The sequence below is a fragment of the Priestia sp. SB1 genome, from assembly GCF_038898415.1.
On the sequence record NZ_JBBJSS010000008.1, the window covers coordinates 230,013 to 287,683 of the forward strand.

At 38.2% G+C, this 57,671-nt stretch carries 58 protein-coding genes and 1 pseudogene (2 of these 59 cut by a window edge); 16 read left to right on the forward strand and 43 right to left on the reverse strand.

Going from position 1 to position 57,671, the window contains the following annotated elements; all coding sequences use genetic code 11:
* A protein-coding gene (locus WKH56_RS27300) for an amino acid permease (protein WP_063246914.1) crosses the window boundary here: on the reverse strand, nucleotides 1-567 show its start. It extends 807 nt beyond the left edge of the window; 567 of the gene's 1,374 nt are visible here — the first part of the coding sequence; it begins with the start codon at nucleotides 565-567; its stop codon lies off the left edge, out of view.
* 289 nt (nucleotides 568-856) lie between these two features.
* Between WKH56_RS27300 and WKH56_RS27305 the strand changes: the two genes are divergently transcribed.
* Both WKH56_RS27305 and WKH56_RS27310 read left to right on the forward strand, forming a co-directional pair.
* Nucleotides 857-1,471: a LysE family translocator gene (locus WKH56_RS27305; RefSeq protein WP_342837053.1), complete on the forward strand. Its 615-nt coding sequence runs from the start codon at nucleotides 857-859 to the stop codon at nucleotides 1,469-1,471.
* Between the two features lie 186 nt (nucleotides 1,472-1,657).
* On the forward strand, nucleotides 1,658-2,797 hold the full coding sequence (locus tag WKH56_RS27310) for a SpoIIE family protein phosphatase (RefSeq protein WP_028413961.1): 1,140 nt from the start codon (nucleotides 1,658-1,660) through the stop codon (nucleotides 2,795-2,797).
* Between the two features lie 30 nt (nucleotides 2,798-2,827).
* Here WKH56_RS27310 and WKH56_RS27315 read toward each other — a convergent pair whose 3' ends face one another.
* From WKH56_RS27315 to WKH56_RS27360, 10 genes are all read right to left on the reverse strand, one after another.
* Entirely contained in the window at nucleotides 2,828-3,682 is an 855-nt protein-coding gene (locus WKH56_RS27315) for a CheR family methyltransferase (RefSeq protein WP_063246912.1), read from the reverse strand.
* Between the two features lie 18 nt (nucleotides 3,683-3,700).
* The gene (locus WKH56_RS27320) at nucleotides 3,701-6,454 is read right to left on the reverse strand and encodes a CHASE3 domain-containing protein (RefSeq protein WP_342837055.1); all 2,754 of its coding nucleotides are present in this window, start codon (nucleotides 6,452-6,454) and stop codon (nucleotides 3,701-3,703) included.
* Between the two features lie 620 nt (nucleotides 6,455-7,074).
* Nucleotides 7,075-7,956 carry a glycine betaine ABC transporter substrate-binding protein gene (locus tag WKH56_RS27325; protein WP_048018538.1) on the reverse strand — a complete coding sequence of 294 codons (882 nt, stop codon included), beginning with the start codon at nucleotides 7,954-7,956 and terminating at the stop codon, nucleotides 7,075-7,077.
* Between the two features lie 21 nt (nucleotides 7,957-7,977).
* Nucleotides 7,978-8,841: an ABC transporter permease gene (locus tag WKH56_RS27330; protein ID WP_028413966.1), complete on the reverse strand. Its 864-nt coding sequence runs from the start codon at nucleotides 8,839-8,841 to the stop codon at nucleotides 7,978-7,980.
* A 2-nt stretch (nucleotides 8,842-8,843) separates the two neighbouring features.
* Nucleotides 8,844-10,097, reverse strand: coding sequence for a quaternary amine ABC transporter ATP-binding protein (locus WKH56_RS27335; protein WP_310884303.1), 1,254 nt, complete (start codon nucleotides 10,095-10,097; stop codon nucleotides 8,844-8,846).
* Nucleotides 10,098-10,177: 80 nt separating this feature from the next.
* Nucleotides 10,178-11,326 carry an aromatic ring-hydroxylating oxygenase subunit alpha gene (locus tag WKH56_RS27340; protein WP_047930880.1) on the reverse strand — a complete coding sequence of 383 codons (1,149 nt, stop codon included), beginning with the start codon at nucleotides 11,324-11,326 and terminating at the stop codon, nucleotides 10,178-10,180.
* 66 nt (nucleotides 11,327-11,392) lie between these two features.
* Nucleotides 11,393-12,553 carry an N-methyl-L-tryptophan oxidase gene (gene solA, locus WKH56_RS27345; RefSeq protein WP_016763565.1) on the reverse strand — a complete coding sequence of 387 codons (1,161 nt, stop codon included), beginning with the start codon at nucleotides 12,551-12,553 and terminating at the stop codon, nucleotides 11,393-11,395.
* Nucleotides 12,554-12,583: 30 nt separating this feature from the next.
* Entirely contained in the window at nucleotides 12,584-15,007 is a 2,424-nt protein-coding gene (locus tag WKH56_RS27350) for a GcvT family protein (RefSeq protein WP_275211819.1), read from the reverse strand.
* A 362-nt stretch (nucleotides 15,008-15,369) separates the two neighbouring features.
* Nucleotides 15,370-16,011 carry a 3-hexulose-6-phosphate synthase gene (gene hxlA, locus WKH56_RS27355; protein WP_048018534.1) on the reverse strand — a complete coding sequence of 214 codons (642 nt, stop codon included), beginning with the start codon at nucleotides 16,009-16,011 and terminating at the stop codon, nucleotides 15,370-15,372.
* 203 nt (nucleotides 16,012-16,214) lie between these two features.
* On the reverse strand, nucleotides 16,215-16,580 hold the full coding sequence (locus WKH56_RS27360) for a winged helix-turn-helix transcriptional regulator (RefSeq protein ID WP_014460848.1): 366 nt from the start codon (nucleotides 16,578-16,580) through the stop codon (nucleotides 16,215-16,217).
* Nucleotides 16,581-16,744: 164 nt separating this feature from the next.
* On the opposite strand from WKH56_RS27360, the gene zwf reads away from it, so the two are divergent.
* Nucleotides 16,745-18,259, forward strand: a complete 1,515-nt coding sequence (gene zwf / locus WKH56_RS27365; protein ID WP_310884302.1) for a glucose-6-phosphate dehydrogenase — start codon at nucleotides 16,745-16,747, stop codon at nucleotides 18,257-18,259.
* 152 nt (nucleotides 18,260-18,411) lie between these two features.
* Here the strand turns inward: zwf and WKH56_RS27370 are convergent, their stop codons facing one another.
* The 6 genes from WKH56_RS27370 to WKH56_RS27395 all read right to left on the reverse strand — a co-directional run bounded on the left by WKH56_RS27370 (nucleotide 18,412) and on the right by WKH56_RS27395 (nucleotide 24,119).
* Nucleotides 18,412-18,660 carry a hypothetical protein gene (locus WKH56_RS27370; RefSeq protein WP_013082444.1) on the reverse strand — a complete coding sequence of 83 codons (249 nt, stop codon included), beginning with the start codon at nucleotides 18,658-18,660 and terminating at the stop codon, nucleotides 18,412-18,414.
* A gap of 37 nt (nucleotides 18,661-18,697) precedes the next feature.
* A complete protein-coding gene (locus tag WKH56_RS27375) occupies nucleotides 18,698-19,183 on the reverse strand; it encodes a PaaI family thioesterase (RefSeq protein WP_048018533.1) in 486 nt (161 codons plus the stop codon).
* Between the two features lie 139 nt (nucleotides 19,184-19,322).
* Nucleotides 19,323-20,165, reverse strand: a complete 843-nt coding sequence (locus WKH56_RS27380; RefSeq protein WP_310884301.1) for an aldo/keto reductase — start codon at nucleotides 20,163-20,165, stop codon at nucleotides 19,323-19,325.
* Nucleotides 20,166-20,283: 118 nt separating this feature from the next.
* Nucleotides 20,284-21,528 carry a Bcr/CflA family efflux MFS transporter gene (locus WKH56_RS27385; protein ID WP_048018531.1) on the reverse strand — a complete coding sequence of 415 codons (1,245 nt, stop codon included), beginning with the start codon at nucleotides 21,526-21,528 and terminating at the stop codon, nucleotides 20,284-20,286.
* Nucleotides 21,529-21,727: 199 nt separating this feature from the next.
* Nucleotides 21,728-22,915 carry a methionine gamma-lyase gene (megL, locus tag WKH56_RS27390; RefSeq protein ID WP_310884300.1) on the reverse strand — a complete coding sequence of 396 codons (1,188 nt, stop codon included), beginning with the start codon at nucleotides 22,913-22,915 and terminating at the stop codon, nucleotides 21,728-21,730.
* A gap of 154 nt (nucleotides 22,916-23,069) precedes the next feature.
* On the reverse strand, nucleotides 23,070-24,119 hold the full coding sequence (locus tag WKH56_RS27395) for an NAD(P)/FAD-dependent oxidoreductase (RefSeq protein WP_048018529.1): 1,050 nt from the start codon (nucleotides 24,117-24,119) through the stop codon (nucleotides 23,070-23,072).
* Between the two features lie 188 nt (nucleotides 24,120-24,307).
* Between WKH56_RS27395 and WKH56_RS27400 the strand changes: the two genes are divergently transcribed.
* The 4 genes from WKH56_RS27400 to WKH56_RS27415 all read left to right on the forward strand — a co-directional run bounded on the left by WKH56_RS27400 (nucleotide 24,308) and on the right by WKH56_RS27415 (nucleotide 28,119).
* A complete protein-coding gene (locus WKH56_RS27400; protein ID WP_048018528.1) occupies nucleotides 24,308-25,102 on the forward strand; it encodes an ABC transporter ATP-binding protein in 795 nt (264 codons plus the stop codon).
* Entirely contained in the window at nucleotides 25,103-26,023 is a 921-nt protein-coding gene (locus tag WKH56_RS27405) for an iron-hydroxamate ABC transporter substrate-binding protein (protein ID WP_063246905.1), read from the forward strand.
* 81 nt (nucleotides 26,024-26,104) lie between these two features.
* Complete coding sequence (locus tag WKH56_RS27410; protein WP_342837057.1) at nucleotides 26,105-27,115, forward strand: FecCD family ABC transporter permease; 1,011 nt, start codon at nucleotides 26,105-26,107, stop codon at nucleotides 27,113-27,115.
* Nucleotides 27,112-28,119, forward strand: a complete 1,008-nt coding sequence (locus WKH56_RS27415; protein ID WP_310884298.1) for a FecCD family ABC transporter permease — start codon at nucleotides 27,112-27,114, stop codon at nucleotides 28,117-28,119. The genes WKH56_RS27410 and WKH56_RS27415 overlap by 4 nt, the downstream gene beginning before the upstream one ends.
* A 38-nt stretch (nucleotides 28,120-28,157) precedes the next feature.
* Here the strand turns inward: WKH56_RS27415 and WKH56_RS27420 are convergent, their stop codons facing one another.
* Nucleotides 28,158-28,319: a YfhD family protein gene (locus tag WKH56_RS27420; protein WP_221813801.1), complete on the reverse strand. Its 162-nt coding sequence runs from the start codon at nucleotides 28,317-28,319 to the stop codon at nucleotides 28,158-28,160.
* 128 nt (nucleotides 28,320-28,447) lie between these two features.
* Between WKH56_RS27420 and ytzI the strand changes: the two genes are divergently transcribed.
* Nucleotides 28,448-28,582, forward strand: coding sequence for a YtzI protein (ytzI, locus tag WKH56_RS27425; RefSeq protein WP_221831771.1), 135 nt, complete (start codon nucleotides 28,448-28,450; stop codon nucleotides 28,580-28,582).
* A 29-nt stretch (nucleotides 28,583-28,611) separates the two neighbouring features.
* Here the strand turns inward: ytzI and WKH56_RS27430 are convergent, their stop codons facing one another.
* The 4 genes from WKH56_RS27430 to WKH56_RS27445 form a co-directional block, all read right to left on the reverse strand.
* On the reverse strand, nucleotides 28,612-28,809 hold the full coding sequence (locus WKH56_RS27430) for a helix-turn-helix domain-containing protein (RefSeq protein ID WP_028413982.1): 198 nt from the start codon (nucleotides 28,807-28,809) through the stop codon (nucleotides 28,612-28,614).
* 44 nt (nucleotides 28,810-28,853) lie between these two features.
* Complete coding sequence (locus tag WKH56_RS27435; RefSeq protein WP_310884297.1) at nucleotides 28,854-29,282, reverse strand: MarR family winged helix-turn-helix transcriptional regulator; 429 nt, start codon at nucleotides 29,280-29,282, stop codon at nucleotides 28,854-28,856.
* 61 nt (nucleotides 29,283-29,343) lie between these two features.
* Complete coding sequence (locus WKH56_RS27440; protein ID WP_033578477.1) at nucleotides 29,344-30,969, reverse strand: DHA2 family efflux MFS transporter permease subunit; 1,626 nt, start codon at nucleotides 30,967-30,969, stop codon at nucleotides 29,344-29,346.
* Between the two features lie 33 nt (nucleotides 30,970-31,002).
* Entirely contained in the window at nucleotides 31,003-31,641 is a 639-nt protein-coding gene (locus WKH56_RS27445) for a biotin/lipoyl-containing protein (protein WP_063246902.1), read from the reverse strand.
* A 279-nt stretch (nucleotides 31,642-31,920) separates the two neighbouring features.
* On the opposite strand from WKH56_RS27445, the gene WKH56_RS27450 reads away from it, so the two are divergent.
* Entirely contained in the window at nucleotides 31,921-32,382 is a 462-nt protein-coding gene (locus WKH56_RS27450) for a MarR family winged helix-turn-helix transcriptional regulator (protein ID WP_033578476.1), read from the forward strand.
* A gap of 50 nt (nucleotides 32,383-32,432) precedes the next feature.
* On the opposite strand, the gene WKH56_RS27455 is transcribed toward WKH56_RS27450, so the two are convergent.
* The 6 genes from WKH56_RS27455 to WKH56_RS27480 all read right to left on the reverse strand — a co-directional run bounded on the left by WKH56_RS27455 (nucleotide 32,433) and on the right by WKH56_RS27480 (nucleotide 37,935).
* On the reverse strand, nucleotides 32,433-33,236 hold the full coding sequence (locus WKH56_RS27455) for an endonuclease I family protein (RefSeq protein ID WP_221831778.1): 804 nt from the start codon (nucleotides 33,234-33,236) through the stop codon (nucleotides 32,433-32,435).
* Nucleotides 33,233-34,192: a S8 family peptidase gene (locus WKH56_RS27460; protein ID WP_342837059.1), complete on the reverse strand. Its 960-nt coding sequence runs from the start codon at nucleotides 34,190-34,192 to the stop codon at nucleotides 33,233-33,235. Before WKH56_RS27460 ends, WKH56_RS27455 begins: the two co-directional genes overlap by 4 nt.
* A 200-nt stretch (nucleotides 34,193-34,392) precedes the next feature.
* Entirely contained in the window at nucleotides 34,393-35,133 is a 741-nt protein-coding gene (locus WKH56_RS27465) for a DsbA family oxidoreductase (protein WP_310884295.1), read from the reverse strand.
* Nucleotides 35,134-35,334: 201 nt separating this feature from the next.
* Nucleotides 35,335-36,315, reverse strand: a complete 981-nt coding sequence (locus WKH56_RS27470; protein ID WP_033578473.1) for a DUF3231 family protein — start codon at nucleotides 36,313-36,315, stop codon at nucleotides 35,335-35,337.
* Between the two features lie 180 nt (nucleotides 36,316-36,495).
* The gene (locus tag WKH56_RS27475) at nucleotides 36,496-37,416 is read right to left on the reverse strand and encodes an oxidoreductase (RefSeq protein ID WP_310884294.1); all 921 of its coding nucleotides are present in this window, start codon (nucleotides 37,414-37,416) and stop codon (nucleotides 36,496-36,498) included.
* 147 nt (nucleotides 37,417-37,563) lie between these two features.
* Complete coding sequence (locus WKH56_RS27480; protein WP_310884293.1) at nucleotides 37,564-37,935, reverse strand: thiol-disulfide oxidoreductase DCC family protein; 372 nt, start codon at nucleotides 37,933-37,935, stop codon at nucleotides 37,564-37,566.
* 440 nt (nucleotides 37,936-38,375) lie between these two features.
* Here WKH56_RS27480 and WKH56_RS27485 point away from each other — a divergent pair, with 440 nt between their 5' ends.
* Complete coding sequence (locus tag WKH56_RS27485) at nucleotides 38,376-39,599, forward strand: MFS transporter (RefSeq protein WP_310884292.1); 1,224 nt, start codon at nucleotides 38,376-38,378, stop codon at nucleotides 39,597-39,599.
* A gap of 115 nt (nucleotides 39,600-39,714) precedes the next feature.
* Entirely contained in the window at nucleotides 39,715-39,879 is a 165-nt protein-coding gene (locus tag WKH56_RS27490) for a hypothetical protein (protein ID WP_168760487.1), read from the forward strand.
* A gap of 36 nt (nucleotides 39,880-39,915) precedes the next feature.
* Here the strand turns inward: WKH56_RS27490 and WKH56_RS27495 are convergent, their stop codons facing one another.
* From WKH56_RS27495 to WKH56_RS27535, 9 genes are all read right to left on the reverse strand, one after another.
* Nucleotides 39,916-41,127: an MFS transporter gene (locus WKH56_RS27495; RefSeq protein ID WP_310884291.1), complete on the reverse strand. Its 1,212-nt coding sequence runs from the start codon at nucleotides 41,125-41,127 to the stop codon at nucleotides 39,916-39,918.
* A 103-nt stretch (nucleotides 41,128-41,230) separates the two neighbouring features.
* Nucleotides 41,231-42,139: a UTP--glucose-1-phosphate uridylyltransferase GalU gene (galU, locus tag WKH56_RS27500; protein ID WP_063246895.1), complete on the reverse strand. Its 909-nt coding sequence runs from the start codon at nucleotides 42,137-42,139 to the stop codon at nucleotides 41,231-41,233.
* Between the two features lie 44 nt (nucleotides 42,140-42,183).
* The gene (locus tag WKH56_RS27505) at nucleotides 42,184-43,386 is read right to left on the reverse strand and encodes a macrolide family glycosyltransferase (protein WP_310884290.1); all 1,203 of its coding nucleotides are present in this window, start codon (nucleotides 43,384-43,386) and stop codon (nucleotides 42,184-42,186) included.
* Nucleotides 43,387-43,673: 287 nt separating this feature from the next.
* Entirely contained in the window at nucleotides 43,674-45,179 is a 1,506-nt protein-coding gene (locus WKH56_RS27510; protein ID WP_230683538.1) for a LysM peptidoglycan-binding domain-containing protein, read from the reverse strand.
* 157 nt (nucleotides 45,180-45,336) lie between these two features.
* Nucleotides 45,337-45,558, reverse strand: coding sequence for a spore germination protein (locus tag WKH56_RS27515; RefSeq protein WP_028413997.1), 222 nt, complete (start codon nucleotides 45,556-45,558; stop codon nucleotides 45,337-45,339).
* Nucleotides 45,559-45,642: 84 nt separating this feature from the next.
* Nucleotides 45,643-46,497 (reverse strand): DUF1206 domain-containing protein, encoded by an 855-nt coding sequence (locus tag WKH56_RS27520; protein ID WP_048018518.1) that lies wholly within the window; start codon nucleotides 46,495-46,497, stop codon nucleotides 45,643-45,645.
* Between the two features lie 35 nt (nucleotides 46,498-46,532).
* Nucleotides 46,533-48,035: a cardiolipin synthase gene (cls, locus tag WKH56_RS27525; protein WP_033578467.1), complete on the reverse strand. Its 1,503-nt coding sequence runs from the start codon at nucleotides 48,033-48,035 to the stop codon at nucleotides 46,533-46,535.
* A 260-nt stretch (nucleotides 48,036-48,295) separates the two neighbouring features.
* Entirely contained in the window at nucleotides 48,296-48,850 is a 555-nt protein-coding gene (locus WKH56_RS27530; protein ID WP_063246894.1) for a hypothetical protein, read from the reverse strand.
* A 157-nt stretch (nucleotides 48,851-49,007) separates the two neighbouring features.
* The gene (locus tag WKH56_RS27535; protein ID WP_063246893.1) at nucleotides 49,008-49,403 is read right to left on the reverse strand and encodes a ribosomal maturation YjgA family protein; all 396 of its coding nucleotides are present in this window, start codon (nucleotides 49,401-49,403) and stop codon (nucleotides 49,008-49,010) included.
* A 219-nt stretch (nucleotides 49,404-49,622) separates the two neighbouring features.
* Here WKH56_RS27535 and desA point away from each other — a divergent pair, with 219 nt between their 5' ends.
* The 3 genes from desA (at nucleotide 49,623) to WKH56_RS27550 (ending at nucleotide 52,520) form a co-directional block, all read left to right on the forward strand.
* Nucleotides 49,623-50,666: a Delta(5) desaturase DesA gene (desA, locus tag WKH56_RS27540; protein ID WP_310884289.1), complete on the forward strand. Its 1,044-nt coding sequence runs from the start codon at nucleotides 49,623-49,625 to the stop codon at nucleotides 50,664-50,666.
* A gap of 112 nt (nucleotides 50,667-50,778) precedes the next feature.
* Complete coding sequence (locus WKH56_RS27545; RefSeq protein ID WP_063246891.1) at nucleotides 50,779-51,921, forward strand: sensor histidine kinase; 1,143 nt, start codon at nucleotides 50,779-50,781, stop codon at nucleotides 51,919-51,921.
* Nucleotides 51,918-52,520 carry a response regulator transcription factor gene (locus WKH56_RS27550; protein ID WP_013056197.1) on the forward strand — a complete coding sequence of 201 codons (603 nt, stop codon included), beginning with the start codon at nucleotides 51,918-51,920 and terminating at the stop codon, nucleotides 52,518-52,520. Before WKH56_RS27545 ends, WKH56_RS27550 begins: the two co-directional genes overlap by 4 nt.
* A 33-nt stretch (nucleotides 52,521-52,553) precedes the next feature.
* Here the strand turns inward: WKH56_RS27550 and WKH56_RS27555 are convergent, their stop codons facing one another.
* The 3 genes from WKH56_RS27555 to WKH56_RS27565 form a co-directional block, all read right to left on the reverse strand.
* Nucleotides 52,554-53,078, reverse strand: a complete 525-nt coding sequence (locus WKH56_RS27555; protein ID WP_310884288.1) for a cupin domain-containing protein — start codon at nucleotides 53,076-53,078, stop codon at nucleotides 52,554-52,556.
* A gap of 127 nt (nucleotides 53,079-53,205) precedes the next feature.
* Complete coding sequence (locus WKH56_RS27560) at nucleotides 53,206-53,388, reverse strand: hypothetical protein (RefSeq protein WP_047751346.1); 183 nt, start codon at nucleotides 53,386-53,388, stop codon at nucleotides 53,206-53,208.
* Nucleotides 53,389-53,417: 29 nt separating this feature from the next.
* Nucleotides 53,418-53,735: a hypothetical protein gene (locus WKH56_RS27565; RefSeq protein WP_028414006.1), complete on the reverse strand. Its 318-nt coding sequence runs from the start codon at nucleotides 53,733-53,735 to the stop codon at nucleotides 53,418-53,420.
* Between the two features lie 493 nt (nucleotides 53,736-54,228).
* Here WKH56_RS27565 and WKH56_RS27570 point away from each other — a divergent pair, with 493 nt between their 5' ends.
* Both WKH56_RS27570 and WKH56_RS27575 read left to right on the forward strand, forming a co-directional pair.
* Nucleotides 54,229-54,780 (forward strand): TVP38/TMEM64 family protein, encoded by a 552-nt coding sequence (locus tag WKH56_RS27570; protein WP_310884287.1) that lies wholly within the window; start codon nucleotides 54,229-54,231, stop codon nucleotides 54,778-54,780.
* 88 nt (nucleotides 54,781-54,868) lie between these two features.
* The gene (locus tag WKH56_RS27575) at nucleotides 54,869-55,171 is read left to right on the forward strand and encodes a hypothetical protein (RefSeq protein ID WP_063246888.1); all 303 of its coding nucleotides are present in this window, start codon (nucleotides 54,869-54,871) and stop codon (nucleotides 55,169-55,171) included.
* A gap of 15 nt (nucleotides 55,172-55,186) precedes the next feature.
* Here the strand turns inward: WKH56_RS27575 and WKH56_RS27580 are convergent, their stop codons facing one another.
* From WKH56_RS27580 to WKH56_RS27590, 3 genes and pseudogenes are all read right to left on the reverse strand, one after another.
* A complete protein-coding gene (locus tag WKH56_RS27580) occupies nucleotides 55,187-56,050 on the reverse strand; it encodes a putative bifunctional diguanylate cyclase/phosphodiesterase (RefSeq protein WP_342837092.1) in 864 nt (287 codons plus the stop codon).
* Nucleotides 56,027-56,368: pseudogene (locus WKH56_RS27585) on the reverse strand (diguanylate cyclase domain-containing protein); the annotation flags it as partial. The gene WKH56_RS27580 and the pseudogene WKH56_RS27585, both read right to left, overlap by 24 nt.
* 12 nt (nucleotides 56,369-56,380) lie before the next feature.
* Nucleotides 56,381-57,671 carry the 3' portion of an MHYT domain-containing protein gene (locus WKH56_RS27590; RefSeq protein ID WP_342837061.1) on the reverse strand. Its footprint extends 284 nt past the window's final position, so only the last 1,291 of its 1,575 coding nucleotides appear in the window; its start codon lies beyond the right edge, outside the window; its stop codon occupies nucleotides 56,381-56,383.

The following is a 57,671-nucleotide window of genomic DNA, read 5'->3' on the forward strand; positions in this document are numbered from 1 at the left end:
TATCTTGATTAAAACCATTAAGTTATTTATTTTTTTACTTTCTTTTACCCCTCTTGTTAATAAAAACGACATGCACAGCACAATAAATACTGCCGGAAGGTTAATGATACCTCCGTCGCTCGGTATGGCGGTTAACGATTCAGGAAGTCTAATACCAAACTCAGTAAGCACATTATTTACGTAAGAAGACCATCCGCCTGCTACAGACGCTAAAGACACCGTATAGCATCCTACAATGGACCACCCTATTAAATGCGCTACAAATTTCCCTAATGAAACATATATGTATGTATATGCGCCTCCTGAACTTGGAACAGCTGAACCAAATTCTGCATAGCACAACGCAACAAGAATACAGGCTATTGCAGAAATAATAAATGAAACGGAGACCGAGGGCCCTGCATCCCTGGCGGCAACTAGTCCTGCTATAACCAGCACTCCTGTCCCAATGGTTGCTCCTACTCCCATCAAAATAACATCAAATAACCCTAGTGTCTTAGTTGATTCTTTTGCTGCATTTTCCTCTAACAGCTTATTAACATCTTTTTTTGCAAACAGATTACTCATGATGACTAACCTCTCTTCATCTCATTACGAATGACTACTTTATAGTGGTAGATCTTTCTATATATGTAACAGTGAATTATTTTACTACATTTAATTTTCTGTGTAAAATAATTTAGCATTTGAACTTTTTAATGATTAAAACAAAATCACTAATAATGTTTTCTATCACACCATTATGATGTACCCGAACAGACTAAAAACATGCGTTAACACCTTTCTCAAAATTAGCTTCATTCATAATTGCTTTTGTACTATACTAAAGAAAAACTTCATAGGAGCAACGTAAAAGATGAACTTATTTTATTTTCTAAAGGGGTTAGTGATCGGTTTTTCCGTTGCTGCTCCCGTCGGTCCCATTGGTATTTTATGCATCAATCGCACGTTATCTAAAGGGCGATTACACGGATTTGTATCCGGGCTGGGAGCAGCTACAGCAGATGCTCTTTATGGATGCATCGCTGCGTTTGGCCTAACGTTCATTACAACCTTTTTATTAACCCAAAAGATTTGGCTTCAGCTGATTGGGGGATTATTTTTATGCTATTTAGGTGTACAAACTTTTCGTTCTCAACCTGCAGAGCACGCTGCTGCTGCTAAAGGAGAAGGGTTGCTTCGTTCGTATACATCCGTTCTCTTTTTAACGGTTACGAATCCAATGACGATCTTATTTTTTATTGGCGTGTTTTCTGGTGTAGGCATTAGTAAATCAGCATTTGATGTTGCTTCTGCGCTGACAATGGTTGCAGGCGTATTTTTAGGATCGGCCTGCTGGTGGCTCTCGCTCAGTTTTGCTATTAGTCTTGCCCGGTCGAAGTTTACGAATAACAGCTTGATCTGGGTAAATCGTATTTCGGGAGCGGTGGTACTGACTTTCGGGGTATTTGCGTTATACAAGTTGCTATAAAAAGTCACTTGTCTCCTTTTCTGGGGACAAGTGACTTTTTTAATAGAAAAGAATAATCTTAAAAAATACCCTAAACGCTGTGTTTTCTGTATAATAGATAAATAGAAAAACAGAAAAAGTATAAAAAATGCTTGAAAACTACATACTCAATCAATAGTCTTCAAACATAATAAGGGGAAATAAAGCATGACCATTCTTCTCGTAGATGACAATCAAGTCAATCTATTTGTGATTGAAAAAATTCTAAAAGGCGCTGGCTACGATAACTGTGTGTCTCTTACGTCTGCCCATGCGCTTTTTGACTATCTTAACCTGGACGATGAGAACTCAAAAACGAATTCGGTCGATTTGATTTTACTTGATATTATGATGCCCGAAATTGATGGAATCGAAGCCTGCAGGCGAATTCAACAGGTAGAACGCTTAAAACATATTCCAATTATCTTTGTCACAGCCCTAGAAGACAGCAGCAAATTAGTAGAAGCTCTAGACGCTGGCGGAACAGATTACGTCACAAAGCCAATTAATAAAGTGGAACTGCTGGCTCGTATGCGGGTAGCCTTACGCCTTAAAGCAGAAATTGACTGGCACACGGAACATGAAAAGAAAATTCAAACTGAGTTAGATTTAGCTACGCACGTACAGCAAAACTTACTCAGCCCCCCTTTACGAGAGAAAGATATTCAAATGGAAGTTTCATATTATCCTTCTTTTAAATTAGCGGGTGATATGTACTATTGGCACAAAATCGACGAGCACCGGTACGGTATTATTCTTTTTGATATGATGGGGCACGGCATCTCTGCCTCGCTTGTTTGTATGTTTATTTCGTCTGTGCTCAGAGAAGCTATCAAGTCCCTCATAGACCCTGAGCAGGTTATTACAGAGTTGAATCGCTACATGGAATTATTGCACAGCGAAAAAGATGAAATTCCTTACTATTTCACTGCTATTTATTTAGTGATTGATACGGAAGCTAAGACAGTAGAATATGTGAATGCCGGGCACCCAGAAGGTTATATGTTAGTGGATGAACATACGCTCGTTCCTCTTCAACGAGGAAGCTGCCCTGTAGGGTTTTTTGAAGAAATGGACGTTCAGAAATCTGTTGTCAGCTTTGAGAACGATGTGCAAATTTTGCTATTTACAGACGGAGCTCTTGAATCGATGGGCCCCTGCGAAAATGAATCTGCTCTTCGTCTTCAACAACTTACTGAACAAAAATGGACAAATCCGCAGGCATTTATGAATGAAATTTTCTCAGAAGAACAAAAGTTAAATCAGCCTGATGACATGTGCGTGCTTATGATTCAAGCACAAGCATAATAAAAAAGACCTCACAAATGAGGTCTTTTTTTATTGCTTTTGATAGATGCGCTCGTTCCCTGCAAACTCAATATAAGAAGTTGCTCCCTCAGCAAAGCGAAGCGTTTCTTTATCGCCAAGTCCAAGAAACCCTTTTACACACAGGCTTTCTGAAAATAAATTATACACTTGATTTTGCAGCTGAGCTGTAAAATAAATAAGGACGTTTCGGCAAATGATGACGTGAAATTCATTAAATGACTGATCCGTGACTAAATTATGCTGAGCAAAGATAATATTTTTTAACAGCGACGGATGAAAATATGCATAGTGATGATCCGTTTGATAATATTCCGAGAAGGCATTCTTTCCTCCGGCTTGAATATAATTTTTTGTATATGACTTCATTTTACGTAAAGAAAAGGCGCCTTGTTTTGCTTTTTCTAATACATCTTCGTTCATATCGGTTGCGTAAATGACCGTTTTATCCATTAACCCTTCTTCTTCTAAAAGAATCGCCATAGAAAATACCTCTTCGCCCGTTGCACAGCCAGCGTGCCAAATGCGAATTTCCGGATAATCCTTTAATACCGGAATCACTTTTGTGCGAAATGCTTTAAAAAAGCTTGGATCGCGAAACATCTCTGTTACATTTATTGAAAAATCATTTAAAAGCTGATTCATAAATTCTTCTTCGTGAATCGCTTTTTCTAACAATCGAGACACGGTTGGAATACGTTCAATTTTCATTCGATTATAGACTCGGCGACAAATAGAAGATTTAGCGTACTGTCTGAAATCGAATCCCGTTAATCGATAAATAGCCGTCAGCAGTAAATCAATCTCTAAATCCGTTTTTTTATTCATAACTAAGTCTTCACTTAAATCTAGGTGCTTCATATCCATTTATGTTTCATACCCCGCTTAATTTACTAGCCATACACGCATAACGGAGAACAGCTGATTTAAATCTAAAGGTTTGCTGATATAATCTGATGCTCCAGCTTCCAAGCATTTTTCACGATCGTTTTTCATTGCTTTAGCGGTTAATGCAATAATAGGCAAATCAACAAGCTTTAGCTCTCCTCTGATTTTCTGCATGGCTTCATATCCATCCATTTGCGGCATCATAATATCCATTAAAATGAGATCAAATGGTTCACTATTCTCCATCATTTCAAGACACTCTATTCCGTTATGAGCTGTCATAATGGTCATACCTTGTTTAGCTAGCGCAGTTTTTAAGGCAAAGATGTTGCGCTGGTCATCATCTACGATGAGCACTCGCTTATCTTGAAACACATTTTCACCATCTTGCAGTGAAGATTCAACTGGTTGTACAGAATGATCAATTTCAGTTATTTCTGCTTCAGGTTCAGCTTCTTCTACAGATACCGCTACTTCTTCATATGCAAAATTCACTTTTTCATAGTCAATAAGACCATTAGAGAGGCTAGGAAGGTATAGCGTAAACGTACTTCCTTTTCCTACTTCACTGCTTAGAGAAATCCAGCCGCCCAATAATTTTGCAAACTCACTGCAAATAGATAAGCCAAGTCCCGTTCCTCCGTACTTGCGGACCGTAGCTCCATCTGCCTGCTGAAACGCTTCAAAGATAAGCTGATGCTTTTCTTTTGGTATACCAATCCCTGTATCAGCTAAAGCTATTTCTAGCCAGCAATCCGTATCAACTGTACGCATAGCTGTTGTAAGACGATGGTCAGCTACTCGTTGAATGGATACTGTGACAGATCCCGATTCCGTAAATTTAAATGCATTTGATAAAAGATTTTTCACAATTTGCTGGAATCTCTTTTCATCTGTGTGAATGATGTCCGGTACATCTTGTGCTTTATTAATTTTCAATTGTACGTTTTTCTGCTCAGCAACGTGGCTGAAATTACGTTCGATTTGATCTGGAAGCTCACTCATATTCATCTCAGCTAGTAAAATATCTAGTTTTCCAGACTCTACTTTTGATAAATCCAAGATATCGTTAATTAACGCGAGCAAGTCTTTTCCTGAAGAATGAATAATACGAGCGTATTCTTCTTCATCTTCAGATAGCGTTTTAGCTGCGTTTTCCTCAAGCATTTCAGACAGAATAAGAATGCTGTTAAGTGGTGTTCGAAGCTCATGCGACATATTAGCAAGAAATTCAGATTTATATTGAGAATTCAATTCCAGCTGATGCGCTTTTTCTTCTAAATCTTCTTTTGCAGCCTCTAATTCAAACGATTTTTCTTCTGCGTCTTTTGTTCTTTCTTCTAGCTGTTCATTAATCATACGCAGCTCTTCAGACTGCATTTGCAGTTCTTCTGATTGTGTTTGAAGTTCTTCAGACTGAGCTTGGAGCTCTTCTGTCATCGCCTGAGATTCTTTTAATAGACGAGCAATTTCCATACGTCTAATTACGCCATTGATAGTGAGACCAAACGTTTCAATCACTTGACTAATAAGTTCTTGCTCTAAAACTGTAAACTCGTGCAGCGATGCAAGCTCGATAACAGCAATTACTTCATCTTCAAACAAGACGGGTACAATAAAAATACTCTTAGGTTTTACGTCTCCTAATCCTGAAGTAATGAGCTGGTACGTGTCAGGTACATCGTTTATGACAAAGGTTCTTTTCTCTAAAGCAGCTTGTCCAATGAGCCCTTCGCCTATCAAAAAGCTCTCTCTTCCCGCGTCGCCTTTTCTATCTGCAAAAGCAGCTTGTTTGACGAATAAGTTTCCTTTATCATTTTCCTCTCGAACATAAAATGCTCCGAAAGAAGCTTGTGTCATTTCTGAAACCGTAAAGAGAAATTTTTCCGCAAGCTTGTCTACAGATGCTATGCCTTGGTACATCGTTACAGCATGAGCAATGTTCGTTTGAAGCCAGTTTCGCTCTTCAATATTTTCTAACAACGCGTTCGTGGCTAGCCCTAAATCTTTAATTTCATCATTAGATCGAACTTTAATTCTTCCTTTTAACTCGCCTTTTGAAGCCGTAATTCGTTTGATCGTTTGCGTAACTTCTTTAATCGTATTCACAATAGAATTAGACAACACAATAGCGATAGCAAGTGAAATAAGCGTAACGAATAACAGCAAACCGTAAAGTCCAATTTTAATTTTTTGATTTTTCTCGTCTAACTCTGTTGCTCTTGTTTCAGTCGATTTTTTCTCTACATTTCTAAAAGAAGTAAACTGGCTGCGTATATCGTCCATATACTGGCGCCCAGGATCTTTCTCAAAAAATTGCTGAAGCTCTTTTGTATTATTTTCTTTTTTTAATGCAATGGTCGGTTCACCAGCAGCTTCAATCCAGTCTTGAATACTTCCTTTAATCTTCTCCAGTTTCTCCTGCTGATTTGGATTATTATTTAGAAGCTGATACAGCGCATTATAATCTTTTTCCCAACTTGTTGCTGCACTGTTATAAGGTTCTAAGTAACTCGCTTCTCCTGTAATAATATAGCCTCTTTGTCCGGTTTCCATATCAAGCAGGTGCTTTTCAATTCGATTGGTCAGATCATGGACTTCAATATCATGATCAATGATAAAATTCCGCTCTTTTTGCAAAGATGAAATTTGACTGTTTAAAACAATAAATGCAATAAATAAACAGACAATAACAATTAAATATCCAATAATAATTTTAGATTTGATGCCAAACCTCATTTTCTTTTCCATAATGTTCCTACTTTCATTCTAGATATTCTTCTAGAAGCATTCGAAAAACATGTTTATTTTTGCCGCTGGACAATTTCACTTTCAGTACACACTCTCCACTCCATCTTCCTTTGCTTGATAAGGCTTCTCTCTTTTTCCTATCAAGTCAACATTCCTATTATACACTCTATTTTTGTACAGAAGAATATTTATTGTGCAAGAGGGAAAGATTAATTTTCCAGTTTGCAAATACCTATTTTCAAGCTGTCTATAAAAATAGGCCCATGCTGTTAAAAGCATGAGCCTATCTTACAATATTTTTGTACACAATAAGGTAATGAAAAGTAATTTATGCTTTGGGGAATCACATAAATTATGACAACATAGGTATAAATAAATACTTACATGCGAAACGTAAAGCATTCATTATTTAAATTGTACTTGGATAATAGAAAGCAATGCCACTTTTTTTAATTTAAATATATTTTTTTAATTTACATATCAGGTTAAAAAACTTTCATTTATTGAGATTTTACCGAACTTAATCCGTTAGAAAAACTGCAGATAAAAAGTTCTCCCCCAAAAAAACAGTTTCTAAGTCAATAGCTTCACTTATGAGACAGCCTTTTCTTTTCCATCTATTATTTTACCCAGCTTTCCGTCACTTTTTTATTTTTAGAAATCCAGTTTTTCACACCTTTTGTTTCGTCTTTTGCACTGTTAATTTCTGATTCTAAAGATGCTAGTTGATCGGCACTAATAGAAAAATCTTTCAGCCACTTTGCTGCTTCTGGATAATCTTCTTTAAATCCCTTTTTGCTAATCGACTGTATTTTCTCAGGTCCAGTTGGATTCATCGTATTTTTGGGATCTTTTAAGTATCTGAGATTATACTTTTCAAAAGCCCAGTGGGGGCGCCATAACGTAACAACAATAGGTTCTTTATTAGCAATGGCTTTATCTAACTCCGATAGCATCGCAGCTGTACTGCTCTCTACTAAATTCCAGTCTGTTAACCCATAGCTGGGCATGGCATGGTCTTTCGTAAGACCATTGATTCCAGATCCCGGTTCAATGCTAATAATCTTTCCGTTAAACTCCCCTTTCTTATTTTTTAAATCACCTATCGACTGCGCGTCTACATAGTCGGGAACGGCTAATCCGCTGTCTGCTTGATCGTACCAAGTGCCGAGAACGTCTACTTGTTTTCCGAATCTTTTCATGTAAGAACTATGGGTAGTAGGCATCCATACATCCAAAAATAAATCAATATTTCCTTGAGCAACTCCTGAGAAGAGCGGGGCTACGTCACTTTGAACTGCTTTAACTTTATAGCCTTTTTCCTCTAATAATTCCTTCCATAAAAACGTAACGGCTACGGCTTCGTCCCATGGTATGTACCCAATTGTAATTTCTTTTTTAGTCGTCGTGCCGCTTGCCGTATTGCTATTTCCGCATGCAGAGACAAGCAGCATGACGACGATTGTTAGCATAATAAAAGAAATTTTTTTTGAATGTTTCATCTAATCCCACCTTTATCCATTTTATTTGCTTGATTGAATATCTTGGCTTTTTCGAGTAGAAAGATGCGTTAAACGATCTAAGATAACGGCAATAATAACAACCGCAATCCCACCGATAAACCCTAAGCCTACATCCAGCATACTGATGCTTCGTAATACCTCTGCACCTAGGCCTCCCGCACCGACCATGGAAGAAATAACAACCATCGAAAGAGATAGCATAATAACTTGGTTGACACCCGACATAATCATAGGCAAAGCGAGCGGCAGCTGGACTTTAATTAATTTTTGCCATTCTGTCGCTCCAAAAGCTTCCGCTGCTTCTAAAGTAGTGTGCGGAACTTGCTGAAGCCCAAGCAGCGTCAGACGAACGGCAGGCGGCATTGCGAAAATAAACGTAGCAATAAGAGCTGTAACATTCCCTAATCCAAATAAAAGTACGGAAGGAATTAAGTAAACAAAAGCAGGCATCGTTTGCATAATATCAAGAATAGGCTTTATGACTGCCCCCACTTTGTTAAAGCGGTGTGATAATATGCCTAAAGGAACGCCAAATAAAAGTGAGATAATCGTAGAAGCTAAAACGAGAGATAAGGTCAGCATTGATGCTTCCCATAAATCCAAGCTAATAATAAGAAGTAACCCAAAACACGTAAATGCAGCTATCTTCCAATCTGTCAACCATAGCGCTAATAGAACAAAAACAAGGACAGTTACTAGCGGAGGAGAGGCTGTCAATGCCCATTCAAGGCTGCTGATTAAACTGGTCATTATCTGGTTGATTCCAGTAAATACACCTGAAAAACTATCAATCATGTAATCAACAAATGAATTTGCCCATTTATCTAAAGGAATACGAGGAATCATCGCAGCATTCACCATCATATTTATCGAACCTCCACTTGATATGATTTAACTTCTTGCTGCTCGGTCACTGCAATACGTTCAGTGAGATTTGCAATAAGAGTGCTCGGGGAAATCATACCTTTTAGGCGATGATGATTATCAACAATGACTACAGGCGAATGACTGTCTGTAAATAGAGGAATCATTTCTTGTAAAGACATATCAGGATTGACGCAATGCGGCTGTGTCAATGCTTTTCCTTTTAAATCATGTTTATGAGCTTCAATAAGCTCCATCACTGTATAGATGCTCATCATACCTAATAAGCGGTCAGAACTATCAAGAACAAAAATCGCAGATAAATGATTGGTTCTCATTCTTCTTAATATAACTTGTGGTGATTCATACTCATAGGCAGCCGTTTCTACCGGAATAACAGCGTCTTTAGCAAGGCGGATTTTTCCGTAATTAACGTCTTGAACAAGCAGTTTTACATAATCGGTTGCGGGTTGACTTAAAATATCTTCAGCCGTTCCAAGCTGTACAATCTCTCCGTCTTTCATTACGGCAGCCCGGTGCCCTAAAGTTAATGCTTCATCTAGATCATGCGTTACAAAGATAACTGTTTTTTGTACTTCTCCTTGAATATCAAGAAATAGCTTTTGCATATCTCTTCGAATAAGAGGATCTAACGCCGAAAAAGGCTCATCCATCAGCAAAATCTCTTGTTCAGAAGCAAGGGCTCTCGCTAATCCAACCCGCTGCTGCATACCTCCTGATAATTCATAAATTCTTTTATAAGCTTGTCCATTTAACCCCACCATTTCAAGCGCCTCTTTCCCTCGCTTTTCCCTTTCGCTTGCTGATACACCTTGTATCTCTAGACCGAATGTAATGTTGTCAATCACGGTGCGGTTTGGAAGGAGGCCCACATTTTGAAAGACCATCCCAATTTTATTTCTCCGGACTTCCTGAAGCTGTCTTTTTGGCATATGAGAAATATCTGTGTTTTCTAGATATACCGTCCCTTCTGTCGGTTCTACAAGCCCGTTCAAGCATCGAAGTAAAGTAGATTTCCCGCTTCCTGATAATCCAATTAACACAAAGGTTTCTCCCTTTTTCACCTCGAAATGAGCATTGTAAATAGCAACGGTTGTCTTAGTAGCTTGTTCGACTTCATATTTACTTTCTCCAGCTTCTCTCAGCTTAAGAGCCTGTTCTTTTTGACGGCCAAATACTTTTGAAACATCGGTAACGCGGATAATGGGTTCTGTTAGGTTAGAGCTTGTACTCAATTTATTTCCCCCTTTTTTTAAAGTAGATTGTTAGAGGTGGTCTGACACCTCAAGGTAACGTGTCAGACCACTTCTACTTACTATTCGACCTTCATACCGATTGCTTCCAATACATAATTGTAAAATTGAGAAACGTGCTGTTCGATAGGTACTAAAATACCTCCTTCTTTATAAGATTTTGAGCTCATATTTTCTTGACACCACTCACACGCTTCAAAGTCTTGTAAATTAACGCGATGAAATAATTCCACGGCATCTTTTGGGTCAAAATCAGGCTTAGCCATTTCTTCCGGGTCGAATAACCATTCACAAATCACTTTAGACTTTTCCGCACTAATTGGAATAATACGATGAATAATAACGTGATCCGGTGTTAAGTTGATAAATACAAGCGGCAGAACGGTAATGCCAAAATACGTGCGGTCATCTTCCGGAAGCAATCCTTTTAGCATAGGACGGCTTCCTTTCCCGCTGATTGAAAAAGCTTCTAATTCATTCCCAAACTTAGCTCCGCCTCCCACGGAACTTTGAGTGCCGACTCCCGAACGAAATTCAGGCAGCGTTGCCGTAAGTTCAGGATGAATAGAGGAACAGTGATAGCACTCTTGAAAGTTTTCTACAATAAGCTTCCAGTTTGCCTCGACTTCATATTCTTCACGATGAGCGGATTTTAAATTTTGAATTTCATATCTAGCAAACGTATAAAGTTCTCCAAAACGATCAAAAATTTGTGCGTCTAGCTGATATTCAACAGATATAGGATTGTCAGATAAATTAACCCAAACCATGCCGTGCCACACTTTAATGTGAACGGATGTTAGTCCGTAATTTTCATTATGCACGAGTTCTTCTCGACAGCGGCTTGTGTTAGGAACACCCACTAAATCACCATCTAAGCTATAGCTCCACGAATGATATGGACAGCGAATAACACCTGCTTTACCGGATGCTTGGCTGCACAGCTTAGCTCCTCGATGCCGACATACGTTCAAGAATCCACGCAGCACGTGATCTTTTCCTCTAGTAATTAAAATATTTTCGCCTTCAACTCTCGTCGTAATATATTGTCCTGGTTCCGCTATTTCGTATTCAAATGCAACTAAACTCCATGATTTAGAAAATATATGATCTTTTTCTAACTTAAAAATGTCCGAAGATGTATACAGCTCTCCTCTCAACGTGGGCTCAAGTCTCCCATTATCATTCACTAAACCATGTTCCATAACCATCTACTATTCCTCCTTCGCTTCTTGAGAAACATTTAAATAGAACCATTCGCAAGAGCTGACGACGATTTATACTATTTTATTCGCCGCAAATCGCTGCGGAGTAAACAAATCAATTGGGTGATTAGTTTTTCCCTCTATCACTAAATCTGCTAAAATCTCTCCTACTACGCTTGCAAACTTAAAACCATGTCCAGAAAATCCAGCTGCAATCGCTACTTGAGGATATTCAGGATGCAGTGAAATGACAAAATGTTCATCTGGTGTATTGGTATACATGCACGTTTTCCCTTGTAAAAATCGACCGTTAAGCTGTGGAATACCTTGAGCTAGATAGTGCCGCATCATGTTCACTTCGTCTTCATATATATTTCGATCAATCGTTTCCGGAGTGCACGCTGTTCCTTTTCGAAAAAACGCCACTTTTGCTCCTTCAGCCTTTAATCCAAACGAAGGGAAACCATACAACTGTACATAATCATCTGCTTCCCAAATATAAATCGGCTGTTTTCCCACTGAAAAAATATCTATTCCTTGTGTTGGTTCAAAAAACATTTGCACATGACGCTCTACTTGTAAGCTAACACCCAAATCCCGTAATAAATCAGGTGCCCAAGCGCCTGCAGAAATAATGATTTTCCCAGCTTCATATACTCCATTAGCTGTTATAACGCGCACGCCTTCACCAGAAGGATGAGCTTCCCACGACACCACTTCCTCAAAAAAATGAAGCTCAGCTCCGTACTTTTCTGCTTGAAGAAGGTGAGTATATACGCTCGCTTCCGGCCTAACGAATCCAGCTCTTTCTTCATATAGAGCAACCGTAGCAGGTGAAGGTGTAAACGCCGGAAACCGTTTGTAAATATCCTTTGCTTCTAGAATCTCATACGCAAGATTCCACTGTTTAGAGCTTTCGATGCTTCCAGAAACCGTCAAGCTATCAGGAGGTCCCATCATAAGTCCACCGGTAACCGTAAGAATTTCTTGACCGCTTTCTCTTTCAATTTCATTCCATAATTCGTAGGCGCGAAGCAATAATGGAACGTAAGCAGGGTCTTCAAAATACGACTGTCGAATGATTCTAGAACCGCCGTGACTCGATCCTAGGTCATGAGCGGGACCGTATTGTTCTAACCCCAATACCCGCTGACCTTTTTTGGCGAGCTGATAAGCAGCCGTACTCCCCATAGCTCCTAATCCGATAATAATGACATCATAATGTGTTGACATCTGCATTCCTCCTGTCTTTCGATTGATCAATTAAACTACCGCTGGGGAGTGTGTCATCATTGTTGCTTGATAACGCTGACCAAAGTATTCAACTTCTAAAACCATTTCTTCATGTACGGCTTGAGATAATAAAGTGTGTACAATTCCTTTTCCTAAGCTGTATGAATAGCCGGCACTTGTCACAAATCCGAGGGCTGTTTCTCCATAAAAGACCGGTTCATATCCCATTACTATCGCTGAAGGATCATCTAATATGAGCGTCGCTAATACTGTTTCAGAATTTTTTCGCTGACGATCAAGCAATGCCTCTTTTCCAATAAAAACTGGTTTTGTTAAATCAACCATTTCATGAAGGTTAACTTCATATGGATGATGCTCGCTCCAAAAGTCTTTCCCGCTTTTTAACGAAAAAGATTCAATTCGAAGATTTTCAAGAGCTCGGTCTCCCGCGGCAATCAGCTGATAAGGCTGTCCTTGCTCAATTAATACATCCCATAAATTCAGACCTTGATCAGAAGTCGTAATCAACTCCCAGCTCTCCATTCCCCCGTAGGAATCACGCAGAGCAAGAACTGAACTCTTTTCAATAAACAAGGTTTTCGCTTGCCCTTCAATCCAAGTGCTGCTAAGTTCTGAGCGTTGAACCACGGACTTCATTACTCCTGTAGCTTTAGGACCAATTAATGCTATACTGCATGTCCCTGACGTTACATCTTGAAAAACAACTTGACCGTTTTGAGGCACGTGTTTTTGAATCCAGCTTGCTTCTACGGCTCCCGTACAAACAATCAAGAAAGTGGATATATTTTTGCGAATAACCGTTATTTGATCTTTTATGCCGCCTCGCTCATGCAACATACACGTACGTATGCTTTGCCCTACTGCAATGTCTATATTTCCTGTCGTTAGCTTCTGTAAAAACTGGAGAGCTCCTTCCCCTTTAATTTCCAACCTTTTCTTTGCTGCCGTTGTATCGTAAATCGCCGCGTACTGACGAGTATGCAACTGTTCAGCCTCGATAATCGGTGACCAATATTCAGCCGACCACCCCTTTCTTATAACCATCTTCTTTTCATATGTGGATATAAGCGGATAGTTAGCTTCATACCACTGCGGCTGCTCCCACCCTGCTTTTTCGTTAAAATACGCTTTTAGTTCTTGCTGACGCATATAAAATGGACTTACGCGCATGTTTCGCGATACTTTTCGCTGCATAAATGGATGATGAATGCTATAAACCTCTTCATATTCTTCAATAGACCGCTGTTTGTAATAAACAGGGCTGCATGCATACGTATCGAAACGATTAATATCGCATAGCTCCAAATCCACAGTCGGTGCACCATTCATCAGCCATTCAGCCATTTGCCTAGCAACACCTGCAGAGTGCGTTACCCATATGGCTTCGGCTACCCAAAATCCCCCTACTGCTTGTGATTCGCCAAGCAGCGGCATCCCATCAGGTGTGAAGGAAAAAATGCCGTTCATTCCTTTTTTTATTCCTGGCTGTTTTAATGCCGGAATTAGTTCCAATGCATCTTCCCACGGTTTTTCAAAATCTTTTGGTGTAAAAGGTTTAACAGAAGGCATTTCTTTTGTTTCTCCGTATTTTGTAATGTCACTGAGTTCGATTGGAAACGGCTCATGCTGATATGATCCAATCCCAAGCCCTTTCTCTACCTGACGAAAATAAATTGCATTATCTTGATCTCGAATAAGAGGAGTCGCGGCTTCTTCCGTTTCTCCGTTTAATTCAAGTAAATCATTTGTAAACACATATTGATGAGCCATCGGCTGAAGAGGAATTGTTACACCGACCATTTCTCCGATGCGAGGTCCCCAAAATCCGGCACAGCACACGATTACATCTGCTTCAAATTTTCCAGCGCTCGTGTACACTGCTTTTACTTGACCATTTGTCACTTCGATATTCGTCACTTCTGTATGACCGTAAAATTCTACTCCGCACTCTTTAGAAAAACTAGTCATTTTATCAACGGCATGCAAAGGTTTGGCAATACCGTCTGAAGGAACATAGAGACCTCCGCAAATACGATCAGGACAAATCAGCGAATTTTTTTCCGCGCATTCCTGCGGTGAAAGAAGAAGAGCTTCGATTCCCCATGAGCTGGCAACACCAGCCTTTCTCTTTAGGTCTTCTAATCGCTCTGGTGTACGGGCAACTTCTAAACTGCCGACAGGATAAAACGAGCGCTGTTCATCTGTACTCAACTCTTTAAAGGTCTCGACTGTTTGAGAAGCTAGTGTTGTCAGGACTTTTGAAAAGCTAAGCTGAAATACAAGCCCCGGAGCGTGAGAAGTAGATCCTCCCGTTTCAAACAAAGGGCCTTGCTCAATCACTGTTATGTTTCTTTGCCCCATTTTACTTAAATAGTAGGCAATGCTGCACCCGACAATTCCAGCTCCTATCACTACTATCCTCTTATGTTCCATCACTTTATATCTCCCTCCTTTTTTGGTTTGAAGATGTTAAATATTGTCGATAGTTAATTATATTTTTAAGATTCACAATTTTCAAAGTATTTTGTTAAAAAGTGTGACATAGATTTTTTTAGACTTTCTTCCGCTAATGTTCGGATAACGCTTTCTTAACTTTAAAATATCAGAAAAACTGCCGTCTTTTTCTTTCTAATAACGAATTTTAAAGAAACTATCTATCTGTCAAAATGACACTTATCAATGAATGGTTATATCAAAAATGACGGAAAGAAGATAGCTAAAATAACTTAGCTATCTTCTTTTTAAACCATTTACTGATTAATTAATTTTGAAGGCTTAAATACTTTTGCTTATTTTTAGACCAAAGTTGCTTGTTTGACTACTTTTTTCATTTCTTCTGCAACGTTTCTTTTGTCTTTTTCACTTGTAATCCCCCCGCCTACAATCACAAGATCCGGCTGTGACTGCACGACTTCAGGAAGTGTATTCAGTTTAATACCTCCTGCCACCGCTGTTTTTGCATTTTTCACAACTCGTTTAATCGTTTGAAGCTGCTCGAACGGGGTTTCTCCTTCAGCTTGAAGATCATACCCTGTGTGTACACAAATATAGTCAACACCGAGTGCATCGACTTCTTTTGCACGTTGCTCAAGGTTTTTTACATTAATCATATCAACAAGAATTTGTGTTCCTTGTTTTTTGGCCTCTTCTACAGCGCCTTTTATAGTCGAATCATCAGTAGCGCCAAGAATCGTAATAATACTAGCACCCGCTTCAGAAGCTTTCATGACTTCGTAAGCACCTGCATCCATAATTTTTAAATCAGCTAATATCTTTAAAGACGGAAAGGCTTCCTTGATTTCTTTGACTGCTTTTAGCCCTTCGTTAATTACAACTGGAGTTCCAATTTCTACAATATCGATATACTCTTGAACCTCCTGCACTACTTCTTTTGCCTCTGAAATATTTACAAGATCCAATGCTAATTGAAGTTCCATACTTACTTCACTCCTTCATTAAATGGGGTTGTCTAGCATGAATTCATTGTAAAACCGTTACTTTCAAAAAAAAAGTAGGCACTTTTAAAACATATAGTCACTAAAAATATACTATGGATGCTTCGGTGTATCTTATCAATTGTGTTTATTTTAGAAAATTCTGAATAATAAAGACGTTTTTGTAACCTTCTCAAGAAAAGATTTTATCCCATATGTGTGGAGTTATTCATTTCAGGTTCTATAAAGGTTTCCATATAATTTTTTCCCCACTCATCCATGCTCTCAAGGATGGGCATCAAGCTTCTCCCGTGTTCAGTCAAGGAATATTCAACTTTTGGAGGGACAACCGGATAGACTTTTCGGTGAACGATTTGATCTTCTTCCAATTCTCGCAGCTGACTTACTAACATTCGCTGAGTAATTCCCGGCATCATGGACTTTAACTCCCCAAATCGTTTCGTCCCTTCTTTTCCTAGGTGCCACATAATCAGCATTTTCCACTTGCCTCCAATAATCGTTAACGTTAATTCCTTTTCACAGTTAAACGTTTTGCTAAAAAGTCTGCTCAATCCTTTTTCCTCCCTTTTTATGCGTAATAGTATAGTTTTAGACACTATATGAAAATAAAGTGTCTACTTATAAAGGAAAATTGTACCTGCTATACTGTAATCTGTAAAGGTGGTAAAAGACTATATTCACTGTAATAGGCCGTTAAAATAAAGGAGGAGATCAATTGGGCAGTGTAGCTCGTTCACGTGATAATTGTCTCAAGTCTCATTCACCACAAGCGTTAGAAGTGGATTCCATGACCTTTATCTTATTTGGAGCAACAGGAGATTTAGCTAAAAGAAAAATTTTTCCTGCGTTATATAATTTATTTTTAGATAAAAAGCTTCCTTCTTCCTTTTCTATTGTTGGTACGGATAGAAGCAACTGGTCTGATGATGCCTTTCAAATATATGTAGAAGAATCAGTAAAGACTTTTTCAAGGCGCTTTAGACAAGGTGAATCCAAGATAAAAGAATTTCTTAAGACAGTTCGCTATCATAAAATGGATGTTACCAATAGTGGTGGATATGACCAGTTGCTGTATGCTATTCAAGAAGGCGAAGCAGAATTAAATATTCCTGAAAATCGTCTTTTCTATTTATCAGTGGCTCCTGAATTTGTAGACGTCATTGCTTCAAATATAAACAGCGGCGGATTAGGATCTACAAAAGGCTGGAAACGTCTTATTATCGAAAAGCCTTTCGGACACGATTTACAATCTGCTCAAGTGTTAAATCAAAAGCTTACTGAAACGTTCAATGAAGAAGAGATTTATCGTATCGACCACTATCTAGGAAAACCAATGATCCAAAATTTGGAGGCTTTAGCATCTGCAAACCCTATTTTACAAGCACTATGGAATCATCACTACGTTGCAAATGTCCAAATTACAGCTAGTGAAACAGTTGGTGTAGAAGAAAGAGCGTTTTACTATGATCAGGCCGGTGCAATTAGGGATATGTTCCAAAACCATATGCTTCAAATGCTTATGATGACTGCCATGCAGCTGCCAAAGACACTTAACATCGTAAAGACTCGCCAACAAAAGATAAAAATTATGAAAAGCCTTCGTCCTCTACAAAAAGAGTTTATCCATTCGAACGTCATAAGAGGTCAATACGAAGCGGGAAAAATCCAAAATCGTTCCGTTATAGGATATAAAGAAGAGCCCGGCATCAATGCTGCTTCCGTCAATGACACATTTATAGCAGTCCGGGTATGGATTGATCATGAGCTTTGGAAAGGAGTACCTTTCTATCTTCGCACAGGAAAAAGAATGAGTAAAAAATGCACGCGTATCGTCATTGAATTTAAACATCCTTTAAAGGATGTTTATACAGACGAAGAAATTATTCCCAACCTTTTGGTTGTCGAAATCAGCCCAAATGAAGGTATATCACTGCAATTAAACAGCAAAAACCCTTTGAATGATAATAAAATCGAACCTATTTTTATCAATTTCTCAACAAATCAAAGAGAAGTACCCGAAGCTTATGAACTGCTGTTAGTTGATGCTTTACAGGGAGACTCCACATTTTTTGCTCATTGGGAAGAAGTTGAATTATCTTGGAAATGGGTGCAACCTATTTTAGAAGTTTTTAATGATGAACGCTTTCCTCTTCATTTTTATCCTGCGGGTACGATGGGACCAGCGGCTTCAAATCATTTGTTAGAAGACGACGGGTTTAAGTGGTGGTGATTACTTTTAATCTCGTTAAAAAGAGGCTGGGGTAAAAGCATTTTATTTGAAGAAAGATCCGAACGATGAAGCGAGATTCTTGATGGAGAATCCAACTCGTTCGGACTTTTTCATTGTGGTCGTAAACGTAAGTTTACTGCATGTAGTTGCTTCTAGTTGTTCGTATTTTCTTTATTTAATATCAGCCATTTGATTTTTCGATCTCGCTCTTTTCTTTCTTGTTCATCAACTAAATCATATTTCTTCAGCAAATGAAACATCTCGTTTAATGTTGTTTGCGAAGGATTTCGTACGAGAAACTCATGAAATAACGAGCGAATATCTTCTGGCAGCCATTGTGACTGCGAGTTAAACTTCTGCTGTACATCTTCTACCGAGTGGTCTAAATTACATTTACCCATACCTTTTCCTCCTTTTTCATGTAACTTTTTTACATTTTTAGTCTTCTTTTCGTTTAAACGTACTTGGCATAACAACTGCTACAACTTCTCCGGTCGCAACAATGATGTCACTCGCGTATACTTCTGTTTTAACTCTCCATTTCTTCGGGTGAATTTCTTCAACCGTTCCTATTGCTTTTAGTACTTCACCCTGCGGCGTTGGTTTTTTAAAATCCACGTGGAGAGAACCGGTAACAAATCGCGGCGGCTCTGCTGAATCTCCTATTTCGCAGCCATTTTTACGGTATAGAGCAAGAGATGCAGAGCCTGTTCCATGACAATCAATCAGTGATGCAAGAAGTCCGCCATATACAAATCCTGGTATAGCTGTATGTTCAGGCTTAGGTGTATAAAGGGTAATTGTTTTTTCTCCTAGCCATCCTGTCCGAAAATGATAGCCGTCTTGATTTAATCGGCCGCAGCCGTAACACCATGCAAAATCATCCGGATATTCGTCTTGAATCGCTTTTACTACTTTTTCCATGGTTCACCACTCCTTTTTTCGGAATATTTTAACACATTTTCTCTTACAATCGTTAGAACTAAACGGACTATTTTCAAGCTTACATAACTAAAAATCTTAGAAGAAAAGCCTCACTTAAAAAATAAGTGAGGCCTTATCGTTAAAATTCTTCATAGGCAGCGGGGTCTTGATTATTAAGTCTTCCATCTTCGCGGTTCAATTCTGAAAGCATATTCATCTCCGTTTCATCTAAAGAAAATGAAAAAATCGATATGTTTTCAAGCTGCCGCTTGCGAGATGACGATTTTGGGATTGAAATGGCGCCTAGCTGATAATGCCATCGCAAAATCACTTGTGAAACTGTCTTATTATGACGGTCTGCAATTTGTTTAATTGTTTCATTTTCTAAAACAGCACTCGCTCGTCCTAGTGGACTCCAAGATTCAATTTGAATGTTTTTCTCTTGATACCAATTTCGATATTGATGTTGATTAAAAAAAGGATGCAGTTCTATTTGATTGATGCTTGGTAAAATGCCGGTCTCTTTTTCCAAGCGCTCAATATGCTCGGGAAGAAAATTACAAACACCAATTGAACGAATCAAGCCCCAGCGCTTCGCATCAATCAGTGCTTGCCAAGCTTCTACATAATGATCTTGTTTAGGATTAGGCCAATGAATAAGATACAAATCGTAATAGTCTAAATTCGCCCGATATAAAGATTCTTGAATGGTAGGAATTGCTTTGTCATACGTATGGTATCGCCCTGGGAGTTTAGAGGTAACAAATAGTTCTTGTCTAGAAACCGGTGTTTTTCGGAGAGCTTGCCCCACAGTGCCTTCATTTTCGTAATTATAAGCAGTATCGATTAAACGATACCCTACATCAATCGCACTCGCTATAGCGTTGACTCCTTCATTTCCGTTAAGCTTGTATGTACCAAAACCTATAGCAGGCAAGGTTACCCCGTCATTAAGCGTTATTTCAGGAATTACTTTACTCATTATTATCCACTCCTTTCGATCATGCCCTAAGGTTAGCATATATTATCCAATACTTGAATAAATTTGCATAACTCCTTTTCACAAAGGAGTGATGCTTTTAAAACAATCCAAAAAGCGATTACGGAGAAACCTCCGTTTTAAACTCGTTAACTTCGCACTTTTCTGCTTCTTTCTTGTTTTTAGTTAACGTAAAGAAAGCTACAAAACCTAAAAGCGCCGTACTAAATAAGATAGCAGCCATCGGAATCGCTGTTGTTTCGTTAATCCCTACTAAAGGAGAAACAATTGATCCTAAAGTTAATGGAAGCATACCTAACACGGCACTCGCACTCCCTGCTCTATGTCCTTGATTTTTCATTGCCAATGTCACCGAGCCTGTGATTGTCATTCCTATAGAGATCATGTAAATAAAAATGGGAATAACAATCGTAGCAAGCGGTCCTTTAAGCATAGTCATGATAAGAAGTACGCTAGTAGCACTTACAGCCGTAATCACGGCAATGCGAAGCAGGCTTCTTTCATGGATAATTCCGCTAAAGCGCCCAATAATAAAGCTTCCAGTCACAATAGCCAAGCCGTTAATACCAAACAAAATGCTAAAAACTTGCGGAGAAACATGGTATATCCCTTGATAGACAAATGGAGTGCCTGATACATAAGCAAAGCTTCCTCCATGGACCAGTCCGATAATTAGGGCATACCCAATAAAAGAACGGTCTTGTAATAAACTGCCCATTGTGCGAACAGAATGACCAATTGAACTTGGTGTTCTATTTTCAATGGGCAAAGTTTCTTTTAAACGCATTGAGATTGTTAAAACAATTAAAAGACCTATTAAACTTAAAAACAAGAAAATAGTATGCCAGCTTGCAAAAGGAAGAAGTAAAATAGCACCTCCGGCCATTGGTGCTATCATTGGTGCAAAGGCATTGATAACCATTAACAGAGCAAAAAACTTCGTAAGTTCTCTTCCGCTAAAAACGTCTCTGACAATGGCGCGAGAAAGAACAACTCCTGCCGAAGCCGTAAACCCCTGCAAAAAGCGTGCGATAACTAAAGCCGTGATAGTAGGAGCCAGTGCACAGAGCAATGACGATAACATAAATAAAGAGATGGAGATGAGTAAAGGTCCTTTTCGTCCCTTTGCATCACTGATTGGACCAATCACGATTTGACCAACGGCAAGTCCTAGTAAACACGATGTTAAGCTAAGCTGTACAAGTGAAGCTCGCGCATCTAAATGATCAGCAATAGAAGGAAAACTTGGCAAATACATATCGATATTAAGCGGACCTAATATCGCAAGTGTGCTGAGAAGAAACGCCAATCCTAGACGTTTTTTTCCAGTTGGATTATGAAGCATAATAGCAGAGCACCTTCCTTATCTAAATATTGTATTTTCACAGATAACCTTTAGTCTATTGAAAGGCACCCCTTCTGTCTAGGACATTTGTCTAGAGATGCAGATAAAGTTCCACTGGAAAAGAAGGAGGTATGAGTAACTACAACTACATACGGTTAACATAAAAAACAGCGCTTGAAATTCCTCCAAGCGCTGTTTTTTATATACTATCTAATGCCTGCTGTAAATCTCTCATAATATCTTCCCAAGCTTCCAGCCCAACTGATAAACGAAGAAGTTCATTTGAGATGCCCATTTCTTTTCGAGCTTCTTCCGGCACAACTGCATGCGTCATCGAGGCAGGATGCTGAATAAGTGTTTCAGCATCGCCAAGACTCACCGCGATGGAAATGAGCTTAAGCTGATTCACCACTTTTACGGTTTCTTTATAACCGCCTTCCACTTCAAAAGAGAGAAGCCCCCCTCCTTTTCTCATTTGCTTTTTCATGAGAGAATAAGCAGTGCTGTTTTTATCCCCTGGATAATAAACGGCTTTTACCTTGGGATGGAGACTTAATTGTTTTGCGATATGTTCAGCATTTTCACAGTGGCGATCCATTCGAACGGCCAGTGTTTTTAAGCCTCGGAGTAACAGCCACGCATCAAATGGTGAAAGAATACCTCCAATATCTTTTTGCGTCGTTTTGCGCAGTACGGAAATAACCTCTTTGTCCCCTACTACAATTCCTGCCACAACATCTCCGTGTCCACCAATAAATTTAGTTGCGCTATGAATAACTAAGTCGCATCCAAGCTTCAGCGGCTGCTGCAAATAAGGAGTTGAAAAGGTATTGTCTACTACCACGGGAATTCCTTTTTGTTTGGCGATACAAGTAACTAACTCTAAATCTACTAAAGTCATAGTGGGGTTAATCGGTGTTTCAATATAAATACATGCTGTATCTTCTTTGATAGCAGCAAGAATTTCTTCCTCAGTTTCCAAGTTGGAAAAAGAATGACGGATTTGATATTTTTCCTCAAGCATTTCTAAGAGACCAAACGTGCATCCATACACTCCTTTTGAACACAAAATATGATCGCCTGCTTTTGTAAGTCCAATCAATACAGCCGATACTGCAGCCATTCCTGATCCAAATGCCAAAGCGGATTCGCCTTCTTCAAGCTGTGCCATACGCTCTTCTAAAATGGTGACCGTTGGATTAGATAACCTAGAATATACATAACCATGTTCTTCTCCGCTAAATCGGTTTGCACCTTGTTCTAGAGATGAAAATGTAAATGTAGACGTTTGATAAATAGGTGGAGCTAAACTATCAAAATGATGTTTTGATTCGTACCCTGCGTGAATGGCTTTTGTTTCAAACTGATATTTCTTTTTTTCGTTCATACAGCTTCCCCCTTATGCAAACAAGCGCTGTGTCATTTTTAAAAATGTAAGCGTTTTCTTTTATTATATTTCTCTTTTCTTTTTTCGTTCCCTTCCTCCTCACTTAGATAATTCTACCGTAGAGAAAGAAGCGACATGCACCCTGCATCTCGCTTTACTTCATCATTTGTTTAATTAGTGTTGAATTACGCTTTTTGAATACTTCATTGTGAGAAGAAACCATAGCTGTCTTAGCCGCAGAAGGCTGAACGAATTGTTTTGCTTTGTTTACGGCATTAGCAGCATCTTGAAAAGCACCCGTAATTAAATGGACTTTCCCTTCGTGCATGAGAATATCTCCCGCTGCATATACGCCTTCTACAGACGTTTCGCTTGCTGCATTACCTGCGATGTAATAGTCATCAATGGTTTTGATATGTAGTTTACTGTTTTTTAACAGCTCTGTATCTCTTTCATAACCGTGATTAATGATAACTTCTTCAACCGGCAAATAAGAAATCTCACCGGTTTGATGATTAGTCAGCTCAACTGTTTCAATAAATTCATGCGTCGCATCAGCCACTAATTTTGTAATAGATGTGTTAAGCAGACAGTGAGCTGAACTGTTTATTAATTGTCTCACCTGCGCTTCATGACCAGTTAGTTCACTGTTTCGATATGTAATATATACCTTTTCAGCAACGGGCTCTAGCTCATTTGCCCAATCAATGGCTGAATTACCTCCTCCGGAAACAATCACCGTTTTATTTTTAAAATGCTGCAGAGATTTAACCGTATAGTTTAAGTTTGTTACTTCAAATCGTTCTGCCCCTTCGATTTTGAGCTTTTGCGGACTTAAAATACCTCCTCCCACAGCAAGGATAATCGTTTTAGAGTAATGATGTTTCCCTGAAGAACTCTTCAGCTGGAAAATACCATCTTCTAAGCGGGAAATGGAGTCAACTTTCTCATTTAAAACAACAGTCGGATCAAACGTCAGTCCTTGTTCCACAAGCTGTTCAATAAGCTTCGCACCAGTAATAGGCGTTTGGCCTCCGACATCCCAAATCATTTTTTCAGGATAAACGTGAAGTTTTCCGCCTAGTTTTGGCTGATATTCAATCAGCTTTGTTTTCATTTCCCTTAGGCCGCTATAAAAGGCAGAATAAAGGCCAGCCGGTCCCCCGCCTATAATTGTCACATCAAAAAGTTCATTGTGTATCATGCACGTTCACTCCTCGTAATCAATCGTTATTGATTATCATTCTCATTTAAATATACATCTTCTTCAACGTTTTGACAATAAAAATAACTATTGACATCCGGAAACGTTCGAATTATAGTATGTAAAGTAAACGACATTGATAATCATTATCAAGTATCGTTGTATTAAACGTAAACGGAGGGGCAAATATGGTTCGCCTATATACAGAGAAATTACATATTAGTTATGGTGAACGTCTAATAGTTAAGAATTTAAGCGTTAACATTCCAGACAAAAAGATTACCACGATTATTGGTTCAAACGGATGCGGCAAATCAACGCTTTTAAAAGCCATCACCCGCATTATTTCCCATCAATCTGGCTCCGTCATTTTAGATGGCGAAAACATTTCAACAGAACATACAAAATCACTCGCTAAAAAAATGGCGATTCTCCCTCAGACACCAGAAAGTGCCAGCGGCCTAACTGTTGGAGAACTTGTATCTTATGGGCGATTTCCCTATCAAAAAGGTTTTGGGCGTCTATCGAAAGAAGATTATCAAACGATTGACTGGGCGCTTGAAGTAACCGGAACAAAAGATTACAAGTTTCGTCCCGTTGACTCTCTTTCAGGGGGTCAGCGCCAGCGAGTGTGGATTGCGATGGCTTTAGCTCAAGAAACCGATATTATATTCCTCGATGAGCCTACTACCTACTTGGATATGGCTCATCAGTTAGAAGTACTTGAACTCCTGCAAAAACTAAACAAAGAGCAGGAACGTACAGTTGTAATGGTGCTTCATGATCTAAATCAAGCCGCTCGCTTTGCGGATTATATTATCGCTTTAAAAGATGGAGAAATTGTCAAAGCCGGAAAATGTGAAGAAGTCATTACGCAGGACGTTCTAAAAAAAGTGTTTCATATCGACGCTGAAATTGGGCGGGATCCGAGAACAAATAAACCAATGTGTATCACGTATAACTTATTAAGAGGAGATAACTAAATGAAAAAATTACTGCTTCCATTCATGCTTATATTCGTACTACTTATTAGTGCCTGCAGCAACGGTTCAACTGAAAGTAAAAATGATTCTAGAAAAAACAGCGAATCCAAGACGATCACATATCAATCTGAAGACGGTCCTGTAAAAGTTCCGGCTAATCCGAAACGTGTTGTTGTGTTAGGTTCCTATGCAGGTAACGTACTTTCTTTAGGTGTTAACATTGTCGGAGTGGACTCATGGTCTAAAATGAATCCCCGCTTTGAAAAGAAATTAAAAGGCGTCGAAGAAGTATCAGAGGAAAATTTAGAAAAGATCATTGAATTAAAGCCTGACTTAATTATTGGCTTATCTACTACAAAAAACATTGATAAATTGAAAAAAATTGCCCCTACTGTCACGTATACATACGATAAAGTAGATTACCTTACTCAGCATGTAGAAATTGGAAAGCTATTAAATAAAGAAGAAGAAGCACAATCATGGGTAGACGACTTTAAAAAGCGTGCGGCAAAAGCTGGTTCTGATATCAAAGCTAAAATTGGCGAAGATAGCACGGTTTCAGTTATTGAGAACTTTGACAAGCAGCTTTATGTGTTTGGGGATAACTGGGGACGCGGAACGGAGATTCTTTATCAAGAAATGAAATTAAAAATGCCAGAGAAAGTAAAGAAAATGGCTTTGAAAGATGGATACTATGCGATTTCGCCAGAAGTTCTTCCTGAATATGCCGGAGATTATTTAATCTTTAGCAAAAACCAAGATGGAGATACATCATTTGAGAAAACAGATACGTACAAAAATATTCCTGCTGTAAAGAATAATCACGTATTTGAAGCAAATGCAAAAGAATTTTATTTTAATGATCCAATCACATTAGATTATCAACTAGATTTCTTTACTCAAAAATTTCTTGGCAAGTAATTCATTCAAGAGGAATTCTTTTTAGAATTCCTCTTACTTTATTTTACTAAATTTATTCTTACATGAAAAGATGGGTGTGTTATGAAAAAAGACAATCAGCGTTTCATTCCTTTTTTATACAAATTAATAGGTATGCTGCTCGTATTCATCATAATGTTTGTTTCTTCAATGGTTTTTGGCGCTGCTGACATATCGATAAAAGATGTATGGCTAGCACTTTCATCAAGCAGTGTAAACGAACAGATTTCGATCATCAGAGATATTCGTTTACCTCGTGAAATCGCCGCTGTTTTTGTGGGGGCTACTTTATCAGTATCAGGGGCTATTATGCAAGGTATGACAAGAAACCCACTTGCAGATCCAGGACTTTTAGGGTTAACGTCTGGCGCAAATGCGGCTTTAGCTGTAACAATTGCCTTGATCCCTTCTATAAATTATTTGGGTATTACGATTGCTTGCTTTATAGGAGCCGGGGTTGGCGCAATCCTGGTGTTTGGAATTGCTGCTATAAAAAGAGGAGGATTTTCTCCGCTTCGAATTGTACTAGCGGGGGCTGCCGTTTCAGCATTTCTATATGCCATTGGAGAAGGCTTCGGTATTTATTTTAAGATTTCAAAAGATGTATCCATGTGGACTGCTGGCGGAATTGTAGGCACTTCTTGGGAACAGCTTCAAATCATTGTTCCTTTTATTCTCGGAGGTATATTCATTGCCCTTTTGCTTTCTCGGCAGCTTACTATTCTGAGCTTAAATGAAGAAGTGGCTGTAGGATTGGGCCAGCAAACGACAAAAGTCAAAACCATTTTATTTGTCGTCATGATTCTTCTTGCCGGCGCTTCTGTTGCACTAGTGGGAAACATGGTGTTTATCGGCTTGATGATTCCTCATATTGTACGAGGAATTGTAGGAACTGACTATCGTTTTATTATCCCTATGTCCGCTATCACTGGCGCAGCGTTTATGCTGCTCGCTGATACATTGGCTCGAACGGTCAGTGCTCCTTATGAAACACCGATAGCAGCAGTTGTATCGATGATTGGTTTACCTTTCTTTTTAGTGATTGTTCGTAAAGGAGGAAAAGCATTCTCATGATTCACCCAGCGCTTATTAGAAAACAACGAATAATTATGATGCTGCTCACTGTTTTGATTCTTGGAACGGTTGTGATAGGAATGGGACTCGGTGATGCACCCCTTCCTTACAATAAAGTGTTTCCTACTCTTTTCAGCAAAGGGAATTTTACAGATGAGTTCGTCCTTTTTTCAATTCGACTTCCGCGGATTATCATTACGCTTCTAGCAGGAATGGCTCTAGCTTTATCAGGAGCTATCTTACAAGGTGTTACGCGCAATGATTTAGCGGAACCTGGGATTATAGGAATTAATTCAGGAGCAGGAGCCGCAATTGCTGTGTTCTTTTTATTTTCCCCAATTGAAGCGGGCTCTTTCGTTTATGCCCTTCCGCTGGTAGGCTTTATCGGCGCCTTGTTGACAGCTGGTCTTATCTATCTTTGTGCATATAGTAAAAGCCAAGGACTGCAGCCTGTAAAGTTGATTTTAACAGGCGTAGGTTTTTCAATGGCTCTTTCTGGAATGATGGTGGTGATTATGTCATCAGCTGATCGGGTTAAAGTTGATTTTATTGCTAAATGGATTGCAGGCAGCATCTGGGGGACAGACTGGCCTTTTATATGGGCTCTTCTACCTTGGCTTCTTGTCTTGATTCCTTTTATATTGTACAAAGCAAACTCATTAAACATTTTTAATTTAAATGAAGCTGCAGCTATTGGAGTCGGAATTTCTCTGGAGAAAGAACGTGTAACATTGCTTTTAGCCGCGGTGGCATTAGCGGCAGCCGCGGTTTCAGTGACGGGCGGCGTGGCTTTTATTGGACTTCTTGCTCCTCATATTGCTAAAGGCTTAGTAGGACCGAGAAGTCAGCTTTTTATTCCCGTTGCTATTCTACTTGGCGGCTGGCTTTTGCTGATTGCTGATACGATAGGACATAACATTGCAAATCCTAACGGTATACCGGCAGGAATTATTGCCGCCGTAATAGGTGCTCCTTATTTTGTTTATTTGCTTTTGAAAAAATAATATGCAGACGCGCTTTTTTCAGAAAGCGCGTCTAGTTATTATTTTTTTTGTCTTTCATCTGCAGCGTTCGCTCTAACCTGTGCTTCTAAATCGTCTTGGTCTGCTAATTCACGCGAAAACTCTTCGTCCACTCCATCTGCTTTAGATGCAGGATAATCTGCTACCTTTTTTAATTGTTTCTTCAACTCTTTTTCATTCATAATGAACACTCCTTTATTCTAGACTGTTATTAGTATGCGTTTGTCGTTTCTGCACTATGTGGAGAAAGAAGGAATTTTACCAATAAGACCGAAAGCATACGTAATAAGAAAAAGAAAGGACGTTTTATATGATCATCATTATTATGCTCTCTATTATCATTGTATTTGTTATTTTACTGCTGTGCGTAGTTACCACCTCAAAAGCTTATGATTATAAACATACCGTAGATCCGCTTACAAAAAAACAACACGAAAAAAAGTAGGTGCGCTCGTTTCACACCTACTTTTTTTGTTAGCCCTGCAGTGATTTTAAATCATGATCGTTCAATTGAAATGCTTGCTTAATTTTGTCTTCTAAGTTTTTTGTTACTCTTCTCTTCCCAACTTCAACCAGGGCGATTAAAGAAAAACTGCAGTTCACTGCTTGAGCGAAGTTTCGCTGATTCATATTGTAGTTTTTTCGAATGTTTTTTACCATCTCTTTATCCATTTACACTCACTCCGCATAACTCAATATACTTTTTTTATTCCTCTTCAAGTCACATGTTCATCTAGCTGCCGACAGAGCGTAAGAAATTGCTGCTGCTCTTCTTCTTTATAGCATGCAAACAGTTTTTCAATCCTTTGCTGCATGTCTTTCTCAGCCGCTTGAATCACTTGTTTTCCCTTGTTTGTAAGCTCAACCATAACTTTACGCCGATCTTCTTTTGAATGGTAGCGCTCCACAAGATTCAGTTCATACAAACGTGTAATTGATGCTGTGATAACGCTTGGGCTCGCCTTCATTTCGTCTGCCACTTTGGTCACAGGCATTGTACGTGCACGTTCAACAATCAGTAAAATATGATATTGAAAAGGGGTAATTCTGTAATACTGTAAAAGGCTTTTTACATTTGTCATTACTTTTTTGTTTAAAGATATTGAAATTCTTTGAATTTCTTCACCAAATATCAATGGATCCATCCACCTCACCGCCCCTTTCTCTCCAACATGTTTTATGATGAACTTTTGATTCTATAGCACTTTATGAATTTATACTTTTTGGAGCTGGAAGCATACGAATATCTTCCTCTTGAGCTTTTGATTTCTTTTCTTCGACTACTTTATCTTTACGTACGTCACGAAGGAAGAAACTTAAAATTAAACCGATAACAGAAATCGCTGTTGCCCAATAAAAAGCATCGTTAATACCTTGAATCGTACCTTGCTGCGTCATTTTTCCAGATAAAATCGTCAGCGCTTGCTGCTGAGCTTGATCTTGTGATAAATGCAAAGTAGCAGCTACTTTTTGTACAAATAAATGAAAGCTATTCATAAAGAATGGATCAGACGTATTCATGGAACTGCTGATTTCATTTACATGATATGTTGTACGGTTTGTAAAAATGGTCGTCATTAAACTAATACCAATTGAACCACTTACTTGACGAAGCGTATTAGACATTGACGTTCCGTGACTGCTTAGTCTCTGCGGAAGCTGATTCAAACCGGCTGTCATAATTGGCATCATTAAAAGTGACATACCAAACGATCGGATAATATAAATCGCTAAAATATGATTAAACGGTGTATCCATCGTCAGCTTCGTAAATTCAAACGTTGAAATAGATGTAATAAACATACCAACGATTGCTAGCGGACGAGGTCCCACTTTATCAAACAATGTACCTGAAATCGGCGACATAACCAGCATAACAAGTGCGCCAGGAAGCAACAGCAGTCCTGAATCAAAAGCAGAATATCCGCGGATATTTTGCAAGTAAATTGGAAGCAAGAACATACCTGCGTACATACTGATTGTAATCGCAATACTAATAATATTTGATAGTGAAAAAATATTATATTTAAACACGCGCATATCCAATAGCGGCTTTTCAGATTTAATTTGTTGAAGAACAAATATAATTAAAAGAACTGCCCCGCCAATGATTGTAGAAAGAACAACTGAATCCGTCCAGCCGTCATTTCCAGCTTCACTAAATCCGTAAAGCAATAATCCCATACCTGCAAGTGATGTCACAACCGAAGGCATGTGAACTTTTACATCCTTTGGAGGCTGAATGTCTTTTAATTGAAAGAAAGCAATAATTAATACAATCGCACCTAATGGCACCATGCCGTTAAAAAGGATGTGCCAATCATAGTTTTGAATAACCCATCCAGATAATGTTGGACCAATAGCCGGTGCGAACATCATGGCTAATCCAAAAATACCCATCCCTTTTCCTCGCATGTGAGGAGGGAAAATAAACACAATAATGGTCATAACAAGAGGCGATAAGACACCTCCGCCAATAGCTTGAATTAAACGGCCGGTAAGCATAATCGAAAATGTAGGTGCAATTCCGCAAATCAATGACCCTACTGTAAAACAAACCATTGCAAATAAGAACAAGCGACGCACACCAAATCGTTCAATTAAAAAAGCTGAAAGCGGAATTAACGCCCCGTTCACAAGCATATATCCAGTTAACAACCACTGAGCTGTATTTGCGGTTACGCCAAACTCAGTAATTAAATGCGGGATGGCTACGTTTAGTAACGTTTGATTTAATATTGCAAGAAACAAACCAAGCATTAAAACAATCAATAGCGGAATATGCTTTTTGATGGATCCATCACTTGTGTTTTCTATACTGGCTGTCATCATATTTCCTCCCTTCTTGAACTGTTGTAGTAAGAATTAGTCTTTTGAAATTTTTACTTCAGCGTTCATTCCTGGTAGCACATGCTCTGAATAATTAGAAATAGAGATTTTTACAGGAACCGTTTGAGATACTTTTGTGTAGTTTCCATCTGAGCTTGAGTTCGATGTTAAAGATGAAAGTGAATTAGTTGCATATCCCACTTCTTCAACTTTACCGTCAATTTTTGTACCACTGTCTCCATCTACTGTTACATCTACATCGTCGCCCTCTTTAATATCCTTAAGCTGATCCTCTTTGATATTCGCTACGATAAATAGATCTTTCATATCTACTTCGGTTGCAATTTGCTGTCCAGCTTGAACCATTTGATTTTCTTTTACATTTGTTTGAATAATTTTTCCATCTGTTGGTACTGTAGCAGCTACAGAGCCTTTTTCAGCTTGAATCTTAGCAATTTCAGCATCTTTTGATACATCATTTCCTTCTTCCACTGTCCAGCTTGCTACCTTACCTGCTGCAGGTGCAACTACGTTGTATACATCTCCAGATACTTTAGCGTTATCCGTTGTAATATAGTTGGATTTTTGAACGTAATAATATCCTCCTCCAATTAATAAAGCTAAAATAACGATGATTCCAATAAAATTTGTTACCATTAAGCGACTTCTAGACATTCATTACTCCTCCTTAATACTTCACTAATAAAACTACTTTTTTATATAGCTTTTTCATAAAGATATTATCTCCATCTATTAGGAGATATGTTTCTTTATAATCATCCATTTGGTTAACTACCTAAATAACTTTATCATAAAGATATTTTTTCGTAAAGATATTAATTTAAAAATAATAATGGGGGTTAAAGATAATCGTTTCCATCCTTTACAATTGTTTCATTTTATTTTAGAGTTAGTTTATATATGTCCGTAGTGTACAAGGAGATGGAAGCTAGCATGGATAACAATGTAGAATCAAAAATTGAACACCTTTATCAAATTAACACATCTTTTTTTCAATATATGCGACATTTGGTCGAAGAAACATTAAAAACGCAGCCTTATCACTTAACACCCACTAAATTTTATATCTTAAACTACATTGCCAGCGGTACAAAGTATATGGTGGCAGATATTTCAAATAAACTTCACTTAACCTCGGGCGCTACAACTAGCTTATTAAATCAATTGGAAGAAGAATCTCTCATTCAGCGCGTGCGAGACGAAAAAGACCGGAGAGTCGTGTGGGTTTCATTGACCGATGAATCCAAACAGCTTGTTTCAATGATTACAGAGAAGCGAAATGTATTTTTAAAAGATATGCTAGCAGCTCTAACTGTAGAAGAACAAGAAGAATATTTTCGCTTGTTAAATAAAATGGATGCCCTTTTGAGCGATAAATATGGATTTTCTTATTAGGATACCTAAAGGAGCTCCGTTTCGAATAGAAACGGAGCTCCTTTTTTATTTTAGAAAGCCGAATTCATTAATGTAGCTGCTTTGTCAGGAAAATCGATAAAAGGATTTCGGTTGCCTTGCAATTCAAAAATTGCTGCATTGCGATGTTTTTCATAAAGTGAAACGGTAAATTCTTCATGCCATTTTAGTAAAAGAGGAAGATCTACTCGTGAAAAGTCAATTTTATTATGATAGCGAATTAAAAAATAAAGCGTAGCTCGAGCGACAATTCCTTTTCCATATTCGGGTTCAAACTTACCTTTTTCTGATTTGCCGCACCCTTCTTTCACATCTGATTGCTTAACTTCCGGTGTATAATCCGGGAAGTCAATATAAGAGGAATTACCTCTTCGGCTGTTACAAGAAGGTTCACACGCAAACAAATGATGCAAATCGCCTCTCATAGGCTCTTGTTTTCCAAACCAAGATTGTGGGACAACGTGCTCACAGTTTAGCAGTATATCATTGCTTGAAACAGATGAGTGACTAAGCGACTGAAGTGCATCAATATCTTGCTGTATCGCTTCTAACGGATCCATACCTTTCCCTGAATACAGACTCTTCAGCTCTCCATTCTCCTGTAGATCCACCCATGGATATACATATTTATGCGGCGAATAACTCAGCAAATGCTGATGCGTTTCCGTTAACAAAGCTTGCATGGCTTCTCTTTCAAAGAGAGTACCTCGATAATAAAGATTTTTACTCTCTTCATCCGTCTTTTCATCATAATAGCTTCGTTTGTTTACGTATTCGTGATAAAGGGCTTTTGCCTGCTGTTTTTCCACCATTAATATATCTAAACTGCTTTTCATCCCATCACCTCTGAAGTCATTTGACGTTGAATTTCACGCAATAGCTTTTCAACAATGGTCAAGTGCACAAACCCGTTTCCTACTTCTCTTGGTGATTCATTTAATGGAAGTGTTCTTCTGATTAACTGTGCGTAAAGCTCTGGTTCTGTAAGTTCTCTTCCAAACGTTTCATTTGAAAGAACTTTTATCAATGCCAAAGCTCCCGCCACGTGAGGCGTGGCCATAGAAGTTCCGCTCAGTGCGGCATACTTTCCATTCAAGTAGGTTGATATGATCTTCTCTCCCGGAGCCACTACGTCCACTTCATTGTTTGAGTTGGAAAATATCGAAGAACGTTTCTTTAGATCAACCGCTCCTACGCTAATCACTTCATTATATGAGCCTGGGTATGCAAACTCATCTGTGGAGCTTTCTCCATCTCCTTCATTTCCCGCTGCGCAGACAACTAAAATATTCTGATCAACAGCATCCTGAATCGCTTCATGCAGTTCAGGTACATCGGCCGGACCTCCAAGTGACATTGAAATGATATCTACTTTTTGCTGGATGGCGTAGGTAATACCTTGAATAATCCATTCATATTGACCTGAACCATTCCCATCAAGTACTGTCAGAATAAGTAAATTCACTTCGGGAGCCACTCCTACAACGCCCGCTCCATTATGCGCTGCTGCAATTGTGCCTGCTACGTGAGTACCGTGACCACTATAGTCTTGATAAACATCAGGATTTTGCTGATCATCGTGCGTAAAATTTCTTCCTCCAATAATTCGTTCCTGCAAATCTGGGTGTGTAACCTCACAGCCAGTATCCAAAACCGCTACGGTTATTCCCTGTCCTTTTGTTTGCTTCCATACTTCCTCTGCTCCAATTAGAGCCACTCCTTGTGGGGCTTCATTAAATTGACTTAATTGTTCAACTACTTGAAATGGGATAATGCGCACTTTGCTCTTCATTCAGATTCCCCCTGCAGGATTAAATGGAAGCTAGTTCATGGTGGGATCACTTTTAATCGCTTATTTTTGGAGCTTACTCATCGAGGTTTGTTGCTTCTAAACTTATTATAACACAAAAACAGAACACATGTTTGTATTTTTGTGATTTTTTAAAAAAATAAACAAAAAGCAGAAGCGAAATTTCCGCCTCTGCTTTTTGTTTATTGTTGGTTTTTAGAGGAATCAGGAACGGCACATTGCCCATCTGCACAAAAGGCATCATCTGCGCCTTCTGGAGAAAGACTCTTCAAAGCGGGAGTCGGATTTTCTTCTTCCCATACTTGTTGGAGAGCTCCTACAAATGTTTCGACTGGCTGTGCACCTGAAATCGCATATTTTTGATTAATAACAAAATATGGAACACCGCTAATACCATATTGCTGAGCCGTTGCTTCATCACTGCGCACTTCATTTGCGTATGCGTTTTTATCTGCGAGAATTTGACGTGCTTCTTCTCGGTCAAGACCTGCATCTTCTGCAACAGCAATCAGCGTCTCTTCTTCACCTAGATGTTTTGATTCAGTAAAATATGCATATAAGAGTTTTTCTGTAATAGCTGCTTCTTTTCCTTGAGCTTTTGCAAATTTAGCTAAACGATGAGCGTCAAACGTATTAGTTGGCTTCATATCGTCAAAATTAAAGGATAATCCCACACCAGCTGCCTGCTGTCCGATCCCTTCATTTGCCTGCTTTGCTTGTTCAATGGTCATTCCATATTTAGCAGCAAGAGCTTCATTAATCGTTTTACCAGTATTAACTGAAGCATTTGGATCTAGCTCAAAGCTTTTAAATTCAACCTGCACGTCATCTTTGTGTGCAAACTGCTGAAGCGCTTGCTCTAATCGACGCTTTCCAATATAACAAAAAGGACAGACAAAATCTGACCAAACTTCTATTTTCATCGTGACACCTCTTCAATTCAAGATAATTCTTATCGTAGCATACCTTTGAAGAATTTCCATCATAACTTGCTCAAACAAAGCAAAAAACACGGTGTTGATTTACATACTAAGTGTATTGAATCAGCACCGTGTTTTTATCTCACTTATTTTAAATTCATTGCTTTTAAAAGATCATCATGTAAATACGTATTTTCATATTAGCTAATCAATACTTGGTGGAACTTCAAGCCAGCCTTTTTTAATCATAATTTCCGTCGCTTCGCTTGCATATTGAAACGCATCTTCTCCTATCAGCATCATTTTAGCCACAATATCTCTTCGAAAACTAAATGCTGCTCCAAATGCCTGACTTCCAATACTAAAATTACTTAGTAAAATATCGCATGTCAGCATCAAACGATCAGAAAAAGCAGGCGTTTCAGAAGTCGTGATGCTTCCTGTTGAGGCAACAGAAGGTGAAATATCGTCTTGTATAATTATTTCTTCTAGACGCGTAATAATCTTTTTACTGAGCTCTTTTCCTTTCAAAAAATGCTTTTTGACTTCGGTATCTTTAGCCGTTTGAGAAAAAGCCTTCATTAACTTCATCCCCACAATGTTTGTTTCGACCCCGTGATAAAGCTGAGCTAGCTCCATCGTATTTAATACTCTTTTATCCGCAAATACATTTAAGCCGCTCAAATATTTTCTGTCAGAAACAAACTCAACAGTGGTTGGCATCGGAATATAGGGTGGACGTGATAAAATCCCTTTTTTCAGTAAATACTGCGTACAGGAATCATAACAATGTTGCGTAATCTTTGTTAAATCTTGATAAAATTTCACCACATCTTCTCTGTAGGCCTTACCTAAACTTAATGTATACATCCCCATACTAATTTCTTTAATAACACGAAGAAACATAATATCAAATCCATTAGTAAATAGTTTTGGAGCCTGTATGTTTACGTCTTGAGATGAAAGCCCGGTTGGCACTACGGCTCCTTCTTTTTCAAATATTGTTTTTATCTTTCGTATGTATATAATAAGCTGCTCACGCAAATCTGTCATAATTGTTTTAGCATCTTCATCGTCTGCATGTTCAATCATATAATCCAACAAGCAAATGATTAACGTTTTCTGCTGATATGTCATCCACAGCGTTCCAATTTCACTTGAGGTAATACTAGGTTTGTCAGGCACTGTTACTTTCCTCCGCTTCTTGAGCTTTGTTGAGTGCTTTTATCGCTCAAAAGAGAACATACTCATTGTACGTTTACTTACCATTATGCTATCCAACATTCTTTTTTTTATTTAACCCGCTGATCTATAGTTTTTGAGCAACAAAAAAACAGCTCCGCACTTACAGAACTGTTTTTTATCTTAAGCACGAAACGAGTACTCAACACCTGTTAAGTCCTCAGATACGCTCCATAGTTTTTCCGCTACGTCCGGTTTAAATAAAACATCTCCCATCATATCTTTTACAGGATATCCTTTTTTAGCATCTTTTCCGTCTGGCCCAATATATGTACCGCCTTCTATTGATTCAGTGGCTGCATAAAGAGTAGGCAGCGCGCCCATTTCTGCAGATTGACTAAATAGCTTGACTAAAAATTTCAACAAGCCGTTTGGTTCTTTGCCTGAACCGCGTGATAATAGGTTTGTATTTGAAATACCCGGATGTACAGCGGCACTAATTGTCGTTGATCCGGCTGCTTCTAAGCGAGTTTGCAATTCTTTGGCAAACAATAGGTTGGCGAGTTTGCTTTGTCTATAGAACTTCATTGGACTGTAGCCTTCTTCTCCGTCGAGATTATCAAAATAGATTTCTCCAGAATTAGCGGCTATACTGCTTACCGTTACGACACGTGAATGTGGAGTGGCCGTTAGTAAAGGAAGCAGCAAGCCCGTAAGTGCAAAATGTCCTAAATGATTACAGCCAAACTGCAGTTCAAATCCGTCTTTCGTTTTGCTGTGAGGCGGCACCATCACGCCTGCATTATTAATGAGAAGATCCAAAGACGAGTATTGTTGAAGAAATTGATTGGCAAAATGCCGAATAGAGCTCAAGTCACTAAGATCTAATGACATAATAGTCACTTTAGCATTTTCGTTATCTGCTTTAATTCTTTTCTTAGCTTCTTTCCCTTTTGCTTCATTACGCACAGCAAGAATGATTTCTGTTCCGCGAGCTGCTAGAGCCTTTGCAGCTTCAAACCCAATACCGCTGTTTCCTCCCGTTATAAGGGCAGTTTTCCCCGTTAGATCAGGCATTCGTTCAGCTGTCCATTTTGTTTTCATATAAAGTTCTCCCTTTCAGCTATAGCTGCTTTTCTAGAATTTACGCGTCTCGGTCACATACGTTTTTAGAAATTAAAGTATGTATAAATTATAATGTCTTCAAAACAAAAGGGACAAGCTTTTAAAAAGCTTGTCCTTTTTATATGTTTATGTGGTTCGCGGCGAATCGTAGCGCCCAAACCAGTCGTACCTGTTTGTGGATATCCATTTGTATAGCGGACTAAACGCTTTTTTCATTAATGGTAAATGCAGAAGCACACCGATTGGACATGTAAGAGGCAAAACAGCTAAAAGCCGTCTGACCGTTTCAAATCCTGCTAATACTCCCCCTTTTTTGGTGACCATATGAATTTGATCATATAAGTCTCTTCTTTCTTCTTTTAAGTAGCTATACTCCGTTCGTTCAATGTATTGAACTGGAATCCACTGGATTTGGTTCGTCCAGTCCAGCGCCTTAATTATTTTTTTTACGTTGTAACATAAAGGACATTCCGCATCAAAAAATACTTTGTGCTTCATTGTTTCCACCTTCCTTCCCTTCTTTCTTTTTCCTTAGTTTATAAATACCCTTTTCTCATTTTTAATAACCATCATTAAGAGGCACTTCTTGTGCAGCAAGAGGCACTTCTTGTGCAGCCTGGCTTTAAAGCGAACATTTTTTGTGGAGTTTCTTTTGTGAAGCCGCGAAAGAAGATAGGATTTTTTTATAAAATATCACTTTTTTGGTTTAAAGCGCTAAAAACATGTTAGAATAGATTTCATATTGATTTGAAGCACTAGATGCACGCATTTAGTCGCATACTAAAAAGAACTGAATAAATCCAATGATAAAAGGTAAAGGTAATGTCTTCATAAACTTATCATGGAAGTAGGTTTATAAATAACGATGAAAAAAGGAGGGCTGGGTGATTACTTTTATCCATTTCATATAAGCTTTTTTACGTAAGGATGTGTAAACGATGAAAGATAAGTACATGCTGTCAGCTTCAGGTATGTATATTAACTATTTTCTACTTGGCATGGTCAATATCATGCTTGCATCAAATATGTCATTTTTGACAAAACAATTAAATACCGACGGTGCTGGAATCAGCTATATCATTTCTGCTATCGGAATTGGAAAATTGCTTTCATATTCTCTATCAGGCATCTTGTCTGATAAAGTCGGACGAAAACCTTTGATTATTGTTTCGTCTCTGACGATGGCTATTTTCTTAATTGGCATTCCATTATCGCCAAATTATCAAACAGCCTTTATCTTTGCCATTATTGCTGGTATTGCAAACTCTGCTATGGACGCTGGAACATACCCTGCTTTGATTGAAGTTTTTCCTAAATCTTCAGGTTCAGCCAGTGTTCTTGTAAAAGCATTTATATCAGCTGGAGCAGCGCTTCTGCCGTTTATGATTGCCTTTTTTGCGGATCGTGATTTGTTTTATGGGTATGCTTTTTTCCTTCCCGCTCTTATTTATTTACTAAATATGATATTTATGTTCAAACTGCCTTTTCCCAATCATAAACGCGAACAGAATACAGTTCAACAGCAAAGTACAGAAGAGAATAAATTTATCTCTCCTCCTAACATGAAACAAGAAGGAATCGCTCTTATTGTGATTGGATTTACTTCTACAGCTCTGTTTACAGTGGCTCAAATTTGGCTTCCTACTTATGGTCAACAAGTATTAGGTATGGCTGAAAGCAGCTCGGTTCGCCTTTTAAGCTACTACAGCATCGGAGCTTTAATCTCTGTTTTAGTATTAGCCGTATTATTAAGCAAAGTGCTTCGTCCTGTAACGGTTATTCTCGTTTACCCGATGATTACCCTTATCGCTGTACTTACGCTTCTATTTGTTAAAGTACCTGCTATTGCAATTGCAGCTGCTTTTTTCATGGGATTTTCTACGGCTGGGGTCTTTCAATTAGCGATTACCGTTATGACCGAGCTTTTCTGGAACAAAAAAGGAACGGTTACAGGAATTGTAGCGACCGCTGCTGGATTAGCTGCAATTTTATTGCCTTTAGCAACAGGGCTCATGTCTAAAACGGGACATATTTCAATTATCTTTATCTTTGATGCGATGCTTTCAGTAGTAGGTATGGCGGCGGCGGCTTTTGTTAATTACCGCTACCGCAAAATTTTAAATAAAAAGCCCCGCGAACAAATTCAAGAAACAGCCTCATAAAAAAGAGGCTGAGGCAAAAGTATTTTAGAGAAAGTAAAAAAAACGAACCATTAATGAATGGTTCGTTTTTTGTTATGGTGAACGTATGTGTCATTTCTTTAGGTCCTTCTAGCAGTTGATTGGAGGGCAAGGTGAAGACTCCTGCGGGGAAAGTGGAACAGATGAGACCCCGCAAGGAGGCTCATCGGCCACCCGCGGAAAGCGAAGACTTGCACGGAAATCAACTGCGGTGTCACAAGCAGTGCAGCTCATGCATACTATTTGTTTGTCTTTAGATTAGATTAATTTGGTAATATCTCAACCTCTTCTTAACTTTTCAGCTCACTTCCTCAGCTGATTTTTGCTTCATCAATAGAAACATTACACCTGAAACAACCGCAAAAACAGCTAAAATGTAAAAAGTAGAAGGCAACGGAATCACGCTAACTAGTGACCCCATAGCTAAGCTGCTGACAACTGCTGAAGTTTGTATAGCTGTCATATATGCCGTCGTGGCTAGTCCAATTTGACGCGGGGCCAGTGACTGAGCATACACCATGCCAACTCCCATTGTAGCGGATAGAATGAAAGCATAAAATACTTGAAGCGCAATCAATCCACTCAGCGGTAAATGAAGGCTTGTTAAAACAAAATAAAGCACTTGGCAAGCTATGCCGATAACAAAGAAGCGTTTGACTCCGATTTTATCAGAAAAATAGCCTCCTAACGGCATAAATATTAGTTCAAAAACAGACGTAACGGTAAAAAGAATTCCTACAATCGAAACGGATTGCTTTAACGTATCCGTTATATACAGCGGCAAATACATAGAACGTCCGGAATCACCCGCAAAAATGAAAAGAGCTGCTACGAATACAGCTATTAATACAGAAGGTATACCAGCTGGCGCTTTTGAAGATGCATGTGCTGAAGGTTGAGGCATACTGTCTTCTTTAAGCGCAAAAAGAACCCACACTAAAGTTGCCAGCGATAACAACCCTGATAGTAAAAATAAAAGAGTATACCCTCCGTGGTCAATGATTAAAGCTCCGAGCATCGGTCCAAAAATATAGCCTTGTGAAAATGCCATTCGCACAGTACCGGTAATCGTACCTGCCTGCAATTTACTTTCTTCCTTTTTAATAATAAAATCATTCAGCAGAGCAAAGAAAAAAGAAAACGCATTAAACCCTCCTATAGCAAGTAAAATGAGTGCTATTGTATAAGAATGCGTAAACGCTAAGGGAACTCTTGAAATGGTTCCAATCAGTAATGCCCAAATAATAAATGGCTTTCGTTTTCCCCATTTGTCTGATAAAGAAGCCAAATAAAACGAGACGATTAAACCAAGAATGCTCATTGGGACAAATAAAAATCCTGCTTGAAACGAAGTGGCGTGCAATGTATTTGTTGCCCAAACCGTTAAATAAGGCATAAAGCCGCCAACAGACAACCCAATAATAAATAATGAAATAAAAATCGTTCGAAAATCCCGGTCTGTAAATACAATCTTTATGCCTGATACAAACGAATTTTCTGCTTTCGACATAAACTCATTTCAACCCTTTCTATCCAGCTGTCAAACGTTCCATTTTCGCAAAAAAACGCACCTTTCTTCAAGAAACAGTAGAAGAAAGGTGTGTAAATGAAGGTTATTTTCCAATTTGTACAGCAATTTTTTCTTTTTGTTCTTCCTTGTTAATCAGCTCTTTGAATTTAGTTAAAAGAGGTGCTTTTAATTCTTCATCTTTTAACGCAAAAGCAAGGGTCGTAAAAATAAAATCTAATTTTTCCCCTGCATCATAACGTTCGCCTTCGAATTCGTAAGCATAAATAGAACGGTCTATATTCATACGCTGAATAGCATCCGTTAGCTGAATCTCCCCACCTTTTCCAGCTTCCTGCGTTTCAAGATAATCAAAAATGTCAGGTGTAAATACATAGCGTCCAATAATTCCTAAATTAGACGGAGCTTCTTCGACTGATGGTTTTTCTACAAAACCATTCACTTCGTATAATCGGTTTTTATTTGCTTTTGGATCTATAATCCCGTAACGATGAACGGCTTCTTCCTCTACGCGCTGCACGCCGATAACCGACGATCCCGTTTGGGTATACTGGTCAATCAGCTGTTTTAAACAAGGCTGATCTGGGTCTGTTAAGTCATCTCCAAGTAAAACTGCAAACGGTTCGTTTCCAATAAATTGTCGAGCACAGCCAATCGCATGGCCAAGGCCCCTCATTTCTTTTTGACGAACGTAATGAATATTCGCTAGTTCAGAGATATGCTCCATTTCCTCTAATAGTTCGGTCTTTCCTTTTTGATGAAGCAAGTGTTCTAATTGAATATTATGGTCAAAATGATTTTCAATCGCTTGTTTTCCGTTTCCTGTAACAATTAAAATATCTTCGATGCCTGATTTTAAGGCTTCTTCCACAATAAATTGAATGACGGGCTTATTTACAATTGGAAGCATTTCTTTTGGGATAGATTTTGTAACGGGTAAAAAACGAGTACCTAACCCTGCTGCTGGTATAACTGCTTTTTTTATAGTCTGCATATGATTTACTCCTCTCTGTTAGTTATCTAGCTGTCTTACATCTATTACGCTTTAACAGGCACCATCTTGAAAATTTCTTTCACACCTTGCTTGTATCCTCCCGCTGAGCGAAGTGATTCTCCGATTTGTTGTGCATGCTGTTTATATGTGTGAGTAGTTAAAACGTCGTTAACTGTATTTTTGATGAGCTCAGCAGATACATTATTTTTATCTAATTTCACGCCTGCTCCTAACTCCTGCACGCGATCGCCCACCATAAATTGATCCACTGCCATTGGAATAATGACAAGCGGTGTATCGTAGTATAATCCTTCACTGCTGCTGTTCATTCCGCCGTGAGTAATAAATAAATCCGCACGTTTTAAAATTTCTAGCTGCGGTACGTATTGTTTTACAACGAAGTTTTCTGGAATGTGTGCTAATTCTTCAGGTTTTGTATTTTTACCAATAGATAAAATAACTTTACCCTCAAAATCTTTTAATGCTTCTATACATAAGTTATAGATTTCTAGCTGCTGATTAAAAATAGTTCCCATAGAAACAAAAATAATTTTTTCATTTTCATTTTGTAAGTAAGAAGGATCTTCAATATCTAATCTTTTAACAATTGAAGGACCAATAAACTTGTACTCACTCGTAAATTCAGATACGTGCGGCTGAAAGAATTCTGACGTAAATATTAACGTAATATCCCCTGGATTTGACATAATGTCCATGGAGTCTTTTAACTCCGTATTATATTGGCTGTTGAACTTATTTAATGATTTTTCGAATTGAGGATAAAAGGAAGATTGGTCAGGTTCTGTTTGACCACTTGGCATCATACAAGTTGCTAACTCCTTATTTAACGCAAACGTCGTACATAGAGAAACCTTTGGAAGCTGAAGAAGGTCGGCCACAGCGGAACCTGCTAAAAGGTGATAATCATAAAGTACATAATCATATGTTTCATGTTTCGTTTCACTCATAATTTTAGTAATAATATTTTCAGATTCATTTAAAAACAAATTCATTATTTCATAGCGGTCATAAGACTCTTCTTTGGTCATACGGTTGCTCATATCAAGACTTGGACGAAAATCTTCGTATTCACGAAATTCCGCTCCTGCTTTTCGGATTTTTTCAGCATAGTCTTCAATGCCGTAATAGACGACCTTCTCCCCTTGAGCCATTAATTCTTTTACAATTCCTAAAGAAGGGTTCACATGTCCTTCACCTGGAAAGCCTATTACTAATACATTTCCCATAACATCCATTCCTTTCAATTAGTTAATAATTAAATCACTTAATTATTCATTTGGTGAATTTATTGTATAGAAACTGAATTTACTATAAATTATCTTTATCGTAAAGTCATTAAGCGTTTTCAACTAAAAAAAGGTTAAATAGGCTCATTTTGGAATATAGTTATAAATTAACTCAAGAAAAACAAATATTGTAAAATTTATCTTGTTTGTAAATAGATGTATGCGCTTCAATATGATGAAAATAAAAAACACACCTAGCTACATTAAGCATAAGGTGTGTTTTTTATTTAGAAGTTATATAACTCCCATATATCTGATGTTTCTGAACCAATATACCAAGCTGCCGCCCCGCCTAAATGATAGTCATTAATTAATTTAACCCGGCGCTGCATAGATGCTTTGTCTTCGAGCCATATTTGATGCTTCGTACCATTTTCGGTGTATTCTACATAGTACTGAGAGGCTTGGCTGTCCCATTTTTTAGTTAACTTTTTAGAAGAGATAATTGCTTCGGCTTCTTTCATCGTTAAGTCTTTTGTGACAACTTTTTTGGTAGATAGATCCGTTTTCCATTCTCGCGTATAAAAAGGAACTCCCAGCAGGATTTTGTGTGCAGGTACATCTTTCATAAGAAGTTCTGTTCCTTCTTTCACCCAAGGCAGCGAAGCCACAGACCCTGGAACCTGACTTCCTCCCCAGTGTTCTTCATAACCCATCATAATGACGTAATCTGCCACTTGACCAATCTGTTTTCGATCAAAGCTTCCTGACCAAAACGGATCATTATTCTCTCGTGTTACGTCTACTGAAACGGTCATACCATGAGGCTTTAACGCTGCTTTTAATTCTTTAATAAATAAAACAAAATCTTGTTTGTTTTTGATATTAATATTTTCAAAGTCAACGTTAATACCGTCACTGTTTGTTTTCACAAGCGAACTTTCGACTGACGATACAAGCTTTTGCCGCTTTGCTTTATTGCCTAGGACGTCACTTGTCAGCACATCATCGAAATTGTTACCGATGAGCGGCCAGACTTTTTTGCCGTTTTTGTGAGCCGTTTGAACATACGATGGATTTATAGAAGATGAAACAACTTTGTCACTCCGCGTTAGCGTAAACCAGCGTGGTGAAACAACGTCTAAGTTCTTTTGTTTCATCGATTCTGCATAGCCTGCTGTTTTTTCATTAAAGCTCCAGCCCATAACTACTGGCTGATGCTTCTTTTGTGCTAAATCAGATTTTTTGATCCAGCCCTTTTTCCCTTCCAAAAGCTGTACTTGTACATAGTAATCAGGAATAATAAGCATTTGTCCAGGCTTAATATTTGTTGATGATAGCTGATTTAACTTTGTTAATTCAGTCGCTTTTACACCGTACTTTACAGAGATTTTCCAAAGCGTATCTCCTGATACTACTTTATGTAACAAGCCTTTTGGTGGTATTTTCAGCGTTTGCCCCGGAGTTAGCTCCGTCGTTTTTAGCTGATTTTGCTTTATTAGCTCGCTGACTGTTACACCATATTGTTTAGCTAGTAGCCATAGTGTATTTCCTGGCACTACTTTATGGGTGATAACTTGAGCTGCATCTCCCGCTTCAGATGAAATAGCAGGAAATTCTTCTCCTTTTTTCACTGTCTGAACAACCGAAGAATGCAAAGATGGAGAACGATACACATTTACATTATCACCTTTGACAGTGCCTACTGAAGAAGCAGCGTCTCCTTTACTTATTGGGGCAAATCCTCCACTGAAAAGACAGAGAATAAGTAGGCTCATACATATTTTCTTCATTTGATAATCTCGCCTCCCCACTTTTTGACATCACCTGTCTAGTTTACTACTCCTATAAGATAGAATCCTAGAGGTACATTGTGGTAAAGAAACGTTTGGGTATACGTCAAACTCAAATAAAAAAGCTTACCGTCCGATGACGATAAGCTTTCGTTTCTTATGCATTTCCCACTACATTTTGATCGTTAATATCCATATCAATTGTATTGGCGGTACTGGCACTGCTTGTAATATTCATAAAGTTTCCTGTGTTCCCGCTACCAGAACCGACTGTTGTAAAAGCTGTACTCTTTGGCTTAATAGCCAGACAATCACCAAACTCCACTGAAGATGAAACCAATACATTCGAGATATTTACGGCTCCTACTACCGATGGCATCTGCCTCTCCTCCTGTTCACTATCTATCTGCTATATGATATGAGCAGAAGGCTAAAAAGTAGCTTTTTCATCTTTTAAATTTTATTAAGGATCAATTCGTTTATACCTTGATTCTGCAAACATATATACTCCGTATGCCATAAGCCCGATTGATACGATAGCCAGCAGTACAGACCCAAAAGGACGCTGCGCTACTTCAGCAAGGGCTCCATCTAACCCTTTCGTTTCGTCTGGATCCGCTTGAAGAGCCGTGCGAATAAGAAAGAAGCCAATAATCCCAAAGACGATACTTCGAGCAATAATACCCGCTTTTCCAATATGCCCGCTCCATCGCCACTCTTCTTTTGACATTTCGTTTTTCTTTAGTTTTTTTAGGAAGCGTCCTGAAAGAGCCCAATATACTTGTCCAATCCCAAAGATAATAACGCCGATACCTGTAAGCGCAATGATGGTTTGCCCAAAGGGATAAGATAACAGCTTGGCTGATACCGTTTGATAATGCTTACCTGACGTATGAACGTGAGCATGAAGCAAAATTTTTACCGAACTCACACAAAGACTAATATAAAACGTGGCTACAACTAAATAGCCTAAACGAGTAAAAGCGCCTTTTACACCATGCCCAACGTGGTGAGGGTCAAAAATAGCAGAAATGATTTGCCAAAACGCATATCCACTTAAACCTACTGCCAAAACGATTAAAATTAAAAATCCAAACGGCTGCTTTGCAATTGTGTGTAGGGCCCCTTGAGAAGTAACTAAATCGCCTTTTAATCCGAAAGCTGTCTGGATCGCTAATATACCGATGACAAAATAGACCACACCTTGAGCTACATGACCAAACCGTGAAAAACGCACGACAAACGGCTTAGTGCGTTCTTTTAAGCGATGTAACTTTCGACCAAACGTATCTTTTTTAACAAATGGAGATTCACCCATACGTTTCCTCCTGCTTTTTGAAAACAAACTTTATTTTATAAAACACCTGAAAATAAGCGAGCAAATGACTCTTTCGAACGTTCTACTAAGCTTCGCTTGTAAAATGCTACTGGTTTGATCAAATGACTGTCTTCCATATCTTCTTCGTAATTTTTAATGAGCGTTTGAATCGTCTCTCCCTCAATTAAAAATGCATTCACTTCAAAGTTTAGATGAAAACTTCTCATATCCATATTTGCGGTACCGACCGAAGCCATATCTCCGTCGATAATCACAATTTTTTGATGCAAAAATCCTTTTCTATACGAATATACTTCAATTCCACATCGAAGAAGTTCGGCAAAATATGATCTTGTTCCATATTGAGTCAGAAAGCCATCATTAATTTCCGGCACCATAATTCGTACTTCTACACCTTTTCTAGCCGCAATACGAAGAGCAGTTCTTATAGCTTCGTTTGGAACAAAATAGGGGGTAGAAATCCAAATTGACTTCGTCGCGCTTGTAATCATTGTATAATAATAGTCGCTCATATTTTCCTGCGTATCTGGCCCTGTCGCCACTACCTGAACGAACCCTTCTCCTTCAACACGATGAGGTTTTGTATACGCTTCATTATGAATTAAGCATTCTCCAGAAACGTATTCCCAGTCAAACATAAAAATTGAGTGCAGCGTTTGAACAGATTCACCTCTTAACATCAGGTGGGTATCTCGCCAAAAACCGATTTTTTTATTTTTCCCTAAGTACTCATCTCCTACATTTAGTCCTCCTACAAAACCTACTTCCCCATCAATTACAACTATTTTACGGTGGTTTCGAAAGTTAAATTTTTGATTAAAAAATCCATACTTAATAGGTAAGAAAGGATGCACTTTAACATTCGCTTTCTTCATTCGCTTAATATCTGAACCCGATAATGTAAAGCTTCCCATTGTATCAAACGTAAAGCGCACTTCTACACCTTCGCTTGCTTTTTTAATTAAAATATCAATGATTTCTTTTCCTAACGAATCTGAGTGAAACATGTAGTATTCCATATGAATAAAATGTTTGGCTGACTGCAAATGCTTTTTGATTTCGTTAAACGTTTCTTGCCCATTCTTAAGGACGTAGGTTTTTGTATGAACATTCATCTTTGTCAAAGATACACATTGAAGATACTGAGCAAAGTAACGCTGATGAGATTGAAGCGTTGATAGATCAGGCGTCGTTTCTTTATCTGCCATCTTTCTAAGCATCTCTCGGTTATGCATACGCTTTTTTTTGAACATATGCCCCTTTAAATAGAGCTGTCCTGAATACAAATAAAAGAAAAAGCCTGCAACAGGGAAGAAAAAGAGGACATACATCCAAACCAACGTACTTTCAGGCGTTCGATTTTCAAGCATAAGTGAATACATACAAATGAAAATGATGACACCATATAATCCAACTAAGGCATACTTCCAATGAATATCAATAGAGGTAAAAAAGAAAGCATAAATTGAAAGTAAAATAATAAATAAAAAAATAAAGTCCAACCGGCGTTTTTTCATAAAAGCTCTCCTAAAAACAAACTGTATTGTATCACTTGCCTACCTTTCATATGAGGTAGTATATGGAATACACAGAATTCTTATCATGCATGCTACATAAAATGTACATATATTTGCACAAAAAGCAGTTTAGCCGCTTAAGCAACTAAACTGAACTACCTCAGACAAGCATCATTCATATACCTATACCCTGGATGGTAAAACAAAAAACCTCCTTACAGGGAGGTTTTTTCACTGGCTTTTCAAGCATCGATGCCTTTTTATGAGTTAGTATAACCAGACTCTTTTTCTTTTTTAGGCCAAACGAAATTAGAAAGAGATAATAAGAAATCAATTCCTACAATAACTGTCCAAACTTCCACTACATTTTGCAGCACATTAGTTTTTCCATTTGGTACTATATACATCATCGCCGCTAAAAGAGCTGCCCCAATAGCGTAAGCAACAAGATGCTGTATCCATGATTTAAAATAATGCTTTGCATATTCTATTCCATAGCGCCTACGAGGTTTTTCTCCGCTTTTCATCACATAATATTGAAAGCGTTCGTCTGCCCATTGAATCATACTTTTTCCAAAAGCAATCGAAATTCCAATATACACGGCTGCAATAGCGTGAGCATAAGTCGCTGTAGCACCTCCGTAAAGGTCTATGCTCGTCACAATCAGAAGAAAAAAATCAACAACAGGTGTTAAAGCTAAAATAAAAAAACTGAGCTTTTGTTTTTTAAACATATACCTTGTTGCTAATCCTAAAATGATGACTATCCAAAAAGCGATTTCACATGCAATAATCATCCAGGCTATTAAATTCAAATAATCCCCTCTCTTCCTCTCGTTCAACGAATAGATAATAGGTTTTAAATAAAAAATTTTATGCATAAGTTTATTTTTATGTATATACATCCTGCTTCATAACCCTACGGCTTATTCCATCCTCAGCTGAGTTCTAAGATCCATTGAAACGTATTTGCTAGGCGGGTCTTTTAAATCGATATCTATAATACTCCCAGCTCATTCCTACCGCGACTCCAATCGAATAGGCTAGTATATCGCTCCATAAGAAGCCATACCCCAAAATGAGCCCTCCTAGCGCAGTCTTTCTTATGTCATCAATCCACGGAGCGTGATACAGCTGTGTAAATTCAATGAAGTAACAAAACACTATAGCAAACATACCAATCATTTTTGTCTTCCATGTAGGAAACAAAAAACCCGCACTGACAAAAATCATTAAGGCCCATAACGAATCTCCCGCATATATATTTATGATGTGAGGAAGATGCGCAGTAAGTTTTCTTGATAAGAGGCCTGCTCCCATGATCACAATAGCTAGAAGCAGATATACCCATCTATTTCTTTTATTCATTTCAAACTCCTTTTTCTTAAATGCTCCGTCACAATAAGCCTTCACTGTATAATTTTATCAGAACCGCAAACTGTTAAATACCTCTTTTTTTCATTTTTTACAGCTTCCCCCTATGTATATATGACAAGTGTCATAGTTTCTATATGACACGTATGTCTTAAATAGTCAGAAAAATCCCTTTATACTGAGGATAATATACGGTGATGAAAGGAATTTCATATGACTATACAAAAACAAAAGAATTTACGAAAACAAGTTGCACCCTTTGAAAAAGCAGTAATGAAAGACAGCATAAGACAATTGATTAATACTTTTTTACCTTTTTTCACACTATGGTTTCTCGCTTATGAGAGCCTTTCAATTTCTTATTTGTTAGCATTTCCGCTAACTGTTATCGCAGCAGGGTTTTTAGTAAGAATATTCATTATTTTTCATGACTGTTGTCACTACTCTTTCTTTAAGAGTAGACAACACAATAAAATTCTCGGAACAATTACCGGTGTGTTAACGATGTTTCCTTACAGTCAATGGGGACATAGCCATGCCATTCACCATGCAACAAGCAGCAACTTAGATAAAAGAGGTACGGGTGACATTTGGGTGTTAACCGTAACGGAATATAAAGAAGCGTCTATTTGGAAAAAAATCGCTTACCGTATCTATCGCAACCCGTTCGTTATGTTCGGCGTGGGACCTATATATGTATTTTTGATTACAAACCGATTCAATCGAAAAAATGCGAAGAAAAAAGAGAGAATGAACACGTATCTTACAAATGTATTGATTGTTGCATTAGCAGCAGCGACCTGCTGGTTGGTAGGTTGGCAGGCGTTTGTATTAATTCAAGGACCGATTTTCTTCATTTCAGGTTCAATTGGAATTTGGCTGTTTTATGTACAGCATCAGTTTGAAGATTCTTATTTTGAAGAAGATGAGCACTGGGATTATGTAAAAGCAGCCGTTGAAGGAAGTTCATTTTACAAGCTTCCAAAACTTTTGCAATGGCTAACAGGCAATATCGGGTTTCACCACGTACATCATTTAAGCCCAAGAGTGCCCAACTATAAGCTTGAAGCTGTTCATCAACACACACAGCCTCTTCAAAATGTACCAACCATTACACTCGCAACAAGCCTTCGCTCTCTTCGATTCCGTTTATGGGATGAAGAAAACAAAATGTTTGTGAGCTTTAAAGAAATAAAAAAACGCTCAGCTGCACCAAAAGCAAGCAGAATTTCTTCTCAAACAAAAGCAGAACTTTAATAAAACAGTCAAGCTTTCAAAAGCTTGACTGTTTTATCTATTCGCCTAAACTTATTTCATTTTACTTTGTGGTAAACTAATAGTGTATTTTAACAAACAAATGAGGTTCTTTATGAAAAAATATACGTTTTTCCAAAAAATCACTGGGCTATCTCCTTACATATGGACGGTATTTGCCATTTTACCATTTTATTTTATCTTACAGTCTTCATCCATGAATCACATTATTCTTGGCTCTTTACTAACCATCTTATTTTTTATTTTCTATCGTTTTGCATTTGTTTCAACAGACAAGTCCGTTTACGTATGGACGGCTTTATTAATCGTCATTTCCTTAGCCCTAACAACGATTTTTAATTATATTTACTTTGCCTTTTACTTCGCTTTTTTTATCGCTTATTTTATTGGAAATATCCAAAAACGGCTCGCTTTCTTCACTTTGTATGCTGTTCATTTGATCAGCACCGTTATTTCGGTAAACTTTAACGTTGTTATGCAAGAAGAGATCTTTTTAAAACAGCTGCCTTTCATTTTTGTAATTTCCATTAGTGTAATTGTACTGCCATTTAGCATTTATAACCGGAAGAAGCGAGACCGGCTGGAAGAACAGCTGGAAGATGCAAATAAACGTATTTCTGAGCTTGTAAAACAGGAAGAGCGCCAGCGTATAGCTCGCGACCTGCACGATACGCTAGGACAAAAGCTGTCTCTTATTGGTCTAAAAAGTGATTTAGCAAGAAAACTTATTGCAAAAGATCCTGAAAAAGCAAAATCTGAATTAAAAGATGTCCAGCAAACAGCGCGCACGGCTCTTAATGAAGTGAGAAAAATGGTTTCTCAAATGCGTGGAATTCGCCTTAGCGAAGAACTAAAACGCGTTCAAGAGCTTTTAGAAGCTGCCGAAATTACGTTTGTAGGAGAAAAGGATGTTTCATTAGAGAATGTGTCTTTGCTAATTGAAAATATTCTGAGCATGTGCTTAAAAGAAGCCGTAACCAATGTGGTCAAACATAGTCAAGCCACCGTTTGCACGATTACTTTACATCAGTCTGCAAAAGAAGTAGGCATAACGGTAGAAGACAATGGAGTGGGTATTAATACGAAAAAAAACTGCTGGGAAGGAAACGGACTTTTAGGAATGAAAGAGCGGTTGGAGTTTGTAAACGGCCATCTTGATATCTCCAGTCAAGGGGGGACGATTATTCATATTACAGTTCCAAACATCGTCAAACATATTAAGGAGGAACAATTATGATTCGAATTGTCATTGCCGAAGATCAGCAAATGATGTTAGGAGCTTTAGGCTCTTTGTTAAATTTAGAAGATGACATGGAAGTTGTCGGAAAAGCTTCAAATGGGGAACAAGCGGTATCACTTGCTAAGCAGCACCAGCCAGACATATGCGTAATGGACATCGAGATGCCACTTAAAACTGGGCTTGAAGCTGCAGAGGAACTAAAAGATTTAAACTGTAAAGTCATCATTTTAACAACGTTCGCTCGCTCTGGCTATTTTCAAAGAGCTTTGAAAGCAGGCGTAAGTGGCTACTTGCTAAAAGATAGTCCGAGTGAAGAACTCGCAAATTCAATTCGAAGCGTGATGGCAGGCAGACGCCTCTATGCTCCAGAATTAGTGGATGACTTATATAGTGAATCTACCAGTCCTCTTACTGCTAGAGAGAAAGAAGTATTAGCTCTAGTAGCTGATGGAAAAAACACAAAGGAAATTGCTGACGAACTATCTATTAAGACCGGAACAGTGCGCAACTATATTTCTACCATTCTGGACAAACTCGAAGTAAAGAACCGCATTGAAGCCATTACTCGCTTTAAGGAAAAAGGATGGTTCAAATGAAAAAAGCATGCATCAAACCGAGATGCATGCTTTTTAATCATTTGGCAATTTATCGTACCCTAATTTGTCGATGATCACGACATGCTCGGGGAATTCATCAAGCAGCTGCTGTTTTGCGAATAATTCAAAGTCACGGAAATCAAAGCCTGGTGCGACCATACATCCTACCAGGGAAAACGTATTCTCATTTGCGACAGAGGAACCGAAAATGGTATCTCTTGGAACTAAAAATTGAGGAACTTCTCCATTTTCTAAGTTTGTACCTAGTTTTACTTCTTGATAGGTTCCGTCGCGGTAGATAATATGAATGGTTAAAGAACTTCCCCCATGATAGTACCATAATTCATCTGATTGCAGCCGGTGGAAATGCGATACATCGTGAGACCTTAATAAAAAGTAAATACTCGTATATAGAAATCGTTTGTCATCAAACTGAGATGACACTTCTTTATCAGAAATTTCATCATTAGAACGATAGGTTTGTTTATAAAACCCTCCTTCTGGATGAGGCTGCAGCTCAAGCTTTGAAATCCAATATTCCCAATTATGTAAATCCATTACGTTCCTTCCCTTCCTTTTTTCTTTTATCATTAACTACATCATAGTAAATCATTCTTTCTAACACAACAAACGGCTTCATTATTCCATTAGGAAAATGAAGCCGCTTACCACCGGTATCTTATCATTACATCCTACCCTTTCTGTTAGCACGGCTATATCTATACCTGCTAGAATGGCAGCGATGAAATAAATACGTCATATACAAATCTAACTGAAATCGATCTCCCTCAATGAAACATTGAAACGGCTGTTCTTTATCTTGATAAATTTCCGCAGATGAACGCTGCTTAAACGGGACAATATTCATCTCTTTTCCCCCTCAGACAGATGTGCTTTTTAGTGTAAATGCTGATGACAAACGTAATATTTTTTGATAAAAGTGAGGGCAGCCTGTGCATCTTGAATGCCAAGCTTTTTACAAACGCCCGCTAACATGAGCAGTTTGTACATAACCAGCTTTTGATTATTGGTTGCCAGTACGTAATAAACAATCGTATTAGCAACTGCCCGCGGTAATCTTATTTTTTTCAACTCATATAACGCAGCAGACGAAGACATGCCTGCTTCGTTTAAAATTTGCTCGGTTGTGTACGTCTCCAAATAGCGAGCAAGCTTTCTTTCTTTATTGTTAAATATACCTTTAGAATCGTTCATTTTCTCTCCCTCTGTTATTTTAATAATCCATTAAACGCTGCATTAATTAGCCATAATGCGATAGCTCCCCCTGATAAATAAGTGCTGAGATAGAATATTAGCTCCATATACCTCCCTCCCATTTCTATCTTACCCCTTCATTTCTCTAGCTGCAGTGATATTCATCACAGTAAAAAGTGTATTGTTGAGCTGCCGAATAGCTCCGCAAAAGAGCTCGTGAGAAAGGTCTCACGAGCTGCTTAGTTAGCATTTTTATTTTCGGATAATGCGTTTAAAAATCATAATAATTAATAATACAACCACAATAACAAGCAAAAATTTCAACATGAGTTGTCCATCCCTTCAAATCAGTAAATCGTCTTTCATTAGTAAGTAGTTACCCTGTTTCGTTTTTTATAAACTGCTGACTGCTTATTTCATGCCAAAAATTATATAATAGTAGAAAATGAGCTTAAATTAGCCCTACATATAAAACATAAACGGGAGTATAACCATGACTGACTATCTTCAAACATTTCTGCTTGAACATTTAGAAGCAGCAGAGCTTATTAGTGTTCTCTTGAACATCCTTATTAGCATTACGGGCGTATTTCCAAGCGGGCCCCTTACGTTCGTAAACGTAAAATTATTTGGTTTTTGGAATGGATTTTTACTTTCTTTTATTGGAGAAGTTTTAGGTGTAGCTCTCTCTTTTTGGCTGTACCGAAAAGGTTTCCGTACACTTGTTCATACCAAAACACCTTCTCACTCCAAGTGGCTAAAGCTGCTGCGCGTACAAGGGAAAGAGAGTTTTATATTCATTCTTTCTTTGCGATTACTTCCCTTTGTTCCATCAGGCCTCATTACATTCTTCAGTGCTGTAGGAAAAGGCTCCTTTGCGGTATTCATTTCTGCTAGCGCACTTGGAAAAATTCCAGCGCTTTTTATTGAAGTTTATTCGATTTATCATATTTCACAAGGATCTATGCAAGGAAAAATCATCTTAGTAGTTTTATCCATTATTTTACTTTTTTATATAAGTAAAAAATGGAAGAAAAAAGCTTAACAGACTATAAAAAGGGAAGACTATCTAAAAATAAGTAAAAACATTATCCTATGTAACTGTAATAAGATAACGTATTGGAGATGGTCCATTGATTTTCCTTTTGGTTTCTGCAAGTATTATTGTTCCTATTATCATGCTTTTTTTCTCACTAAAGTGGAAAGGAGCAGAACTAGTTTTTAATACGCTAGCCCTTCTTTCAGCGCTAGTATTTGGAAATATAGCCGCTGCTTCTATCTATCGTATCTTAAAAAATCATACTGTTTTTATGACGAGCATTCATGCAATCTTTTTAAATTCAGCTTTTTTATTAACCGGTGCATACCTTGGAATCTATGTATTGTATAAACTGTTAGCTCTGACCTTACATGTAAAAAGCCGTTCTTTTAAATAAGAACGGCTTTTTACATTAATGAACAAATTCCATTTTTTCTTCAATTTTATGAAATTTCTCATAAAATTCCTGCGCTGAAATCGGTTTGGAGAAATAGTATCCCTGCACTTCATCACATTTTTCTTTATGAAGAAGTTCTACTTGTTCAACTTCTTCTACACCTTCTGCTACGACGGATAGCTGCAAACTTTTGGCTAGTGTAATAATGGCTCTGACAATCGATACTTCCGTTGTATTAGGATCTAAATCTTTAATAAAAGACCGGTCAATTTTCAGCGTATGAATAGGCAGCTTCTGAATATAGCTGAATGAGGAATATCCTGAACCAAAATCATCAATCGAAATAAATACTCCTGCATCTTTTAAAATTTGTAGCTTTTCGATTGTTTGCTCAACATGCTTCATCGTTACACTTTCCGTAATTTCAAGTTCCAAATATCGTGGTTCTAACTCTACTTCACGCAAGACATCTAACACATAATCAACAAAATCCGTTGTACCAAAATCCACGCTTGATATGTTCACACTCATTTTTAAGGGAGGAAGTCCTTTCAGCTGCCAATACTTATTTTGATGGCACGCTTTTTTTAATACCCATTTCGTCAATGTAACAATAACGCCTGTTTCTTCAGCAATTGGAATAAATTCTGCGGGAGAAATAACGCCCATCTCGGCGTGAGTCCACCGGATCAAAGCCTCCACTCCAGCAATATGGCCACTTTGAATATTGACTTTGGGCTGATAGTGAAGCTCCATTTCACCCAGCTCAAAAGCCTTGCGTAAACCATCTTCAATTCTCATTCTTCGCGTAGTATGAACCTGCATTTCTTTTTGATAAAACAGATAATGATTACGCCCTTGTTTTTTGACTTCGTACATCGCTAAATCAGCATGGCGAACTAGCACTTCAAGCGAACTTCCATCTTTAGGAAATAAACTAACTCCAATGCTTACCCCTAAATAAACATCTCTCGACAGCACTACAAAAGGAGTGGATAAGCAGTCATTTAATGATTGACAGATTTTTCTTACTTCTTCATCCGTCCTATCATGCAGTAAAACTAAAAACTCATCTCCTCCAAAACGCGAAAGAACATCTTGGTTTCTTAGGCAACTCTTCATTCGATCGACCACCTGAAGCATAAGCTGATCTCCAGCATGATGACCAAGCGTGTCATTTACCTGTTTGAAACGATCGAGGTCTAAGAATCAGAAATGAAGCTTTTTTCTTGAAGCAGCTGCTGAATCAATGGATTTCTCTACAATGTTTGAAAACATACTTCGATTTGGTAAATCTGTTAGCATATCGTGAAAAGCCATATATTGAAGCGATTCTTGAGCTTTTTTCTGCTCCGTTACATCTCTAGTTACTGTCTGAAAAAGCGTCTCTCCATTAATTTGAATGAGCGTAGATTTCACTTCTAAAAAGAGTTCCTTACCTAACGCATTAAACATTTTCAACTGAGCTAATGGAGGTCTTGGCTCATCTTTTCTATCTCTTACTGCCTTCAATCCTTTTTTAATATCAGGAACTTGTTCAGATGAAAAGAAATCATATAACGATTTCCCAACGAGCTGGTCTTCGGTTACTCCTAAAAGCTGAATCATAGCATCATTCACGGACACGACCTCTTCTTCTCGATGGACCATAATTGCCAATGGAGAGGAGTAAAACAAGTTTTCATAACGATTTTTTGCTTCAATCAACGTTTTTTCCGCTTCACGCTCTTGCGTCATATTGCGTATATACAGCATATACTCAACCGTCTCTTCAATCGCTACCGCCATCACCGTTATCTCAACCGTAACTTCTCTATTACTTATCAAAAGGGAGTGCTCAGTCCGTCCGTCTTGTAGAGAAGAAAATTTATAGAAGGGCAGCAGCTTAACAACATCACTCCCGATTACATCTGATGCTTTAAGAGAGAAAAGCGTTTCTGCTGCATAATTGAGCGATAAAACATGTCTTTTTTCATCAATCACCAAAATAGCATCCAGGGCAGATTCAAAAAAAGCCCATTTTAAAACTTCTTGTTTTTGTACGCGTCGATCCATAAAAATGGTTAAAAACACAGCCGTAAATAGGCAGACAACAAAAAAAATAATAACGGCGGATAAATATAGTGGATTTAAAGCAAAACCGTTTGATTGTTCAGGCATTGGCATTCCTGAAAAAGAAGCTGCCTGCATACCCGTATAGTGCATACCAGCAATAGCAATGCCCATAATAGTAGAACAAATAAGCTTAGCAAAAACGGTAAGCTTCCCTTCATTTAGCTTTGAGTAAAAACCAAGCCACAAAGCTGTATTAGAAGCAGCAACAGCAATAAGAATAGAGAGAAAAACGACAAATGGATCATATGAAATCATAATGGGCTCCATTGCCATCATGCCGGAATAATGCATAAAAACAATTCCAGCTCCCATAAAGCTCCCCGCAATGGTGAGTGCCTTCATGCTTTTCTTTTGTTTGTGAATGAGGTAAAGGCCTATATAACAT

Excerpts from the sequence above, each read along its gene's own strand:
- WKH56_RS27305 (WP_342837053.1), top strand. The coding sequence starts at position 857 with ATGAACTTATTTTATTTTCTAAAGGGGTTAGTGATCGGTTTTTCCGTT.
- WKH56_RS27310 (WP_028413961.1), top strand. The coding sequence starts at position 1,658 with ATGACCATTCTTCTCGTAGATGACAATCAAGTCAATCTATTTGTGATT.
- WKH56_RS27315 (WP_063246912.1), bottom strand. The coding sequence starts at position 3,682 with ATGGATATGAAGCACCTAGATTTAAGTGAAGACTTAGTTATGAATAAA.
- WKH56_RS27320 (WP_342837055.1), bottom strand. The coding sequence starts at position 6,454 with ATGGAAAAGAAAATGAGGTTTGGCATCAAATCTAAAATTATTATTGGA.
- WKH56_RS27325 (WP_048018538.1), bottom strand. The coding sequence starts at position 7,956 with ATGAAACATTCAAAAAAAATTTCTTTTATTATGCTAACAATCGTCGTC.
- WKH56_RS27330 (WP_028413966.1), bottom strand. The coding sequence starts at position 8,841 with ATGATGGTGAATGCTGCGATGATTCCTCGTATTCCTTTAGATAAATGG.
- WKH56_RS27340 (WP_047930880.1), bottom strand. The coding sequence starts at position 11,326 with ATGGTTATGGAACATGGTTTAGTGAATGATAATGGGAGACTTGAGCCC.
- solA (WP_016763565.1), bottom strand. The coding sequence starts at position 12,553 with ATGTCAACACATTATGATGTCATTATTATCGGATTAGGAGCTATGGGG.
- WKH56_RS27350 (WP_275211819.1), bottom strand. The coding sequence starts at position 15,007 with ATGGAACATAAGAGGATAGTAGTGATAGGAGCTGGAATTGTCGGGTGC.
- hxlA (WP_048018534.1), bottom strand. The coding sequence starts at position 16,011 with ATGGAACTTCAATTAGCATTGGATCTTGTAAATATTTCAGAGGCAAAA.
- WKH56_RS27370 (WP_013082444.1), bottom strand. The coding sequence starts at position 18,660 with ATGGGTAAATGTAATTTAGACCACTCGGTAGAAGATGTACAGCAGAAG.
- WKH56_RS27375 (WP_048018533.1), bottom strand. The coding sequence starts at position 19,183 with ATGGAAAAAGTAGTAAAAGCGATTCAAGACGAATATCCGGATGATTTT.
- WKH56_RS27380 (WP_310884301.1), bottom strand. The coding sequence starts at position 20,165 with ATGAGTAAAGTAATTCCTGAAATAACGCTTAATGACGGGGTAACCTTG.
- WKH56_RS27385 (WP_048018531.1), bottom strand. The coding sequence starts at position 21,528 with ATGCTTCATAATCCAACTGGAAAAAAACGTCTAGGATTGGCGTTTCTT.
- megL (WP_310884300.1), bottom strand. The coding sequence starts at position 22,915 with ATGAACGAAAAAAAGAAATATCAGTTTGAAACAAAAGCCATTCACGCA.
- WKH56_RS27395 (WP_048018529.1), bottom strand. The coding sequence starts at position 24,119 with ATGATACACAATGAACTTTTTGATGTGACAATTATAGGCGGGGGACCG.
- WKH56_RS27400 (WP_048018528.1), top strand. The coding sequence starts at position 24,308 with ATGGTTCGCCTATATACAGAGAAATTACATATTAGTTATGGTGAACGT.
- WKH56_RS27405 (WP_063246905.1), top strand. The coding sequence starts at position 25,103 with ATGAAAAAATTACTGCTTCCATTCATGCTTATATTCGTACTACTTATT.
- WKH56_RS27410 (WP_342837057.1), top strand. The coding sequence starts at position 26,105 with ATGAAAAAAGACAATCAGCGTTTCATTCCTTTTTTATACAAATTAATA.
- WKH56_RS27415 (WP_310884298.1), top strand. The coding sequence starts at position 27,112 with ATGATTCACCCAGCGCTTATTAGAAAACAACGAATAATTATGATGCTG.
- WKH56_RS27420 (WP_221813801.1), bottom strand. The coding sequence starts at position 28,319 with ATGAATGAAAAAGAGTTGAAGAAACAATTAAAAAAGGTAGCAGATTAT.
- ytzI (WP_221831771.1), top strand. The coding sequence starts at position 28,448 with ATGATCATCATTATTATGCTCTCTATTATCATTGTATTTGTTATTTTA.
- WKH56_RS27430 (WP_028413982.1), bottom strand. The coding sequence starts at position 28,809 with ATGGATAAAGAGATGGTAAAAAACATTCGAAAAAACTACAATATGAAT.
- WKH56_RS27435 (WP_310884297.1), bottom strand. The coding sequence starts at position 29,282 with ATGGATCCATTGATATTTGGTGAAGAAATTCAAAGAATTTCAATATCT.
- WKH56_RS27440 (WP_033578477.1), bottom strand. The coding sequence starts at position 30,969 with ATGATGACAGCCAGTATAGAAAACACAAGTGATGGATCCATCAAAAAG.
- WKH56_RS27445 (WP_063246902.1), bottom strand. The coding sequence starts at position 31,641 with ATGTCTAGAAGTCGCTTAATGGTAACAAATTTTATTGGAATCATCGTT.
- WKH56_RS27450 (WP_033578476.1), top strand. The coding sequence starts at position 31,921 with ATGGATAACAATGTAGAATCAAAAATTGAACACCTTTATCAAATTAAC.
- WKH56_RS27455 (WP_221831778.1), bottom strand. The coding sequence starts at position 33,236 with ATGAAAAGCAGTTTAGATATATTAATGGTGGAAAAACAGCAGGCAAAA.
- WKH56_RS27460 (WP_342837059.1), bottom strand. The coding sequence starts at position 34,192 with ATGAAGAGCAAAGTGCGCATTATCCCATTTCAAGTAGTTGAACAATTA.
- WKH56_RS27465 (WP_310884295.1), bottom strand. The coding sequence starts at position 35,133 with ATGAAAATAGAAGTTTGGTCAGATTTTGTCTGTCCTTTTTGTTATATT.
- WKH56_RS27475 (WP_310884294.1), bottom strand. The coding sequence starts at position 37,416 with ATGAAAACAAAATGGACAGCTGAACGAATGCCTGATCTAACGGGGAAA.
- WKH56_RS27480 (WP_310884293.1), bottom strand. The coding sequence starts at position 37,935 with ATGAAGCACAAAGTATTTTTTGATGCGGAATGTCCTTTATGTTACAAC.
- WKH56_RS27485 (WP_310884292.1), top strand. The coding sequence starts at position 38,376 with ATGAAAGATAAGTACATGCTGTCAGCTTCAGGTATGTATATTAACTAT.
- WKH56_RS27495 (WP_310884291.1), bottom strand. The coding sequence starts at position 41,127 with ATGTCGAAAGCAGAAAATTCGTTTGTATCAGGCATAAAGATTGTATTT.
- galU (WP_063246895.1), bottom strand. The coding sequence starts at position 42,139 with ATGCAGACTATAAAAAAAGCAGTTATACCAGCAGCAGGGTTAGGTACT.
- WKH56_RS27505 (WP_310884290.1), bottom strand. The coding sequence starts at position 43,386 with ATGGGAAATGTATTAGTAATAGGCTTTCCAGGTGAAGGACATGTGAAC.
- WKH56_RS27510 (WP_230683538.1), bottom strand. The coding sequence starts at position 45,179 with ATGAAGAAAATATGTATGAGCCTACTTATTCTCTGTCTTTTCAGTGGA.
- WKH56_RS27515 (WP_028413997.1), bottom strand. The coding sequence starts at position 45,558 with ATGCCATCGGTAGTAGGAGCCGTAAATATCTCGAATGTATTGGTTTCA.
- WKH56_RS27520 (WP_048018518.1), bottom strand. The coding sequence starts at position 46,497 with ATGGGTGAATCTCCATTTGTTAAAAAAGATACGTTTGGTCGAAAGTTA.
- cls (WP_033578467.1), bottom strand. The coding sequence starts at position 48,035 with ATGAAAAAACGCCGGTTGGACTTTATTTTTTTATTTATTATTTTACTT.
- WKH56_RS27535 (WP_063246893.1), bottom strand. The coding sequence starts at position 49,403 with ATGAATAAAAGAAATAGATGGGTATATCTGCTTCTAGCTATTGTGATC.
- desA (WP_310884289.1), top strand. The coding sequence starts at position 49,623 with ATGACTATACAAAAACAAAAGAATTTACGAAAACAAGTTGCACCCTTT.
- WKH56_RS27545 (WP_063246891.1), top strand. The coding sequence starts at position 50,779 with ATGAAAAAATATACGTTTTTCCAAAAAATCACTGGGCTATCTCCTTAC.
- WKH56_RS27550 (WP_013056197.1), top strand. The coding sequence starts at position 51,918 with ATGATTCGAATTGTCATTGCCGAAGATCAGCAAATGATGTTAGGAGCT.
- WKH56_RS27555 (WP_310884288.1), bottom strand. The coding sequence starts at position 53,078 with ATGGATTTACATAATTGGGAATATTGGATTTCAAAGCTTGAGCTGCAG.
- WKH56_RS27560 (WP_047751346.1), bottom strand. The coding sequence starts at position 53,388 with ATGAATATTGTCCCGTTTAAGCAGCGTTCATCTGCGGAAATTTATCAA.
- WKH56_RS27565 (WP_028414006.1), bottom strand. The coding sequence starts at position 53,735 with ATGAACGATTCTAAAGGTATATTTAACAATAAAGAAAGAAAGCTTGCT.
- WKH56_RS27570 (WP_310884287.1), top strand. The coding sequence starts at position 54,229 with ATGACTGACTATCTTCAAACATTTCTGCTTGAACATTTAGAAGCAGCA.
- WKH56_RS27580 (WP_342837092.1), bottom strand. The coding sequence starts at position 56,050 with ATGTACGAAGTCAAAAAACAAGGGCGTAATCATTATCTGTTTTATCAA.